General features: G+C 43.4%; 50 protein-coding genes and 2 pseudogenes. 30 read left to right on the top strand and 22 right to left on the bottom strand.

The window, feature by feature from the left end; genetic code table 11:
* Positions 1 to 537 precede the first annotated feature (537 nt).
* The 3 genes from F6K46_RS18185 (at position 538) to F6K46_RS18175 (ending at position 3,175) form a co-directional block, all read left to right on the top strand.
* Positions 538 to 696, top strand: a complete 159-nt coding sequence (locus tag F6K46_RS18185; protein ID WP_158069629.1) for a hypothetical protein — start codon at positions 538 to 540, stop codon at positions 694 to 696.
* Positions 697 to 881: 185 nt separating this feature from the next.
* A complete protein-coding gene (locus F6K46_RS18180) occupies positions 882 to 2,039 on the top strand; it encodes a cupin domain-containing protein (protein ID WP_293059588.1) in 1,158 nt (385 codons plus the stop codon).
* A gap of 134 nt (positions 2,040 to 2,173) precedes the next feature.
* A complete protein-coding gene (locus tag F6K46_RS18175) occupies positions 2,174 to 3,175 on the top strand; it encodes a sucrase ferredoxin (protein ID WP_293059585.1) in 1,002 nt (333 codons plus the stop codon).
* Positions 3,176 to 3,318: 143 nt separating this feature from the next.
* On the opposite strand, the gene F6K46_RS18170 is transcribed toward F6K46_RS18175, so the two are convergent.
* Together F6K46_RS18170 and F6K46_RS18165 are read right to left on the bottom strand one after the other, a co-directional pair.
* Positions 3,319 to 3,753 carry a GNAT family N-acetyltransferase gene (locus F6K46_RS18170; protein WP_293059582.1) on the bottom strand — a complete coding sequence of 145 codons (435 nt, stop codon included), beginning with the start codon at positions 3,751 to 3,753 and terminating at the stop codon, positions 3,319 to 3,321.
* A gap of 35 nt (positions 3,754 to 3,788) precedes the next feature.
* Positions 3,789 to 4,643 (bottom strand): alpha/beta hydrolase, encoded by an 855-nt coding sequence (locus F6K46_RS18165; RefSeq protein ID WP_293059579.1) that lies wholly within the window; start codon positions 4,641 to 4,643, stop codon positions 3,789 to 3,791.
* Between the two features lie 403 nt (positions 4,644 to 5,046).
* Here F6K46_RS18165 and F6K46_RS18160 point away from each other — a divergent pair, with 403 nt between their 5' ends.
* Entirely contained in the window at positions 5,047 to 5,460 is a 414-nt protein-coding gene (locus tag F6K46_RS18160; protein WP_293117212.1) for a thioesterase family protein, read from the top strand.
* A 269-nt stretch (positions 5,461 to 5,729) separates the two neighbouring features.
* Here F6K46_RS18160 and F6K46_RS18155 read toward each other — a convergent pair whose 3' ends face one another.
* On the bottom strand, positions 5,730 to 5,930 hold the full coding sequence (locus tag F6K46_RS18155) for a hypothetical protein (RefSeq protein ID WP_293059573.1): 201 nt from the start codon (positions 5,928 to 5,930) through the stop codon (positions 5,730 to 5,732).
* 531 nt (positions 5,931 to 6,461) lie between these two features.
* Here F6K46_RS18155 and F6K46_RS18150 point away from each other — a divergent pair.
* The 4 genes from F6K46_RS18150 (at position 6,462) to F6K46_RS18135 (ending at position 12,257) form a co-directional block, all read left to right on the top strand.
* A complete protein-coding gene (locus F6K46_RS18150) occupies positions 6,462 to 9,899 on the top strand; it encodes a CHAT domain-containing tetratricopeptide repeat protein (RefSeq protein ID WP_293117209.1) in 3,438 nt (1,145 codons plus the stop codon).
* Positions 9,900 to 9,903: 4 nt separating this feature from the next.
* Complete coding sequence (locus F6K46_RS18145) at positions 9,904 to 10,251, top strand: hypothetical protein (protein ID WP_293059565.1); 348 nt, start codon at positions 9,904 to 9,906, stop codon at positions 10,249 to 10,251.
* 113 nt (positions 10,252 to 10,364) lie between these two features.
* Positions 10,365 to 10,556 (top strand): hypothetical protein, encoded by a 192-nt coding sequence (locus F6K46_RS18140; RefSeq protein ID WP_293059562.1) that lies wholly within the window; start codon positions 10,365 to 10,367, stop codon positions 10,554 to 10,556.
* 186 nt (positions 10,557 to 10,742) lie between these two features.
* Positions 10,743 to 12,257: a hypothetical protein gene (locus F6K46_RS18135; RefSeq protein WP_293059557.1), complete on the top strand. Its 1,515-nt coding sequence runs from the start codon at positions 10,743 to 10,745 to the stop codon at positions 12,255 to 12,257.
* A gap of 51 nt (positions 12,258 to 12,308) precedes the next feature.
* Here F6K46_RS18135 and F6K46_RS18130 read toward each other — a convergent pair whose 3' ends face one another.
* From F6K46_RS18130 to F6K46_RS18110, 5 genes are all read right to left on the bottom strand, one after another.
* Complete coding sequence (locus F6K46_RS18130; protein ID WP_293059554.1) at positions 12,309 to 13,241, bottom strand: Rpn family recombination-promoting nuclease/putative transposase; 933 nt, start codon at positions 13,239 to 13,241, stop codon at positions 12,309 to 12,311.
* Positions 13,242 to 13,505: 264 nt separating this feature from the next.
* Complete coding sequence (dusA, locus tag F6K46_RS18125; RefSeq protein ID WP_293059551.1) at positions 13,506 to 14,483, bottom strand: tRNA dihydrouridine(20/20a) synthase DusA; 978 nt, start codon at positions 14,481 to 14,483, stop codon at positions 13,506 to 13,508.
* 6 nt (positions 14,484 to 14,489) lie between these two features.
* Positions 14,490 to 15,710 (bottom strand): transposase, encoded by a 1,221-nt coding sequence (locus F6K46_RS18120; protein ID WP_293059547.1) that lies wholly within the window; start codon positions 15,708 to 15,710, stop codon positions 14,490 to 14,492.
* A 284-nt stretch (positions 15,711 to 15,994) separates the two neighbouring features.
* A complete protein-coding gene (locus F6K46_RS18115) occupies positions 15,995 to 16,183 on the bottom strand; it encodes a hypothetical protein (RefSeq protein ID WP_293059544.1) in 189 nt (62 codons plus the stop codon).
* 49 nt (positions 16,184 to 16,232) lie between these two features.
* Complete coding sequence (locus tag F6K46_RS18110) at positions 16,233 to 17,720, bottom strand: 2-succinylbenzoate--CoA ligase (protein ID WP_293059540.1); 1,488 nt, start codon at positions 17,718 to 17,720, stop codon at positions 16,233 to 16,235.
* Positions 17,721 to 17,766: 46 nt separating this feature from the next.
* On the opposite strand from F6K46_RS18110, the gene F6K46_RS18105 reads away from it, so the two are divergent.
* Positions 17,767 to 17,949 carry a hypothetical protein gene (locus F6K46_RS18105; RefSeq protein WP_293059537.1) on the top strand — a complete coding sequence of 61 codons (183 nt, stop codon included), beginning with the start codon at positions 17,767 to 17,769 and terminating at the stop codon, positions 17,947 to 17,949.
* Here the strand turns inward: F6K46_RS18105 and F6K46_RS18100 are convergent.
* Positions 17,921 to 18,868 carry an o-succinylbenzoate synthase gene (locus F6K46_RS18100; RefSeq protein ID WP_293059534.1) on the bottom strand — a complete coding sequence of 316 codons (948 nt, stop codon included), beginning with the start codon at positions 18,866 to 18,868 and terminating at the stop codon, positions 17,921 to 17,923. The two genes, F6K46_RS18105 and F6K46_RS18100, sit on opposite strands and share 29 nt — an antisense overlap.
* Between F6K46_RS18100 and F6K46_RS18095 the strand changes: the two genes are divergently transcribed.
* Both F6K46_RS18095 and F6K46_RS18090 read left to right on the top strand, forming a co-directional pair.
* Positions 18,861 to 19,118 carry a hypothetical protein gene (locus tag F6K46_RS18095; protein WP_293059531.1) on the top strand — a complete coding sequence of 86 codons (258 nt, stop codon included), beginning with the start codon at positions 18,861 to 18,863 and terminating at the stop codon, positions 19,116 to 19,118. The genes F6K46_RS18100 and F6K46_RS18095 overlap by 8 nt on opposite strands.
* 63 nt (positions 19,119 to 19,181) lie before the next feature.
* On the top strand, positions 19,182 to 19,304 hold the full coding sequence (locus F6K46_RS18090; RefSeq protein ID WP_293059528.1) for a hypothetical protein: 123 nt from the start codon (positions 19,182 to 19,184) through the stop codon (positions 19,302 to 19,304).
* Here the strand turns inward: F6K46_RS18090 and ubiE are convergent.
* The 4 genes from ubiE to F6K46_RS18070 form a co-directional block, all read right to left on the bottom strand.
* Positions 19,278 to 19,976: a bifunctional demethylmenaquinone methyltransferase/2-methoxy-6-polyprenyl-1,4-benzoquinol methylase UbiE gene (ubiE, locus tag F6K46_RS18085; RefSeq protein WP_293059525.1), complete on the bottom strand. Its 699-nt coding sequence runs from the start codon at positions 19,974 to 19,976 to the stop codon at positions 19,278 to 19,280. The two genes, F6K46_RS18090 and ubiE, sit on opposite strands and share 27 nt — an antisense overlap.
* A gap of 92 nt (positions 19,977 to 20,068) precedes the next feature.
* Entirely contained in the window at positions 20,069 to 21,283 is a 1,215-nt protein-coding gene (locus F6K46_RS18080) for a transposase (RefSeq protein ID WP_229415345.1), read from the bottom strand.
* A 168-nt stretch (positions 21,284 to 21,451) separates the two neighbouring features.
* Positions 21,452 to 22,363: a 2-carboxy-1,4-naphthoquinone phytyltransferase gene (menA, locus tag F6K46_RS18075; protein ID WP_293059520.1), complete on the bottom strand. Its 912-nt coding sequence runs from the start codon at positions 22,361 to 22,363 to the stop codon at positions 21,452 to 21,454.
* 42 nt (positions 22,364 to 22,405) lie between these two features.
* A complete protein-coding gene (locus F6K46_RS18070; protein ID WP_269087014.1) occupies positions 22,406 to 22,531 on the bottom strand; it encodes a hypothetical protein in 126 nt (41 codons plus the stop codon).
* A gap of 164 nt (positions 22,532 to 22,695) precedes the next feature.
* On the opposite strand from F6K46_RS18070, the gene F6K46_RS18065 reads away from it, so the two are divergent.
* Positions 22,696 to 23,883, top strand: a complete 1,188-nt coding sequence (locus F6K46_RS18065; protein ID WP_293059517.1) for a methyltransferase dimerization domain-containing protein — start codon at positions 22,696 to 22,698, stop codon at positions 23,881 to 23,883.
* A 372-nt stretch (positions 23,884 to 24,255) separates the two neighbouring features.
* On the opposite strand, the gene F6K46_RS18060 is transcribed toward F6K46_RS18065, so the two are convergent.
* Entirely contained in the window at positions 24,256 to 24,396 is a 141-nt protein-coding gene (locus tag F6K46_RS18060) for a hypothetical protein (RefSeq protein WP_158069630.1), read from the bottom strand.
* Between the two features lie 37 nt (positions 24,397 to 24,433).
* Here F6K46_RS18060 and F6K46_RS18055 point away from each other — a divergent pair, with 37 nt between their 5' ends.
* The 3 genes and pseudogenes from F6K46_RS18055 to menD all read left to right on the top strand — a co-directional run.
* Positions 24,434 to 25,882 carry an isochorismate synthase gene (locus F6K46_RS18055; protein WP_293059513.1) on the top strand — a complete coding sequence of 483 codons (1,449 nt, stop codon included), beginning with the start codon at positions 24,434 to 24,436 and terminating at the stop codon, positions 25,880 to 25,882.
* 257 nt (positions 25,883 to 26,139) lie between these two features.
* Positions 26,140 to 26,925, top strand: coding sequence for a 2-succinyl-6-hydroxy-2,4-cyclohexadiene-1-carboxylate synthase (gene menH, locus F6K46_RS18050; protein ID WP_293059510.1), 786 nt, complete (start codon positions 26,140 to 26,142; stop codon positions 26,923 to 26,925).
* Between the two features lie 130 nt (positions 26,926 to 27,055).
* Positions 27,056 to 28,138, top strand: a pseudogene (gene menD, locus F6K46_RS40175) (2-succinyl-5-enolpyruvyl-6-hydroxy-3-cyclohexene-1-carboxylic-acid synthase); the annotation flags it as partial.
* Positions 28,139 to 28,230: 92 nt separating this feature from the next.
* On the opposite strand, the gene F6K46_RS40170 reads toward menD, so the two are convergent.
* Positions 28,231 to 28,443, bottom strand: a complete 213-nt coding sequence (locus F6K46_RS40170) for a pentapeptide repeat-containing protein (protein WP_366510723.1) — start codon at positions 28,441 to 28,443, stop codon at positions 28,231 to 28,233.
* Here F6K46_RS40170 and F6K46_RS40165 point away from each other — a divergent pair.
* Complete coding sequence (locus tag F6K46_RS40165) at positions 28,433 to 29,017, top strand: thiamine pyrophosphate-dependent enzyme (protein ID WP_366510722.1); 585 nt, start codon at positions 28,433 to 28,435, stop codon at positions 29,015 to 29,017. The two genes, F6K46_RS40170 and F6K46_RS40165, sit on opposite strands and share 11 nt — an antisense overlap.
* 14 nt (positions 29,018 to 29,031) lie before the next feature.
* On the opposite strand, the gene F6K46_RS18040 is transcribed toward F6K46_RS40165, so the two are convergent.
* Positions 29,032 to 29,988: a PleD family two-component system response regulator gene (locus F6K46_RS18040; RefSeq protein ID WP_293059502.1), complete on the bottom strand. Its 957-nt coding sequence runs from the start codon at positions 29,986 to 29,988 to the stop codon at positions 29,032 to 29,034.
* A gap of 382 nt (positions 29,989 to 30,370) precedes the next feature.
* Here F6K46_RS18040 and mfd point away from each other — a divergent pair, with 382 nt between their 5' ends.
* From mfd to F6K46_RS17995, 9 genes are all read left to right on the top strand, one after another.
* Complete coding sequence (mfd, locus tag F6K46_RS18035; RefSeq protein WP_293059499.1) at positions 30,371 to 33,973, top strand: transcription-repair coupling factor; 3,603 nt, start codon at positions 30,371 to 30,373, stop codon at positions 33,971 to 33,973.
* A gap of 435 nt (positions 33,974 to 34,408) precedes the next feature.
* Positions 34,409 to 35,280, top strand: a protein-coding gene (locus F6K46_RS18030; RefSeq protein ID WP_293059495.1) for an IS630 family transposase whose coding sequence is annotated in 2 segments (ribosomal slippage) — positions 34,409 to 34,723 and positions 34,726 to 35,280 — 870 coding nt in all. Because the reading frame shifts where the segments join, the coding sequence is not laid out codon by codon here.
* Positions 35,281 to 35,637: 357 nt separating this feature from the next.
* A complete protein-coding gene (locus F6K46_RS18025) occupies positions 35,638 to 36,276 on the top strand; it encodes a sigma-70 family RNA polymerase sigma factor (protein WP_293059492.1) in 639 nt (212 codons plus the stop codon).
* 80 nt (positions 36,277 to 36,356) lie between these two features.
* Positions 36,357 to 37,361: a DUF1822 family protein gene (locus tag F6K46_RS18020; protein WP_293059489.1), complete on the top strand. Its 1,005-nt coding sequence runs from the start codon at positions 36,357 to 36,359 to the stop codon at positions 37,359 to 37,361.
* A 250-nt stretch (positions 37,362 to 37,611) separates the two neighbouring features.
* On the top strand, positions 37,612 to 40,020 hold the full coding sequence (locus tag F6K46_RS18015; protein ID WP_293059486.1) for a CHASE2 domain-containing protein: 2,409 nt from the start codon (positions 37,612 to 37,614) through the stop codon (positions 40,018 to 40,020).
* Positions 40,021 to 40,239: 219 nt separating this feature from the next.
* Positions 40,240 to 40,467 (top strand): hypothetical protein, encoded by a 228-nt coding sequence (locus F6K46_RS18010; protein WP_293059483.1) that lies wholly within the window; start codon positions 40,240 to 40,242, stop codon positions 40,465 to 40,467.
* On the top strand, positions 40,433 to 41,404 hold the full coding sequence (locus tag F6K46_RS18005) for a threo-3-hydroxy-L-aspartate ammonia-lyase (protein ID WP_293059481.1): 972 nt from the start codon (positions 40,433 to 40,435) through the stop codon (positions 41,402 to 41,404). Before F6K46_RS18010 ends, F6K46_RS18005 begins: the two co-directional genes overlap by 35 nt.
* Before the next feature lie 186 nt (positions 41,405 to 41,590).
* A complete protein-coding gene (locus tag F6K46_RS18000) occupies positions 41,591 to 41,866 on the top strand; it encodes a hypothetical protein (protein ID WP_070393567.1) in 276 nt (91 codons plus the stop codon).
* On the top strand, positions 41,859 to 42,104 hold the full coding sequence (locus F6K46_RS17995) for a DUF2283 domain-containing protein (RefSeq protein ID WP_293059480.1): 246 nt from the start codon (positions 41,859 to 41,861) through the stop codon (positions 42,102 to 42,104). The genes F6K46_RS18000 and F6K46_RS17995 overlap by 8 nt, the downstream gene beginning before the upstream one ends.
* Positions 42,105 to 42,476: 372 nt before the next feature.
* Here F6K46_RS17995 and F6K46_RS17990 read toward each other — a convergent pair whose 3' ends face one another.
* Together F6K46_RS17990 and F6K46_RS17985 are read right to left on the bottom strand one after the other, a co-directional pair.
* A complete protein-coding gene (locus tag F6K46_RS17990; protein ID WP_293059477.1) occupies positions 42,477 to 43,634 on the bottom strand; it encodes a hypothetical protein in 1,158 nt (385 codons plus the stop codon).
* 217 nt (positions 43,635 to 43,851) lie between these two features.
* Positions 43,852 to 48,075, bottom strand: coding sequence for an Ig-like domain-containing protein (locus F6K46_RS17985; RefSeq protein WP_293059474.1), 4,224 nt, complete (start codon positions 48,073 to 48,075; stop codon positions 43,852 to 43,854).
* A gap of 981 nt (positions 48,076 to 49,056) precedes the next feature.
* On the opposite strand from F6K46_RS17985, the gene F6K46_RS17980 reads away from it, so the two are divergent.
* Both F6K46_RS17980 and F6K46_RS17975 read left to right on the top strand, forming a co-directional pair.
* Positions 49,057 to 49,182 (top strand): hypothetical protein, encoded by a 126-nt coding sequence (locus F6K46_RS17980; protein ID WP_293059471.1) that lies wholly within the window; start codon positions 49,057 to 49,059, stop codon positions 49,180 to 49,182.
* Positions 49,183 to 49,280: 98 nt separating this feature from the next.
* A complete protein-coding gene (locus F6K46_RS17975) occupies positions 49,281 to 49,457 on the top strand; it encodes a hypothetical protein (RefSeq protein ID WP_293059469.1) in 177 nt (58 codons plus the stop codon).
* Here the strand turns inward: F6K46_RS17975 and F6K46_RS17970 are convergent.
* Complete coding sequence (locus tag F6K46_RS17970; protein ID WP_293117204.1) at positions 49,439 to 49,561, bottom strand: hypothetical protein; 123 nt, start codon at positions 49,559 to 49,561, stop codon at positions 49,439 to 49,441. The genes F6K46_RS17975 and F6K46_RS17970 overlap by 19 nt on opposite strands.
* A 471-nt stretch (positions 49,562 to 50,032) precedes the next feature.
* Between F6K46_RS17970 and F6K46_RS17965 the strand changes: the two genes are divergently transcribed.
* Positions 50,033 to 54,046, top strand: coding sequence for a HEAT repeat domain-containing protein (locus tag F6K46_RS17965; protein WP_293059461.1), 4,014 nt, complete (start codon positions 50,033 to 50,035; stop codon positions 54,044 to 54,046).
* The gene (locus tag F6K46_RS17960; protein ID WP_293059458.1) at positions 54,031 to 54,228 is read left to right on the top strand and encodes a hypothetical protein; all 198 of its coding nucleotides are present in this window, start codon (positions 54,031 to 54,033) and stop codon (positions 54,226 to 54,228) included. Before F6K46_RS17965 ends, F6K46_RS17960 begins: the two co-directional genes overlap by 16 nt.
* Here F6K46_RS17960 and F6K46_RS17955 read toward each other — a convergent pair.
* On the bottom strand, positions 54,190 to 56,136 hold the full coding sequence (locus tag F6K46_RS17955) for a DUF4114 domain-containing protein (RefSeq protein ID WP_293059455.1): 1,947 nt from the start codon (positions 56,134 to 56,136) through the stop codon (positions 54,190 to 54,192). The genes F6K46_RS17960 and F6K46_RS17955 overlap by 39 nt on opposite strands.
* 445 nt (positions 56,137 to 56,581) lie before the next feature.
* Entirely contained in the window at positions 56,582 to 56,743 is a 162-nt protein-coding gene (locus tag F6K46_RS17950; RefSeq protein ID WP_293059452.1) for a hypothetical protein, read from the bottom strand.
* Between the two features lie 11 nt (positions 56,744 to 56,754).
* Here F6K46_RS17950 and F6K46_RS17945 point away from each other — a divergent pair, with 11 nt between their 5' ends.
* Positions 56,755 to 57,006: a hypothetical protein gene (locus F6K46_RS17945; protein WP_075900584.1), complete on the top strand. Its 252-nt coding sequence runs from the start codon at positions 56,755 to 56,757 to the stop codon at positions 57,004 to 57,006.
* A gap of 501 nt (positions 57,007 to 57,507) precedes the next feature.
* Here F6K46_RS17945 and F6K46_RS17940 read toward each other — a convergent pair.
* Positions 57,508 to 57,671 (bottom strand): annotated as a pseudogene (locus F6K46_RS17940) (IS4 family transposase); the annotation flags it as partial.

Raw genomic sequence — 57,671 nt, 5'->3', positions numbered from 1 at the left:
CCTCTTCTGTTACATTTTTATCTTAACGTATTTAGCGTAAACTGTCACAAGTCATCTTTTCTCACGGCGACTAAAGTCGCTATGGGCTTTCATCCCCGGTTTAAAAACGCGGGGCTTTCAGCCTAGGGAGTTCCGTAAGCATATGCGCTACGCGAACAGCCTTTATGTAAAGCATTAGGCTGTTCGGATAGGGTGAGCCTTTGGCTGACGGCTGACAGCTCACGAGTGCTTATTCTCTATAGTCAACTTCACTATCTAGAGTTAATTGATAATAATTATTGCTAAATTAACCAGCTCAAGCCTTGCTATAGCAAGATTGAGCACTACATCACATTGATTTAACATCTCTAAGGCTAACTCTTAGATTATAGGCTTAGGATAGGTTTAGTAAAATTTATCAAAAGTTATTCTCAACTATTGACTGCTGCGTTGCCTTTGAGTTACAGTCTATGAAATATACCCGATCACTGACCTTTTCGAGGCATAGCCGAAAAGTTAAGCAGCAAAAGGGTGATCTACACTAGTTGGAGACAAAGTATGTTAGAGCAAATCAAAGAATTAACTGCTGAAAAGCGCACTGTTAGCAAAATTCAAGTCGAAATCAAGGAAATCGTTCCGAATAATCCCCGTAAGACTACTGAATCTTGCCTAAATACTGACGCTGACGGTGGTGATCTTAGAAGCGAGGAATCCTGAGACTATCTGAGCTTCTTAGGTAGCTATTGCTTATGAGCCTAGAATTGTTTGCAATAATTTAGTTGCTAATAGTTTTGGCTAAATCCGAGCTTGTATCAGAAATTAGAGAAATTTTCTCAATTAGTTTCTGGTGCAAGCTAGTTGCTTAGTATAAATTTTTTGTTGCTAATCTTTATCAAATAGTTATGTCGGTGCTCGCAAAAATCCTCAAGCCTTATAGTGAGCAGAAATTCCTAGAATACCATTGGACGAGTAAAGCAGTATTTATCCCAAGTGAGGACGAAAGGAAGTTTGCTGATCTATTTTCTTGGCAAAAACTCACCAATCTCCTGAATTTCCATCAATTCAAGTATCCGGAGCTGCGCTTAGCCTTAGATGGCAAAGTTTTGGAGGAAAAGGAAAACGCCAATCTAATCAAGTGGTGCCAGTCAGGGGCAACTCTAATCATCGACAAGGTACATAAACTAGTACCCGAAATTACTAACTTCACCTCAGAAGTTAGACAAGATTTAGGCTATAGTGCTCAAGTCAATTCCTATTGTTCATGGCCCAGTAAACAGGGATTTTCGTGTCACTACGATACTCACGAAGTCTTTATCTTGCAAATAGAGGGAAACAAGGAATGGTACGTATTTAGCGATACTCTAAAATACCCCTTGACTGAGCAAAAATCAGCCTCTGAAACACCTCCGGAAGGGGAGCCTTACTTGAAGTGTACCCTTACCCCTGGTGATGTGTTGTATATACCCCGTGGACATTGGCACTATGCTGTTGCTCTAGATCAACCGTCACTACATTTAACCCTAGGCATTCATTGCCAGACTGGTGTGGATTTTTTAGACTGGTTGGTTAGTGAGTTACGGGAGAATGAAGCCTGGCGTAAAAGTTTGCCACTGCGGTTCGATGCTGCTCCCTTAGATCCGTCGATTGATAACTTAATCCAAAATTTAAAACAATACGTTAGTAACAGTGATATCCAGGAACAATATAACTGTTATCTTGATGGCTTAGTCAAGCCACTAGCTAGATACTCTCTACCTGCGCAAGCAGGATTTAATATATTTCCCAATGGTGTAGAGACTAGGTTTAGGAATCCCAAATTTAAACGCCTCAAAATTTCACAACTGCCAGATGACAATGGCTACCAAATTATCGTTTCAGGTAAAGAAATCGCTTTGAGAGGAGTAACTGAATCCTTGGTGGAAAATTTATTCACCAGAGAGACGTTTACCGGTAGTGATGTCATGACATGGTTACCAGATTTCGATTGGGAGGTTGATGTCGCTCCTCTTTTAACCCACTTAGTTACTGAAGGAATTATTTTTGTTGACTCCAGAGTATAGCGCTACGCGCAAGGCAAGAGGCAAGAGGCAAGAGGCAAAAGTTCACTAAAAAAGCGTTTCAGCAATACGTAGTGCTATATAATTAATAATTTTTTTTCTAGTTAAAAAAAAATGATAGTTAAGGATAAAAACCCATGAACACTTTTTTTTGTGCTGACCATTCACAGCAGTTAGCCGAAGATATTATCGGTAGTGGCACTAATTACCAAGTGTATGTTTTAGTAGAATGCCGCCAACCGTGGCTGTCTAATGCCATGGATTCTAAGTATATTCCAGAGAATCTTAGGAGTTTGGTGGATGAGGTGAAGCACCGTAAGCTGCCAGTAAGATTCCTGCTGATTGCTAATAATAAAACCCTAAAAGCCGATCAGACTAAGCTTTTGATTTATAGTCACAACGGTGAAGCCAGGTTAAAAGGGTACAGCAAGCTAGAGTTTGATGTGACTAATCTTGGTGAGGTAGCTGGGATTGTCAAACAATTCTTAGCTGGAGAAACGCCAAACTGTGTAACACAAGACAGTGACACTAGAGACATTTTAGTTTGCACCCACGGTAGCCATGATGTGTGTTGCGCCAGGTATGGTAATCCTTTTTACTGCAAAGCCTTAGCTACTGTTAATGAGTTATCCTTAACCAATGTCAGACTCTGGAAAGCTAGCCACTTTGGTGGTCATCGGTTTGCTCCCACTGCGATTGATTTCCCAGATGGAAGATACTACGGTGTTTTAGATCAAGATTCATTTAAATCAATTTTAATCCGTAGTGGTGATCTTGAATGCTTCAATCGAGTTTATCGAGGTTGGGGAATTCTACCGACTAAAATTCAGGTATTGGAAAGGGAACTTATCCTCCGCTACGGATGGAATTGGTTTAAGCATAAAGTTGGTGGTTCAATTATTAAGGAAGATGCGAATCAGGATTCTATTCAAGCTGAGATCAGCTTTCAAAAACCTAATGGCTTGATTTACCATTGTCGTGCTGAATTGATTAAAGATGAAAGTAAGACATTGCAGCTGAAAGGGTCTTGTGGTGCTCAGAAAGAGTCAGTGTTTGTTAAATATACTATCAAGAATCTCTGCCTTTACTCGGAATTGCTGGAAATTCTTCCAGTTTATCAACCGCAGATGGCAAGCTAATATCAAGTCTGGTTGAATACCCATAATTAAAAAGAGGGTGGGAGGTGTGGGGAGATGGGGAGATAGGGAGATAGGGAGATGGGGAGATGGGGAGATGGGGAGATGGGGACTTACTCCCTGTTGCCTATTCCCTGTTCCCTTTGCTAGATATTAAGGTACATAAATTGGTGGCTGATGCCAACATAATCAAATGGCTCACCGTCAGGTATAAAACCAAGGCGACTATAAAAACCTAGGGCATTAATTCTAGTCATTACTCTCAAAGCTTTGAGATTCTTTGCTTTGGCTTTTTCAATTAATGTTTCGATCAGTTTAGTTCCGATGCCTTGGTGACGAAATTCAGGTAATAGTCCAACGTAGGCAATAGTGCCCAATCCGGGAGACAATTCTCTTAATCTTGCTGAACCAATTACCTGATTATTACAGATAGCAACGAGATGAAAAGCACTACTTTCGTACTGGTCTTGTTCTGTTCCTTTCTCCATACATAAGGGTTTTCTGAAGACAAGCCACCGCTGGTGGTACATATCCTCTAAATCTTGTTTATTCTTAACAGGACGCACTTCAATATTTGTCATTATGCTTAACCATATTTAGAATTAAGAATTAAGAATTAATTCTGACAGACAACTTGCGGATTATTGGTAATCCAGTTGTCGATATCTTTTAACACCTGATCCGGGATTTCCCAAGGAAACAAGTGAGCCGTATTGTCATAGCATTGCCATTGGCTATCCTTGAGATGTTTAGCGGTTTCTCGACTGGATGCTGCGGCAATATGGCGATCAGCAGCTCCTGCTAAGACTAGGGAGGGACATTCAATCTGGTTTAAGTCTGGCAAACGGTTATACCCAGCCCTAATGGCAGCGTTGAGTGCTTGTGTAGCGGCTTGGGAGGTCTGTAAATAGGCTGATATGGCGTGCTTGGCAATATACTCGTAGGTGCTGCTTGTGTGTTGTTGGATCAGATACCGAAAAAGCGATCGCTTACCAAAGGTGTCAATATTCCACTGCCATCCTGGTTGTAACCAATTTAAGACACCAGCGATGCCGGTATAGAGATTATCCTGCCAACTAATGGGGGGATGATTACCCCAAGGTCTAGCGGCTGTGGCGATTAAAATTAAACCGGTGACTCTCTGAGGTAGCGTCAGAGCAAGCTCCATTGCCAAAATTCCCCCTAAAGACCAACCTAGTATCAAACAGCGGTCAATTTTGTAATAGTCGAGCAGGGATTCTAAGTCAATCAGGTGGTCGGTCATCTGAAAATTCCGATCAGCTGGACTTTTACCATATCCTCGCAAATCAGGGCTGATAGTCCAGAACCTCTGGGATAGATGTTGGGTAAAAACCGAAAGGCACTGACTTGAGGCTGGATGACCGTGAAGGCAGAGAATTGGGAATCCTGACCCCTGGAGGTCAGTGTTGAGATATACTGCTGCTTGGTAATTTTTTTTAATCCCATTCATGTTAATATCATGTGCGGTTGAACAATTATAAATAGTAGGTAATAGGGAACAGGGAACAGGGAACAGGGAACAGGGAACAGGGAACAGGGCATCAGAAGAGAGATTACCTCCCAGAAGGAAGCTAGTTTTTTTGATAACTGATTATATGAACATGATATAATTGTTAATTCCTAATTTACCACTGATATCAAGATATCAAGATATAGCAATTCTATCTCCCATCAGGTACAAAGAGATCCCCCTAAATCCCCCTTAACAAGGGGGACTTTGAGGCTCATAAGCCTACCTCATAAATGCAATAAACGCTATATCAAGTCTAGTTAATCACTTATCAAATAGTTCTGGGATTTTTGGTAATGGGTAAAGCGACTAACTATCTTTCCCAATCATAAAGTAAAATACTATGGTTTCTTTTACTTATAATCGCACTGTTCGGTTTTCAGATACGGATGCGGCTGGTGTGGTGTATTTTGCTAATGTTTTATCTATCTGCCATGAAGCTTATGAAGCCTCTCTAGATGCATCGGGCATTAATCTCAAGTCCTTTTTCACTAAGCCCGCTGTGGCAATTCCGATTGTTCATGCCAGTGTAGATTTTTTGCGTCCTATGTTTTGTGGGGATCCACTGCTGATTCAGGTGATGCCTGAGCAGTTGAGTGAAAGTAAGTTTGAAATTGCTTATCAGGTTGTTACAGCTTCGTCATCGCAACAGTTACTGGCCAAGGCAATTACAAAGCACGTTTGTATTAATGCAATAACTAGAACTAAAATTCCCTTACCTGAGGAAATAGTGCAATGGCTAGGGAGTAGGGAGTAGGGAGTAGGGAGTAGGGAGTAGGGAGTAGGGAGTAGGGAGTAGTGTGGGGAGATGGGGAGATGGGGAGATGGGGAGATGGGGAGATTTTTATTAAGGGTAATTATCCTGACATGATATTACAAAAAAAATAGCCGTAGAAATACTATCTACGGCTAGCGAGTTCAACTTTTGATTTATGTCAGAAAAATACCCGAAACTTTCGGATGTGATCCTATGCTATCAGACCAAACCCAAGGCCAGGGGGGAAACCCCCCCAGAAATTTAAAGTGTTATGGCAACAACCAATACTTGGTCATGGTAGTTATCACTTCACCCGGCACTTCAGTAGGCTCCAGAGGAGTCCACTCGGCAATCTCCGCATAGCCCAGGGAATAAAACATTTGCATACTATAAATTACTGATTGACGAGGACCTTTGAGAGTGTGCTGAGTCGGTTGTTTTTTGAAGTTGCGAGTAAATTGTTCTGACATCTTTCAAAAGTTGAACTTGCATTTACAATTATTATTGTAATGATTATAGTTTTATTTGTCAAGGATTTTAAAAAGCTTTTATAAAATTAAAAATTAAAAATTAAAAATTAAAAATTATAAATTCTGAATTCAGAATTTATAATTGAGTATTGCCTATTGACTCTTACCTCTTGCCTATTGCCTATTGCCTATTGCCTTTTGCCTCTTACCATGAGAGAAAAAGGTACTCGTTTCTCAGTAACTAGTAATTGTCAGTGAGAAATGGATACTAGTTAACCAGAAACGGGTACCCGTTTGTTATACACCAGTACTGGTTAACGAGAAACGAGTACTGGTATGTGAGCAACGCCTACCCGTTTGTTATACACCAGTACTGGTATGTCAGAAACGAGTACTGCTTTGCGAAAAACTAGTACTCGTTTGCGGTTAATGGATACTCGTGTGTTAAATATTTATACAGCACTACCCACTTCTGACTTCTGACTTCTTAAGAAACGCTATAATGTTTCAATAACTATTGTAGAGCAGTTGATGGCAATGGCTGACAATACATCTGATGCCCAACTTGACTTTCTATTACAGGTACTACAAGCAACCCGAGACAGTGAGGGTGACGCGCAGGTACTTTACCCATTACTGGCAGCAAATACAGACAAACTGGATGATAGATTAGCAGAACTATTGCGGGCTTGGGCAACAATTAAGCTGGCGGAAGTGGAAGCAGATGAAGCGGAATACTTAGCATTAGTGATTCTCCTTTTCAGTAATCTAATTCAGCAATTTACTTTGGATAATAAAGCCAGCAATATTGACATTATGATCACTGGCTATGAAGTCGCACTAACTGTTTTAACCCGTGAAGCATTTCCCGAAAATTGGGCAATGACACAAAATCATCTCGGTCTTGCTTACTATGACCGAATCAAAGGGGAGAAATTACAGAATATAGAAGAAGCGATCTCTTGTTACCAACAGGCTCTAACAGTCAGAACCTTTGAGGCTTTTCCCCAAGCTTGGGCAACGACAAAAACTAATCTCGGTATTGCTTACCGTAACAGAATAAAAGGGGAAAAAGCACAGAATATAGAAGAAGCTATCGCTTGTTACCAACAGGCTCTAACAGTCAGAACCTTTGAGGCTTTTCCTATTGATTGGGCATTGACACAATATAATCTCGGTATTGCTTACAATGAGCGAATCAAAGGTGAGAAAGCACAGAATATAGAAGAGGCCATCGCTTGTTACCAACAGGCTCTAACAGTCAGAACCTTTGAGGCTTTTCCTATTGATTGGGCAAGGACAAAAACTAATCTCGGTAATGCTTACATTGACCGAATCAAAGGTCAGAAAGCACAGAATATGGAAGAGGCCATCGCTTGTTATAAACAGGCTCTAACAGTCAGAACCTTTGAGGCTTTTCCTATTGAATGGGCAGAGACACAATATAATATCGGTATTGCTTACTCTGACCGAATAAAAGGGGAAAAAGCACAGAATATAGAAGAAGCGTTCGCTTGTTACCAAGAAGCTCTTAGAGTATTAACCTTTGAGGCTTTTCCTATTGCTTGGGCAGCGATACAAACTAATCTCGGTATTGCTTACTCTGACCGAATAAAAGGGGAAAAAGCACAGAATATAGAAGAAGCTATCGCTTGTTACCAACAGGCTCTTAGAGTTTATACCTTTGAGGCTTTTCCTGTTGAGTGGGCAAGGACAAAAACTAATCTCGGTAATGCTTACAACAACCGAATAAAAGGGGAGAAAGCACAGAATATAGAAGAAGCTATCGCTTGTTACCAACAGGCTCTTAGAGTATTAACCTTTGAGGCTTTTCCTATTGAGTGGGCATTGACACAAACTAATCTCGGTGCTGCTTACTGTAACCGAATCAAAGGGGAGAAACTAGAGAATATAGAAGAAGCTATCGCTTGTTACCAACAGGCTTTTATAGTTTATACCTTTGAGGCTTTTCCTGTTGAGTGGGCAAGGACAAAAACTAATCTCGGTGCTGCTTACAATGATCGAATTAAAGGGGAGAAAGCACAGAATATAGAAGAGGCTATCGCTAGTTACCAACAGGCTCTCATAGTTTATACCTTTGAGGCATGCCCTATTGAGTGTGCAACGACAAAAACTAATATTGGTATTGCTTACAATGAGCGAATCAAAGGGGAGAAAGCACAGAATATAGAAGAGGCTATCGCTTGTTACCAACAGGCTCTTAGAGTTTATACCTTTGAGGCATTTCCTATTGAGTATATAGATACTAAAAATAACCTTGGTTTTGCTTACCGAGATGCTCAAAATTTCCCGGAAGCTTACCAGGCTTTTGATGCTGCCATTAAAACAGTGGAATTCCTGCGAGATGAAATTATTTCTGGTTCTGGAGAAGAAGAATATAAGACTAAATTAGCTGAAAAGCACCACCGAAGCTATCGAGGTATGGTAGAAACTTGCCTAGACTTAAGTAATATCACAGAAGCCATTGAATATGTTGAACGGAGCAAAACCCGCAATTTAGTTGAAGAGATTCTCCGCCGTGACTTGAAAACCATCTTTCCCCCAGAAGTTGCCACTCTACTAGAACAATACAGGGATGAAATAGCCATAGGTCAGGATAAAACCCAACAGGGCAAAGCTGAACATCCAAAAGTCTTAGCACAACGTCTTCAAGAATTGCGACAACAGCGCAATGATTTACAAGACCACTATTTACCTATCGGTTATAGCTTTAAATTTGAGCAATTTCAAAACAATTTAGATGACAACACTGCTATTGTAGAATTTTATATTACACGGAATAAGCTGCTCACGTTCATCTTTACCCGCCAAACTAAACAGGCCATAGTTTGGCAATCTGAGCCACAAAACTTAGATAAATTGCTAACTTGGAAAAATGAGTATTTACAAGATTACAAAGCTTATCAAATCAATAAAGATAATTGGCAAAACAACCTGAGTAACCGCCTACATGAGCTAGCTGATATTCTATCCATTGATGACATTATTCAGCAAATACCCCCAGAGTGCGATCGCTTAATTTTAATCCCCCATCAGTTTTTACATTTGTTCCCCCTTCATGCTTTACCGATTACCAGTCAGCAGGGAGAAGATAAATCTGAAATTATAATGGAACAGTTTCCAGCAGGGGTAAGTTACGCTCCTAGCTGTCAACTACTGCAACTTGCCAAAACCAGAAAACGCCCAGAAGATTTTACCCACCTGTTTGCGGTTCAAAACCCCAGTGCTGATTTAGTTTACACTACTATCGAAGTAGAAGTAATCAAAGGCTACTTCAATCCACCACCAGATACAGAAGTTCTTGTAGAAAAGGCTGCCACCAAAGCCGCCATCGATAGCAAAGCTCTCAACACATTCCACTGTACCCATTTTAGCTGTCACGGTTACTTTAATTACCAAGAACCACGGAAATCAGCTCTAATTCTGGCCAATGCCCACAAACCGACCTCTGCTGAGCCCAATCCCGAGCGCTATTTACGGGTAAGTGAAGAGGAAGTATTTGACCTAAAGAAGTGTCTGACTATCGATGAAGTCTTTGGCCTACAATTAGAACAATGTCGCCTGGTTACTCTTTCCGCTTGTGAAACGGGATTGATTTACACCAACATCAGCGATGAATACATTGGTTTACCCAGTGCTTTCCTAGTGGCCGGAAGTCCAGCGGTAGTTAGTAGCTTGTGGATGGTAAACGATTTATCGACAGCGTTGTTGATGATTAAATTTTATCAGAATCTGCGAGAGCAGATGGCTTTAGGAGTTGCCCTTAATCAAGCCCAATTCTGGCTGCGGGATAGCACCCAGTCTCAGTTGCTAGCCTGGAGTAGGCAGTTACCCCTAGACAACTCTTTGATGGAAAAGATTGAAACAGAACTGGATTGGTTTAAACCCCATGAGCAACCCTTCCAAAACCCCTACTATTGGGCAGCATTCTGTGTAATTGGAGAGTAAAATCATGATTTCTGACCTTAAACTTATACTATTTCCCGAATTCCTGGATACCAAACCAGAAGTGTTTTCTATCGAAGACTTACAGGACTTAGATCAGACCTTAGCCTTTTTGGAGAATAACCCACCAGAAAACGTTGAGTCAATTCTCAGAAATTGGTTCAAGGCACGGCTTACAATTAGGGATAAACTCAGAGAATTTGAGAAACAAAGAAAGGAGCTTGGCAAAGTTCCTCCCACTCCACCTATTCAGCCGGATCGCCTTAATAATTGGTTTCAGGAACTGCGTGAGCAGGTGAAGGATCAACTCAATAGTAAAGGGAACGGGGAACAGGGAACAGGGAACAGGAAGTAGGGAATAGGGAGTCGGGATATCTCAGTAGAGTGGGCATCCTGCCCGCTCGAAAATATTGAATCCCAGTAGAGTGGGCATCCTGCCCGCTCGAAAATAAGCATGAAACTGGCAAGATGCCAGTTCTACCAAGATGCCAGTTCTACCAAGATGCCCGTTCCACCAAGATGCCCATTCATGCTCGCCCTGCCCGCCCGAAAATAAGCATGAAACTGGCAAGATGCCAGTTCTACCAAGATGCCCGTTCTACCAAGATGCCAGTTCCACCAAGATGCCCATTCTACAGGTGCGACCCGTGGCGAATTTAATTCTTAATAGGTCAAGCCCACCTATAAACTCTTAAAATCATTCTATTATTAAGCAACACCCACATAATTTTTTACCTCTTATCATTTCGGACTTCACTCTTACCTGCTCCCTGCTCCCTGCTCCCTGCTCCCTGCTCCCTGCTCCCTGCTCCCTGTTCCCTGTTCCCTGTTCCCTTTGCTATACCAATGACCTCTAAAGTCTATGCCCCTAATGTCCATTTATTTGCCTTTCATCTAAAAACTAGTGAGCCAACTACCTTACTCTGGGACAAGTGCAACGAGATTATCTCTGAAAAATTTGGAGTGACTAAGCAGCTTGAAATTGAAGAAGAGTCAGGATATCGAGTAGACCTGCTCAAGGATAAAACTACTGATGATGTGGCTTTCCACTTTGGGAGTAATGTTACCCTAGATAATACTTCCCTGGCTGTTACCGGAGTTGCAACTCCCCTCAGAATTCAAGATACCTATGGCTTAGCCCTAAACCTCCGCCGTCCTGAACTAGAGCAAAATCAGACCCAACGCACCCAAGCAGTGCCCTCCAGCTTTCTAAAACAATTGAATCCAGCAGGCTGCTTGATGCCGGAGCAAATCAGCAGTTCCATTGGTCAAACTCTGGTCTTAACAGTTTGGTATACAGAACAAAAACGCTGGGTGCCCTGGAAATTACTGCAACATCGCCAGGAAATACGAAAACTAGCTGACGAGTGTTTGCGAGCTTTCATTCCTGCTCAAATTCCCTGTCCTCACTTCAATCAAGAAGGGGAATTATTCGGCAGTCCGATTTTTGAATACGGAGTTCCTAGTCAACCAGAAAAATACTGTCATATCCTGGTTTGGATTTTTTGGGAACCAGAAGCTAGTGATAAGTTTATCGATTACTATTCCAATTTTATTAACCTATTTTGTTATCGAAATAAAGTCATCCGTGCTTATCAGCTTAATCGTGATGTTTATCAGGTAATTAAAAGGGAATATCAAACCATTGAGCAGTATTTTGACCAAACCTTTCAACACTGGCCAGCTAGTCAAAGCTTGAGTCAAGCAGAGTTAGACAAATTCAAGGAGGATATCAAATCAGTTTCCCAAAAGGCATTAGACTACTCTCGCTTACTCCGAGATTTAGACCATTATCGACTGACAATTACGATTAATGCTGAAAACTATAAGCGAGAACTGAGGGATATCTCCGGCAAACTTCCCCAAGATGACCTCAGCTTTTTAGAAACTTTTTTCAATGATTGCCGCCTCTTTCAAGAACAAATCCAATCAGATTTGGGCTATTTTGGGAATGGTGCTGCACTACTGGAACAAGCCCTTAGTGCGATCCGAGCCCGAGTAGACATTGACCAGGCAGAACGGGAGAAACGATTAGAACGTTGGATTGCCCTGGTGGGTACTGGTTTAGCGGTTAGTGGTATTTCTTCCCAAACCGCTGGTAAACCGGTAGAGTCTATTATCGACCCGAAACAATCCTTAGATTGCCCTACCGCTGGTGTTACACCTTGCTTGACTTACAGTGTCGTATTTGTGCTATTTCATGTGGCAGTTGGTGTTATCGGTGCGTTAATTCTAAATGGAATTATCAATTTGGTATCAAAAAGGGAACAGGGAACAGCGATGCAGCGCGGTCTTGGGGGTTTCCCCCATGAGCGACTGCATCAAGACGGGAACAGGGAACAGGGAATAGAAAAGTCATAGCTGACTTCTGACTTCTGACTTCTAACTTCTTACGCTAAGCGTAGCGCTATATCATTGGTTATCGTGCAACCAATTCGACAAATCTACGCTGGTGCTAAAATCTGCCATAGCAACTCCTAAACCTTCTAATTGTTCTAGAGATAATTGTTGAATTCCTTCTATAATTTCTGAGGGTATTGCACCAAGTTTGCCTTCCAGTTGACGGGATATAAGTCCCTGCATTAATAATCTACCTTCTTCCCGGCCTTCAAGTTTCCCTTCTTCTCGGCCTTCTTCCAGAGCTTGACGAATTTCACCTTTGCGGTCTTCCATAAATACTTCTCGTTTGTGTAATTCCTCCAAGTCTTTTCTACTCATATTCGCTTGATTAGCTATGGTTAGCGCCTGAGCAATTTCCGGGATTTCTGATAAGGTATCGGGAATTGCTTCTAAATTTGGGGCTTCCTTCATAAAATATATCCATTTCTCCGATGCCGTTTCTAAGTCTTCTAAACCCCGGGAAAATTTCGGCAGTTCCACAAACACCATGCTTAGGTGTTGGTTTCGGTAGATAAAGTTATCTTGGTCTTCTTTAAATACAAAACGAGTTAGGTATCGGTCGGTTTCCTCAAACATGGTGAAGTCGGTAATCGTTAAAGCAATCACCGGCTTGAGTTTATAATATCCTTGCCCAGATTTTAATTGATTGGCATAGGTTTTGGCGAGATTATAGATTACTCGTTTATCAAAAGCCGGGACATTTAACACTTGCATTTCAATAATTACTGTCGAGCCGTCATTTAGAATCGCCTTGACATCCAGGTAGGTATCCTTTAACTCCGTAGTATAGCCAGCATTGTATGGGTCAATGATATCTAAGTTATTTATCCTAGATTCTCCTTGATATATTAAAGCATTTAGAAAGCTAATTAGGACTTCTTTACTTTCAGAGGAACCAAAGATTTTCTTAAAAGCAAAATCGGTTTTGGGGCTGATAAATCTCATGGTTATTTTCTTATGGATGATGGGCGGGTTTTTAACTATAAAATCTGGATTAGACCAGTATTTTGTCCCTAAATTGGCCAATACCACTATTATAGTTGTGATTATTATATCGCAAAATAGTACAAATATACTTAATAATATAAAACGTGAGATATGGCAATAAAAAACCGTAAGCATTAGCTGATGGCTGTTCGCGCAGCGTGCGCGTAGCGCATATGCTTACCACAAAGCTGACCGCTGACCGCTGACCGCTGTATGCTTACTCTAAGGAATTTTAGCTAAAGCTTCGCGAACGACATCAGAACCAACACCAACCAAGCAGGAATTTTCAGTTAGATGACGTTTCCAAGCTCTACTACCTGGTTGCCCTGCAAATAATTGCAGCATATGTCTGGTAATTTTGTTAAGCTTAAAACCCTTGGCTACCCAGTGATCAATATAGGAAAACATAGCTTCGACAACCTGATGGCGAGTTGGGGGTATAACTGTCTCGCTATAGATATCACAATCAGCTTTGGCAAACAGATAGGGATTGTCGTAAGCTGCACGCCCAATCATGACCCCATCGACATACTCCCGTTGTTCTTGCACTTGTTCAAGACTAGTGAATCCACCATTAATTTCCACGAATAAGTCAGGTAACTCCTGCTTGAGACGATGGACGTCACTGTAACGTAAGGGTGGGACGTTGCGATTCTCTTTTGGACTCAAACCCTGTAGCCAAGCCTTGCGAGCATGTACAGTAAAATGCTGACAACCGGCATCTGAGACAATGCGAACAAAATTAGCCATGTCTTCATAGCGGTCAAGGTGATCAATACCGATACGGTGCTTGACAGTAACGGGTATGTTCACTACTTTAACCATAGCCTCTACACAGCGTGCTACTTGTTCAGGCTGCGCCATCAAACAAGCTCCAAAATTGCCATTTTGCACCCGACTACTGGGACAACCAACGTTGAGATTAATCTGGTCATAGTCCATAGCTTCAGCAATTCGGGCGCATTCAGCTAATTCACTGGGAGTGTCACCACCAACTTGTAAGACTAGGGGTTTCTCTTGTGGGGAAAACCCTAGCAAGCGTTCGCGATCGCCATGAAGAATTGCTGCACTGGTGACCATTTCGGTGTAGAGCAATGTCCGTCGTGTAATCTGGCGCATGAAATAGCGATAGTGGCGGTCAGTGCGATCCATCATTGGCGCAATACTTAAGGGATAACCGCTAGTGACATACTCCCACACTGACTTTTACAAGTTCAGTGTGGGCTTCTTACCAACTCCGGCCAACGCCTTGGATGCTCGGTAAGCTTTACTACAGACGGGATGCCCCACCGCCAATTTCAAGATATTTTTAGCCGCATTTACATCCCTGTCTTCTGTGTACCCACAATGAGAACAGGAATGGGTGCGGTCTTTTAGTTTTTTGGGAACTTTCTCCCCGCAGTTAGAACAGTTCTGGCTAGTATTCCTGGGATTTACTGCTTTCGTTACCAACCCAGCATTTAAGGCTTTGGTTGATAAAATCGACAGAAATTGACCCCACCCAGCATCTAGAACCGACTTAGCCATTTTGGTCTTGGCTAGACCTTTGATATTTAGTTTTTCGTGAGCCACCAGATCATGATTATCTAGTAGTTCTTTGGCTGTTTTGAAATGAAAGTCTTTTCTGGTATCTGCTACTTTTTTATGAGCTTTTCCCAGTTTGGTTACAGCCTTTTTTCTATTGTTGCTGCCCTTCTTAGATCTGCTAACAGCTTTCTGGACTTTCTTAAGTCTTTTTTGAGCCTTTCGGTAATACTGTGGAATGGGTACATCAGTTCCATCAGACTTTATCAAAAACGACTTAAGCCCCATATCAATACCGATGGGGTTTGACACTTCTTCGATCGGAATTATCTTAGGAACAGTATCATCTTGGAGAGACAGAGTCACGTAATAACCATCGGCTTTTCGGGTTACCGTGGCTGTTTTAATCTTAAATCCAGTAGGTATTGGCCTGTGGTAGACCATTTTTACCCATCCAAACTTAGGGAGATTCAACCGATTCCCATTAACAGGATTCTTAGAAAAAGCCGAAAAAGTCAAAGACCGGTATCTGTTCTTGCCTTTGAATCTAGGTCTTCCACTTCGTTTGCCACTAGAATCCCCTTTTAGGTACCTTTTAAAGGCTAAATCTACTCGTTTGACACAATCCTGTAAAACAGGAGCATGGATGCCCTTGTACCAAGGTCTATTCTTTTTGAGCTGAGGCAAAGTTCGCTTTTGCGAGTAGTAATCAGGATTGTCCCTAAGTTCTGGAAGGTGACAAACAAGCGGGCAAGCATTGATTGAACAACGGTTTTGCTCATACCACGCAAACCTATCGGCTAGCAAATAGTTATATTGACAGCGCAACATATCCAACCATCGCTCTAGTTCGACCTCTTGGTTTTTGGTTAACCTTAATCGGTATTGGTAAGCAGTTCTCATAATACTTGCCTCACTGTTTATCGACCTACTATCATTATACTATACCGCTAGTCAAAACGCCAGTCATATTGAAAACAATAAAAATGACAATTAGACTTACTGATTTTGAAAAAAGACAGTTGGAGCAAGAAGCAGCAACGTTGAGGAATGTCTCAGTCATCAGTACTCAGAAGTTTTATAGCTCGTCTCCCTTATCCAGAAGACTCTGTGCAAAATTCATCCCACACTCATGCTGCGCATGTTCGTTGTGGGGCTTCTTTTGCCGAAAGCTAAGAATTTTGGCTTCAGTTGCAAGTGATTCGGGTGAAATAGCTGTACTCAGGGCAGTCATGGGTTGAGGCAGTTATAGCGCTACGGGCAAGGCAAAAGGCAAAAGGCAAAAGGCAAAAGGCAAAAGGCAAAAGGCAAAAGGCATGCAGTAAGGGAACAGGGGGTTTAACCCAAAGCGCGACTGCATCAAGAAGCGATCGCATTTATCCCCAGCCTAACAATTTACCTTGACCTGATTGATTTCGTTGAGTTTCAATTACTTAAACAGTCTCGCGCTATAACTTTCACCTGCTCATAATTCAATTTTCCTTGACCATTGCGCGGCAAAGATTCTACCGCCACCCAATCCTTAGGACACTTGAATTTACTCAAATTCCCATTTACCTTATGTTGCACCATCGCAACAGAAACCTGATCGGAACTAGGCACAAAAACAGCGGTTACCACTTGACCCCAATAGTCATCGGGTAAGCCAATCACACAAACATCACTAACCAGCCCTGTTCCACGAATTACCTGTTCTACCTCAGCGGGAAACACATTTTCACCACCGGTAATAATTTTGTTACTGCGACGGCCAACAGTATATAAGTAACCCTGTTGATCGAAATAGCCTAAATCGTCCGATTGTAGCGTTTGGAGTCTGTTGGGAAATTTACTTAGCTCAGACTCTAGGGCAAGATTTGTGCTAGGGCTATAGTAGCCATGGAATAAGGACTTTGCCTCAATAGTAATCACACCAGTTTGATTAGCCTTGAGAATTTCTCCATTACCATTGCGAATGGTCACCTTGGCATGGGGTAACACCTGACCACAACTATTGTTACCACTGTTACCACTGAGGAAATCCTCAGGTTTAAGGGTGACTACACCAGAAGCGGTTTCGGTCATGCCATAGGTAAGAGCTAAAGGAATACGATACTGTCTTGCTTGTGTTAATAGGGATTCCCAAGCCGGAGCCCCCCCTAACAAGACTGTCCGAAAGCGGGATAACCAGTCAGCCGCATCTTGGTTGATGAGCTTGGCTAGTTGAGTGGGTACCAGAGAGATAAAAAATTCTTTGGGATCAATGTCTCGTCCTTCCCCAGCTTTCAAGGCTTTGAAGGGCAAAATTACCATACGTCCGCCTGTGGTAAGCGATCGCATAAACTGCATCAAACCACTGACATGATACAGAGGCAAGACACAAAAGGAATTCACTGGCTTGTTCCCAAAATACTGATGAAACCCTGCTACTGATGCCATCAAGGTTTCCCAAGTGTGAATGGCAAAGCGGATTTTGCCAGATGAGCCCCCTGTGGTAATCATAATGAGTGCTGAAGGCTGATTATTGATTATTGAATATTGATTATTGAGTGTTGAGTGTTTATTATTGAGTTTTGATGGCTCAATAATACTGGCTAATTCTCCGATAATTATATCGGGATGGATTTGGTTAAGGACTTGTTGCCATTCTGGTTTTACCCAGTGGGGATTCCCTAAGAATACATGACAATTAGTGGCAACAGCAACTAGGAAAGCGGCTAGAAATTTAAGAGGATTTTGCTCTACTAAAAGAATTTTCGGTGCTTTTTCCTGGGAAAGTTGGGAGAATTGCTGACAGTATTGCTCAATGAGTTGGTTAAGTTGCTGACTGTCATAGCCAATCAGCCATTGTTCACCAGAACGTTGTTGGACATAGCTTAGGGGCTGCTGGACGTATGAATCCTGCCGATATTTGCTCTTTAACGCTTTAACCATCTAACCAAATAACCTTAACACCCAATAACCTTAAAACCCAATAACCTTGGCCTTTCGGCCACGCTACGCGAACAACATTCCAACCTTCAACCATCAAACCTTCAACCATCAAACCTTCAACCATCAAACCTTCAACATTCCAACCTTCAACCCAATAACCTTGGCCTTTCGGCCACGCTACGCGAACAACATTCCAACCTTCAACCATCTAACCTTAAACCTTCATTAAACCAATGGTTGACACCAAAACCTACAGCGCGCTTGAAGTCAGAGAGTTCTGCTGCTAGCTGGAGGACCGCTTGTTGACCAATGGTAGTTTCCAAGGCGGATGAAAAGACGGTATCAATCGGATAGGTGTCGCAAAACTGCCGTAGTCGTTTCCGAGAACCTGCGATCGCAGCTTTAATCACAAAAATTCCTCGCCATCCCCGCTGGTAACACTGTTCAAGTTGGTCAAGGGTTGCCACCGATTCATCCAATGCGATCGCAGTGGAATAGTTGTGGCTCATCTCCAACATCACATCGAACTGCTCTGGAGGTAGCGGCTGTTCGATAAACTCAACCGCTCCGATAGTTTCACATACCATCAGCCACTGATCAGCTTCTTGTTTAGTCAATCCCCCATTGGCATCCAAACGCAATTGGGCAGAAGCAGGTATTGCTTCAACCAACTCCTGAACTATCTTGATTTCATCCTCAATCGGAGCAATACCAATTTTCCATTTAAAGCTTCGGTATCCCTGATTCCAGGGAGCTTCCCAGGACTGTTTTGCTGTTTCATCACTCGGCAACAGGTAACTGTAGTGTTGTTTGCTTTGTTCAAAGTCCTTTGTCGAAAGTCCTTTGCCCATCACTAGCTCCCAAGCAGATTCAAACCCAAATTGACAGCAGGGGAGTTCAGCAGGAATGGCGAAAATCTCCTCTGTAGTAATCTCCTGAGGTAATTGCTCGCAAAAATTTAACGCTTGTTCCAGAGTTTCCGAACCAAACCAAGGGATAGGAGCAATTTCACCCCAGCCAATGTTCCCTATTTCATCACTAAGGCTAAGAATGATACCTTCTCTGACTGTCCATTGGCCATGACTGGTAGACAACGGATGTTTAAAGGGACGCTGGTATGGGTGAAACTTGAACTTATAATTGGTCATTGATGAATTGCTAATTGCTATTTTTAATTGCTATTGGGCTGCATCCCTATGTAAGCACTCAGCTATCAGCTATCAGCTATCAGCTATCAGCTATCAGCTATCAGCTATCAGCTATCAGCTTTCAGCTTTCAGCTTTCAGCTTTCAGCTTTCAGTGATCAACTTATGGGTTATCACAGCGTCGTTCGCACAGCGTGGCCAAAGGCCAAAGCCTGTGCCACGCAGATGGTGCTTTTGAATAAAATAAGCTGACCCCTAACGGCTGAGAGCTGACCACTGACGGCTGAGAGCTGAGAGCTGATAGCTGATAGCTGAATGCTTACATCCCGATTCCCGATTCCCGATTCCCGATTCCCGATTCCCGATTCCCGATTCCCGATTCCCGATTCCCGATTCCCGATTCCCGATTCCCTATTCAACACTTCTAGGTTTAGTTAATACCAATACTCCTAAGGTTCCGCCAACAATCGGGTAGTGAGTTGCACGAAAGCCTACTTGCTGTGCTAAAGATTCTTGCTCCGGACCACGGGGGAATCGCTGTACACTAGGCCAGATATAGGCATACTCTTCCTCAAGTCCTTGCTGACTGGCTAGGGGAACAACAATAGTTTCCATATACCACTGTTGAAACTGTCGAAACAGAGCCTGAGACGGTAAGTGAAAGTCAAGAATTGCTGCTTTAGCCCCTGGTTTAAGAATACGGTAAATTTCCTTTAGGCTCTTGGGGATATCTACGACATTACGTAATCCATATCCCATAGTTGCTCCGTCAAAGGTATTGTCAGCAAATGGTAAATCTAAAACATCCGCCTCTACCCAGTCAATGTGTGGTTCAGAGGATTTTTGTTTTGCGATCGCTAACATCTGGGGAGCAAAATCTACTCCATACACCTTTCCTAGAGTGCCTACTCTCTCGGCTAATAGTCGAGTCAGGTCTCCACTGCCACAACACAGGTCAACACAGGTATCTCCTGGCTTAGGCTCAGCCCATTTAACCGTCATCAGCTTCCAAATTCGATGCTGACCCCAACTGATCCAGTCATTTAGCTGGTCATAGTTAGAAGAGATATTATCAAAAATTCCCTGAATCGCCTGGGATTGGTCTGACATGATTCGTTCAATTAAGGTTAAGTGACTTCTCCCAAGGGCAAATCAAAGATTATGCCGTGGGCTTCTCAGTCTCACAACTGAGCATTCCTGGATCAGCACTTGCCTATGAGATTGCGCTCACCCGACAGTACGCCATGACCAGGCAGTTTCCATTCCCCACAGTCCGTGGGTACTAATTCTAACCCTCTGAGTCTGATCACCTGAGCTGCTGCATGATCTCTGTGGGTACGATAGTTGCATTCAGGACAAATATGCTCTCTTTCACTGAGAGATTTTTGCACAGTTGCACCACACAATGGGCAAGTTTGACTAGTTCCTCTCGGGTCTATTCGTTCAAAGTAATTCCCTCGTTTCCAGCAAACCCACTTGAGTAAGTCGAGGAACTGTCCAAAAGAAGCATCAATGCACTCTTTTCGGAGCATTCCTCTGTTGAGTCCAACTGTGTTGAGATCCTCTGCAAAAATCCTTTCCGCTTGGTCACACAAAAGATGTGCAGTTTTCAGATGGAAATCTTGGCGAGCATTGGCAATTTTTAGATGAAGTCTTGCCACTTTTACTTGTGCTTTTTCCCAATTCTTAGAACGCTTCTGTTTTCTCGCAGCCTTCCGTTGCAGCAATTTCAGCTTGCCTTTGAGGTCTTTGAAAAACTTTGGGCGTTCCACTGTAAAGCCGTCAGATGTTGTCAAGAATTTTTCGAGTCCGAGATCTACCCCAATCCCACGACCGCAAGGTGGATTGTCTGGGATTTTTACGTCTTTGGCAATTGTGACCACTACATACCACTGAGTATGTCGGGCTCTAGACAACACCCGGACTTGTTTGACCTGAAATCCATCTGGAATTGGTCGATGCAAGTTGATGGCAACTTTGCCAATCTTGGGAAGGTCAATCCTGCCATTCCCGATCGGGTTCTTTTTGAATTGTGGATACAGAAATGACTTGAATTGACCCCACTTTTTGAATCTAGGAAACCCAAACCCACGAGAACGGAACCCATCCCAGGTATCGTGCAATCTTCTAATGGTTGTTTGCAGAACTTGAGAGTGTACATTCTTGAGTTGGGGGTTGACTTTTTTAGCCTTTGGTAGATTGTTTTGCTGAAGATGATAACTAGGGAATGGAGTATCCGCCCCGATGATATATTCCTTAGATAACGAACATCTATCCACATCACACTTCCGACTCGCCAACCAGTCTTTCAACTCTCTCAAAGCATAGTTGTAGACTTTGCGACAAGTCTCTAACCATTCAAGCATTTGAGCTTGCTGGTCAGCAGTTGGATAAATGCGGTATCGGTAGTTCATCATCAACATGAAGATCATTCTACCATGAATACACAAAATCGCTAGATGTATTTTTATCACCCCAAGAAGGGGTGATAAAAATACTGGGGGAGTCCATGTATCCCGACACCGAATCGGAGATTACGGTGCGGGACTTATCGCTCCCCCAAGCCCCCTCGTAAGTTAATTCCCTTAATTAAGGTTAATTAAGAAACCGACACCCAACAAGAGTCCACTCCAAAAATGTAGCGCTACGGCAATAAACTTACAATTACTTACCTTTTGCGGTTGGTTGTAATTAGCGTTAACATGGCGGCAAAGCTTGATAGCAAAGGGCAATCCCACCAAACTGAGTAATGTCCATATGGGGAATAGCCCCATGAGCACAAACCCACCAGTAGCAGCGAATAGGCTACCACAAATCCAGGGCAACAGTTGAGCACCCCGTTTGGTGCCAAGGCGAACCATAGGCGATCGCTTCCCAGCTGCTATATCATCCTTTACTTGGTGAAAATGGGAGCAAAATAGAATTAACATAGTCCCAAGACCCACAATTATCGATGCCGCCAGGTTAGTGACAGACCAACTCTGGGTTTGACTGTAGTAGGCAGCTGACATGCCTAACGGACCAAAGCTCAAAAAGGCCAGAATCTCTCCTAGACCTTGGTAGCCCAGGCGAAACGGAGGTCCTTGGTAGATATAGCCAAGGCTGCAGCATAGCAGTAGTAATCCCATCACCGTTAAGTCTTGCTGCCACCAGCAGATCAGTAGCATGCCAAGGATACCCAGTCCTAAACACAGGTTCCCTAGCCAAAAAATCAAGGATTTGTTTCCCGTCAGGTTCACTATCGAGTGAGCTTTGTTTTTATCAATCCCAGTCTCAGAGTCAAACACATCGTTACTCAGATTCTCCCAAGCCAGAATCAGAATCGAAGCACTGACAAATGTCAAAAATATCGTCCAATTGAGGTGATTGGTCTCAAACCATGCCACAGCAGCTGCCACCCAAACATAGATAATTGCCACGCTATACATGGGGGGCTTGATGGCTGCTAGCCACAGTTTCCGTTTGGAGCTAGGAATTTTAATTGTGTTTGTTGTCATAATAGTCCCGGAATATGAATGCAAGTCGTGCTAGACTGACCGTCACACCATCAACCAATACTGCTGGGACTGTTCAAGCTTTGGGTCAACGGTCTTCAACGGTGTTAAGGGGCTGACTAGCAGAATACCATTAATCCCAAGCAAGGTAGTGAATTGATAATACGTCAATTTATGTAAATTTTATTGACAAATTTTTAACTAAAGTGATAAAAAAACTACTATTACTATAGGACTTACGCAAAACTGAACCCCAAACTCTATAAGTAGTAGGGTGCGTTAATAACGCACCCTGTAAGTCTTGTAATCAATCCTAAAAAGTATGACTAAAAAGTATGACCAGTAATGTAAAAGTGCTAGAAAGGGATACTCTAGAGATCAAGTCGAAACAGCAAAGATTTGGACTGCCATCTAAATTGGTAGGCTTAGCCTTGGCAATCAAAAAGTATTTCCCAGAAACTATCAATACCTTAAGCAAACTTATTGGTAATCGAATCAGACTCTTAGAAAGAGCAGAAATGCTGGCAGATGCCACCAGTTTCCAACGCACTGCAATTATTATGTCAGCTGTGAAACTTGGTGTTTTTGATTATCTGCACAAGCATCCCGGAGTTTATGCTAATTTAGTAGCCAGGGATTTGAATCTTAATTTGATATCAACTGAGCGATTGCTGAGGGTTTTGGAGAGTCTTGGTTATCTCAAAATTAGCCAAAATAATCATAATCAAGGTTTTGGCTATGTTAATACCCAAATGACTAAGAATTACTTAGTTAGAGAAAGTCCAAGTTATTTGGGAGATTATTACAATCTAGTCTCTCAGACATGGTCATCCTGGTTATCATTAAACTTAACTATCCAAACCGGCAGCTCAAATCAGCAGATGGATTTGTTTAATGGTAATGATGAAACCCTTTATGAGTACTATGCATTTGCTAACGAATATCTGAAAGAACCCTCCCGAGAATTGTTCACTAAAATTCCTCTTGATCAGGTTAAGAGAATTATTACTGGCGAAGTGGGTATTACCTTTATAGGCAAGCTACTGGAACGCAAAACTGATGTAGACTTTGTGCTGGCAGGCTTGGAAAATCAAATTAATTTTTTAGATCGACTTTTAAGCAAGTATCCTTTACCTAAATGTCCGGAAGAGATTATTATATCTGCCGAAGGAAATGCTTTGTCTGACCAGTGGGGTGCTAAAGAAGAATATGATCTTGTCTTCTTATTTAGAAAATTGTCCTACAGCGATTATGGTAGCCAGTTTATCAAAAAATCTTTTCAGGTTTTAAGACCAAAGGGTATGGTGATTATCCTGGAACCTACCACTGACAGTTTGGTTCCTTCACCATCATTTTTGCCAGAATTAGAAATAATGGATTTATTGATTGGCGGAGTTAAAGCTCCCCCTCTTTACTCTACCGATAAAATTGTTAACCTCTTAAGAGAAGTAGGCTTCATCAAAACTGAAGTGGTGTCTACCCAAAAGGGCAGCTTTTTATTTGTAGTAGGTTGGAAAAATTAATCAGGGATTGTCTATACTAATATCCCCTTGATTTCCGTCTTGACTAATGACCCAATAAATGTTGGTTTGGATTACCAACATTTTGCCTACCAAAACTAGGGCTGATCATTAAAATTAAAAAAATGATGCTGAGCAATTTTATGGTAAGCCCAAGAAGAATTAAACCAAAATGTGATAGCGATGCAGCGCGGTCTTGGGGGTTCCCCCCATGAGCGACTGCATCAAGAATAGAGCAAGGATTATGACCATAGTAAGCCTTGATTATCATAATTATTGCAATTCTTTTTCAATAGTTACAATTAGACGGCCTATTTATTGATTTTTGCCCTTACCCTGCTTTTCTTAATTGCCAAACATGCTGATAATTGATCATTAGTCACTATAAAGTCTGTGAATTAAATAAGTTATGTAAATACAAATTAAGAAATATGTAGTAAAGAGCGTTCGCGCAGCGTGGCCATTCGCGTAGCGTGGCCCAAAGGCCAAGGCCAATCGCCAAGTGTTGTCGTTCATTTAGGTAAACACTCCTGTAATTCAAGAAAGCCTATATATGTCAGTCATTCCCTGCCCTGCTCACCTCTTTCATGAGGCTAAAGAGTTACATCAGTTTCTCTTAGCCTGCCAGAAAAAATCTCAAAAACAAGGTATTGCCAAAATTGCCAGTATTTCTCAAGAAATTCCCCCCCTCGACCCACTGGCCGTTTTTCAGGCAATTCGGGATAGAGCTGCCCCTTTTGCCGCCACGCCCGAGCCCCTACACTTCTATTTTGAAAATAGAAGTAATCAAGAATCAATTGTTGCTATTGATGCTGCTGTTGAACTTAAGTTAGCTGGTGAGCAACGGTTCTATAAAGCCCAAAGATTTATCGACTCATGTCTAGCTAAGACCATAATTAGTGGTAAAATAGAGCAGCGATTTGCTGGACCTCATTTTTTCTGTAGTTTTACGTTTTTTCCTGACAAGCTTAATACTAACAATCCTTTCCCATCTGCCACTATTTTTCTACCTCGCTGGCAAATTTCACTTTGTCAAAGCCGATGTGTAGTAGTGGCTAATCTTGAAATAAATTCTCAAGTTAATCTGGATTGGCTGGTCGAAAGCCTAGGTCGGCAGTTCAATCTAATCACCTCTTCTGGTCGTCTGCTCTACTGTTTTACTGGTAAGGCTAACCATCATCAATTTCTCAAGCAAGATTCAAAAAAAGCCAAAGACTTCAAGTTATCGGTTTCATCAGCCTTAAAATCTATCCAAGCCAATCAATTTAGCAAAATTGTCCTTTCCCAAGCCGTGGATGTAGTCTCACCAATACCCTTTAATCTGGTAGATTCTCTAGACAATTTGCGCCATAACTATCCAGATTGCTATATTTTTTCCATCAGTAACGGCAAAGGCAAAAACTTTATTGGCGCTAGTCCTGAACGTCTGATTAGTATTTACGACCATCAGTTAGTGACGGATGCTTTAGCAGGGTCTGCTCCACGAGGTAAAACCCCAGCTGAAGATGCGGATTTGGCGAACCAATTACTTAGTAGTGAAAAAGAGAGACGTGAACATAACGCAGTGAGTGAATTTATTATCCAACGTCTTTGTCAACTGGGTTTGGAACTGGATTTTTTGCCATCTCCCCAACTGCTGAAACTCTCGAATATCCAGCATTTATGGACTCCGATTAAGGCAGCATTACCACCTGATGTCAATCCCCTAGATATTATAGCGAAACTGCATCCTACTCCAGCAGTGGCTGGTGTTCCTACCAAAATTGCTTGTGAGCAAATCCGACACTACGAAACCTTTGACCGTTCTCTGTATGCTGCTCCCCTCGGATGGATAGATTATCAAGGCAATAGTGAATTTATCGTTGGGATTCGGTCTGCTTTGATAGCAGGTAATCACGCTCGGCTCTACGCTGGTGCTGGAATTGTTGCTGGCTCTGATCCCAATAAAGAACTCGCAGAAATTAACCTGAAGCTAATGGTGCTTCTTAAAGCCTTAGTTTAACCCTGTGTTCATTGGTCGTTGCTGTTTAATCAGTTAAAATAATTTGGTTATAATGAATTATAACAATAATATAGCGTTGATCGTACTATATAGCGTTGGTCGTACTTATGAGGTACAGTCAATTTTATTCTCCCTACTCCCTACTCCCTACTCCCTACTCCCTATTCCCTATTCCCTATTCCCTATTCCCTATTCCCTATTCCCTGCTCCCTAAAACCTAGAAATAAAGTACCTCACCGAATTAATAACTGCTATAAATGGGATATCAATTTAACTATGAGTTAAGAGGAAACCGAGAGCAACCACGGATTCTTTTTTGCCATGGATTCATGGGTAGCAGCCAGGAATTTGATGAAGCAATATCATTATTTTGTGAGGAATTTTGTTGTCTAGCTGTTGATTTACCTGGTCATGGTAAAACCAAAGTTTTCGGTGGGGATGAGTGTTACACCATGCCAAAGACTGCTCACGCCTTAAAGAACTTACTAGAGCAGTTAAACTTTGAACCATGCTTTTTAGTTGGGTATTCTATGGGAGGTCGATTGGCTCTCTACATGACCATTCATTTCCCCCAATGTTTTAGAAAAGTAGTACTCGAATCAGCATCTCCAGGGCTAAAGACTCAAGCAGAACAATTAAAACGCCGTCAACGAGATTGGCAAATTGCCGAAAAATTGGAAACTGGAGATTTATTGACCTTCTTATCAAATTGGTACAATCAGCCTCTGTTCAGCTCCCTCAAGCAGCACCCTAACTTTGAACAGATGATCAAGATTCGACAACAAAATAATCCTCTGGCATTAGCTAAATCTCTGCGTCATATGAGTACAGGATGCCAACCATCTCTGTGGGAATCACTCCAACATAATCAAGTTCCTTTGCTTTTGCTAGTCGGAGACTATGATCATAAATTTAAATCAATTAACTCAGAAATAGTAACAATTTGTCCAGAAGCTCAGTTAAAGGTCATTGCTGATTGTGGACATAACATTCATTTTGAGAATGTCAATGAATTTGTTAAAAATGTCAGAGATTTTTTTTAGGGAGTAGGGAGTAGGGAGTAGGGAGTAGGGAGTAGGGATTAGGGATTAGGGTAGTCAAGGGTCAAGCGTCAACAAAATCCAATCAACATTATTTAGAATATTCAAATTAAATGTTGATTAAGATAACTGAATGCCTATTGATTTTCGCAACACCAATAGCCTCTGGGCTTCCATCCTGGTAGAAACCCTACAGCGGTTGGGATTGACCACAGCAATCATCTGTCCAGGGTCACGCTCAACCCCTCTAACTGTTGCGTTTGCTCAACACCCACAGATCGAGGCGATTCCAGTTCTAGATGAACGTTCAGCCAGCTTTTTCGCCTTAGGCATTGCTCGACAATCGGGAAAACCAGTTGTACTGGTTTGTACCTCTGGCACAGCTGGGGCTAATTTCTATCCCGCTGTGATTGAAGCCAGAGAAAGCCGAGTACCACTATTGGTATTGACTGCTGACCGTCCCCCAGAACTCCAAGATTGTCATTCCGGACAAACCATTGACCAAATCAAATTATACGGCAACTATCCCAACTGGCAAAGTACCCTAGCGGTCCCTCAAGCTGATATCAGTATGCTCCGTTATCTACGGCAAACCGTAGTTCATGCTTGGGAGCGAGCCTCCTTTGGCAGCACTCCACTAACACATTTTCCTACCCCTGGTCCAGTACACTTAAATCTACCTTTCCGTGACCCCCTCCCACCTATTCCCGACACAACTACTAACCCATTAAAATCCCAATTACAACCAGAAGAATTCTTCGCTCACTGTCAGGAGCAAGCTGTAACTGACAACCTGCAACCTACAACTTATAACCTGCAACCTGGAATCGTTAAAGTCATACAACAGTGGCAAGAATCCCAGGAAGGAATAATTATCGCTGGTCCAGCTCAACCCCAAAATCCGAAAGACTATTGTAATGCGATCGCATCCTTGTCCAAAACCTTAAGATGGCCTGTATTAGCAGAAGGGCTCTCACCGGTAAGAAACTATTGCGACCTCAACCGAGATCTAATTTCCACCTATGACTTGATCCTGCGTAATCCACGATTAGCGCAACAGCTAAAACCCAAAATGGTTATTCACATCGGTGAACTACCGATTAGCAAAGAATTGCGTGCTTGGTTGGATAAATGTCAACCGCGACGTTGGGTGATTGACCCTAGCCACCACAACCTCGACCCCCTCCATGGCAAAACAACTCATCTGCGGATGAGTGTAGAACAACTGGGGATATGGGTAAAGGAGTTGAAAGTTAACCAGTTGAAGGTTGACAAGTTGAAGGTTGACAGGTTGACGGTTGACAGCTCTCAACTGTTGAAGGTTGAAAGGTTGAAGGTTGACGGTTCTAACCTGCAAGCTGATAACCTGCAAGCTGATAACCTGCAAGCTGATAACCTGCAAGCTGATAACCTGCAAGCTGATAACCTGCAACCTGATAACCTGCAACCTGATAACCTACAAAAGTGGTGTGAGGCTGAAGGGAAGGTCAGGGCAAAGGTTGACCAAACAATGACTAGCATGAGTCAGTTGTTTGAAGGAAAAGCAGCTTGGTTACTCTCCCAATGTCTACCACCGGAAACACCTCTATTTATTGCTAACAGTATGCCAGTCAGAGATGTGGAGTTCTTTTGGAAACCTGGTAACACCAGGATTCGACCTTGGTTTAATCGGGGCGCTAATGGGATTGATGGTACCTTATCAACAGCTTTAGGTATTGCTCATCGTAATCAAAGCAGTGTGATGCTAACGGGTGACTTAGCATTTTTGCATGACACCAATGGTTTCCTAATTAAAAACAAGTTTGTTGGTCATTTAACCATTATCTTAATTAATAACAATGGTGGTGGCATTTTCGAGATGTTGCCCATTGCCAAATTTGACCCACCCTTTGAAGAATTCTTTGCCACACCCCAAGATGTCAATTTTTATCAGTTGTGTCTGAGTTATGGAGTAGAGCACCAGCTGATTCAATCATGGCAGCAGCTCAAGGAAGCTTTAAACCCACTTCCTAGCCAAGGCATTAGAGTGTTAGAATTGCCCACTGATCGTAGAAAAGATGCTAGTTGGCGTCAAGACTATTTTAAGTATAATTAATCCTAAAATTTTAATTAGTAGTTAACATAAAATAGGCGATTTCTTCCGGCCATTTTTGCCTGATATAGGGCTTTATCAGCCTCAGCAAATAAATGTTCTGGGGACGATTTTACTGTGGGAATCGTACTAGCACCCCCCAGGCTGACGGTAACAATGTCACTCACCAGAGAACCCGAATGAGGGATCGCCTGTTTGTAGAGTTTAGTTTCAATTGTCTCTGCTACCTGAATAGCGCCTTGTATATCAGTACTCGGCAACATTACCACAAATTCCTCACCTCCATAGCGAGCGACGAGATCGGCTGGACGCTTTGCTGATTTACCAAGGATTTGAGCAACTTGTTTAAGACACTCATCTCCTGATTGGTGTCCATAAGTGTCATTGTAAAGCTTAAAAAAATCAATGTCACACAAAACTAAAGACAATGGTTTTTCTTCCCGTGCCAGTCGATACCATTCGTTGTTAAAATACTCGTCAAAGGCTCGGCGGTTTGCAACTTGGGTTAAGCCATCAATAGTAGCGAGGCGTGCCAACTCTTTATTGGCAATTTTTAACTGTGTCATTGTCCAACTTGATTCAATCAAACGACGTACTCTTCGTCGCAAAACGGCCCAGTGAATTGGCTTAGTTATATAATCTGTCACACCGGCTTCAAACCCTCGTTCTACAGAGTCCGCATCATTGAGGCCTGTAATCATTAGTATAGGAGGACATTCGGAACCAAAGTTATCCTTCAATTTAGCACAGCAGGTAAACCCATCAATGATGGGCATTCTGGCATCTAAAAGCACAATGTCTGGCAATTTATCCTTACAGATATTCAGACATTGCTCACCGTTGCTAGCTTCAATGACTTTATATCCTTCCTTTGTCAAGCTACGACGTAGCACCAAGCGTGTGATCTTCTCATCATCAACCACGAGAACCTGAGGAGTTTTATTATTCAAGTTATTCAAGTCAGTATTATCCATTATTGCTGCTTGAGTCAGTAATGTATTTCTTATCGGTAGATATTTGTTATTTTGTCTAGAAATTAAGGGGAATTTTGCTCGGCAATATCTGTTTAATCTAACCTAGGAAAATTAAATCTTCTAAAGATTAGTCTTCCGATCAAGTCGTCACCCCTGAAACTGTTATAGCCGAATCCTTTACCTAAACAGGATTTTGGCTTATTCAATATCAATTAATCTAGACCGACGGATTTGGAAACACTCCTGCATCCAGTGGTAAGGCCACTAATGAGATAAGTTAACCTATTCAACAACAGTCAATTTTTCCCAGGCAGTGCTATTCCTAGTAAAATGAGAGAAACAGCTATCCTGGAAGCCCTATTGTCAAGTACCCACTGAACTAATGGCACTTTCCTCGATCATTCGGACACTAGAGCACTCCCCTCTCACCAGTGAACTACTCACGAAACTAAATCGCCAACAGTATCTATCTCTGAATGGTATTCCCCGTTTGCCAAAGGGATTAGTAGCATCAGCCCTGGCCAAGGCAGACCAACGCCTCCTATTCGTAGTCTGTAGCACCCTAGAAGAAGCAAGTCGCTGGGCAACCCAACTGGAAGCCATGGGTTGGGATACAGTCCACTTATACCCCACCTCAGAAGCATCCCCCTATGAACCCTTTGACCCAGAGTCGGAAATGACCTGGGGACAAATGCAAGTATTGGCAGATTTGGTCGAAAGCCTGAAGGTTGACAGGTTGCCAGTTGAAAGTTCTGACTTACAACCTTCGTTGGTTCAACCTTCTTCAACTGATCGGATGGCTATTGTGGCCACTCAAGCAGCACTCCAACCCCACTTGCCCCCTGTCGATGCCTTTAAGCCCTACTGCCTTACCCTTAACCAGGGCATGACTTGGGATGGGAAAAACCTTGATAAAAAGTTAGCACAGCTGGGTTATGAACGGGTTCCCCTAGTGGAAACAGAAGGTCAGTGGAGTCGGCGCGGTGATATTGTAGATGTTTTCCCCGTAGCTTTAGAATTGCCAGTGCGGCTGGAATGGTTCGGGGATGAGTTAGAGCAGTTGCGGGAGTTTGACCCCGCAACCCAGCGTTCCCTGGATAAAATTGACGGCATCGTGCTGACCCCCACGGATTTTGGTCACATTATTAGCCAAGTGCTGAGAACCTCAAAGGCTGAACTAATCCAATCTTATCTCTCACCTCAGGAGCAAGAATCTTTCGAGGGAGGTCAGTCTTTAGAGGGTAGCCGCCGTTTCTTGGGTATTGCCTTTGACCAGCCAGCCTCTCTACTAGATTACCTGCCAGAAAATACTTTAATTGTCATTGATGAACCAGAACAGTGTGCTGCCCATTGCGATCGCTGGGTGGAACATGCCGAAGAACAATTAGAGGAACTGAATCATTCCCTGCCCTCTCTCCATCGTTATTTTGATCATGCTCTAGAGTTGAAGGTTAACCAGTTCCAGGTTGTTCGCGAACAACCTTCAACTCCTGCTGCGACTCCAATCCTGTATTTATCAGAATTGGTAGAAGAAACTACTCAAAATGCTGTTAATCTGGCTAGCCGCTCTGTACCAGTAACACCCCACCAGTTTGCCAAACTAGCGGAAGTACTGCGAGAGCAAAGCGATCGCCGTTTCTCTATTTGGCTGGTTTCTGCCCAACCTAGTCGTTCTGTTGCCCTGCTCCAAGAACATGATTGTCCTGCCCAGTTTGTCCCCAACCCTCGAGATTACCCAGCTATTGAAAAATTAAATATCCAGAGGACAGCGGTAGCGGTCAAGTATTCGGGCTTAGCAGAACTAGAGGGATTTATCCTCCCTACTTACCGGATCGTGGTTGTGACTGACCGGGAGTTCTTTGGGCAGCATACCTTGGCAACTCCCAGTTATATCCGTAAGCGCCGCCGTGCTGCCTCCCAACAGGTTGACCCCAATAAGCTACGTCCAGGGGATTATGTAGTTCACAAGAATCATGGGATCGGTCAGTTCCTCAAGCTGGAAAAATTAAGCATAAATAATGAAACTCGCGAGTATTTGGTGATCAAGTACGCTGATGGTTTGCTCCGGGTGGCAGCGGATCAGTTGGGGGTACTATCTCGGTTTCGACATACAGGTACCGGTTTGCCTCAACTCCACAAGATGTCTGGTAAAACCTGGGAGAAAACCAAAAATCGTGTCCGTAAAAGTATTAAGAAAGTAGCGGTAGATTTGCTGAAGCTCTATGCCCAGCGAGCACAGCAGTCTGGTTATTGCTTTCCAGCGGATTCCCCTTGGCAGCAGGAATTAGAAGATTCTTTCCCCTACCAACCTACTCCTGACCAACTCAAGGCGATACAGGATGTGAAGCGGGATTTAGAGAGCGATCGCCCTATGGATCGCTTAGTTTGTGGGGATGTGGGGTTTGGTAAAACAGAAGTGGCAATTCGGGCTATTTTTAAAGCTGTGACCTCTAACAAGCAAGTAGCTTTCCTTGCCCCGACCACTATCCTGACTCAGCAGCATTATCATACCATCAAAGAACGGTTTTCTCCCTACCCCATCAATGTCGGTCTACTCAACCGCTTTCGTACCCCCCAGGAAAGGCGTGATATTCTCCAACGCCTTAAAACTGGGGAGTTAGATGTGGTGGTAGGTACTCATCAGTTGCTGGGCAAGAGTGTAACTTTTCGAGAGTTAGGGCTGCTGGTGATAGATGAAGAACAGCGGTTTGGTGTTAACCAAAAGGAAAAAATTAAATCTTTCAAAACTCAGGTAGATGTATTGACCCTCAGCGCTACTCCCATTCCCCGTACCCTCTATATGTCCTTATCGGGGGTACGAGAAATGAGTTTGATTACTACACCACCCCCCTTACGGCGTCCCATTAAAACCCACTTATCGCCCTATAAACCAGAAGCTGTCCGCACCGCCATTCGTATGGAACTTGACCGAGGTGGTCAGGTATTCTATGTCGTACCTCGGGTTGAAGGGATTGAAGAAGTTGCTGCGGAACTCAGGGAAATGATCCTTGAGGCGAGAATCGCCATTGCTCACGGTCAGCTCGACCCAGCGGAATTAGAGTCAATTATGCTCACCTTTAGCAACGGTGAGGCAGATATCCTCGTGTGTACTACGATTATTGAATCTGGGCTAGATATTCCTAGAGTAAACACCATTGTGATCGAAGATGCTCACAAATTTGGTCTTGCCCAACTCTACCAATTGCGAGGAAGAGTAGGTCGGGCGGGGATTCAAGCCCACGCTTGGTTACTTTATCCGAACCAGAAGGTACTCTCAGAAGCAGCCAAGAAACGTTTACGAGCAATTCAGGAGTTCACTCAACTCGGGTCAGGGTATCTGTTAGCCACCAGGGATATGGAAATTCGAGGGGTGGGGAATCTCCTAGGTGTAGAACAATCCGGTCAGATGGAAGCGATTGGCTTTGACCTCTACATGGAAATGCTGCAAGAAGCGATAAAGGAAATTCAAGGGCAAGAAATTCCTCAAGTAGATGATACCCAGATTGACATTCAGATCACAGCCTTTATTCCCGCTGACTATATTCCAGATTTAGACCAAAAAATTAGTGCTTATCGAGCAGTAGCTGCAGCAGGGTCCCAGAAAGAGTTAGCACAGATCGCAGCAGCTTGGAGCGATCGCTATGGTCCAATTCCCTCTGTAGCAGAGCAATTACTGCGGGTGATGGAACTAAAACAGTTAGGGAAGTCTTTGGGATTTTCCCGAATTCGACCAGAGGGTAAACAACACATTATCCTAGAAACACCCATGGAGGAACCAGCCTGGAAGTTACTCCAAGAGAACCTCCCCCAACATTTGCGATCGCGTTTTGTCTATTCTCCTGGTAAAGTTACGGTTCGTGGTTTAGGTCTGGTCAAGACCAACAAACAGCTAGAGAGCCTGATTGAGTGGTTAGGCAAGATGCAAGGCGCACTGCCAGAACCTACTGTGGTTGGGTTACCCCAATCCCCAATCCCCAATCCCTAATTCCCATTACCCATTACCCTCCAAAAAAAAAGCGGCTGCAACTATTGCTACAACCGCTACTGTACATCAACTGGGAGGAAATCCTAGAGGCATATGTCAAAAACTGTCCAAGATGTTTGACAAGCTCTAGTAAAGCTACGTTACTTACTTACTACAAGGTGTCTTCCAGAGATTCCCGAAAATTTGATCAAAAATTTCTGGCAATTGGGAAACATCACTGCTTAGCTTGGGTGTTAGGTATTAGGTGTTATAGCAAAGAAAGGGATAGTTAGGACATAATAGAGGAGGCGCGTAAGTTAGTAAGGGGAGGATGTCACTTATGCAGCAACATTAGTACTAAATCTCTAGTCCCCTCATGGGTATAAGCAAGCTCATATGGTACATACTTGATCTGTTCTGCAACCCAAGACCTGCTCCCGTTAGTAAGGAGGACAAATGCCATCACCCTATAGCGATGATTTTAGAGAAAAGGCGATTGCCGCCGTAGATCGTGGTGAGAAAAAAAGCCATATCTGCCGAATGTTGGGTATTAGTCGAAATACATTAGACTTGTGGCTAAAAGCCAGGGCTGAAACGGGAAGCTTTAAAGCAAAGCGAAACTATAGTAGAGGACCTGCCCCAAAAATTCAAAACTTAGAGGAATTTCGCCAATTTGCGTGCATAAATGGTGGCAGAACTCAACAACAGATGGCCGAAAAATGGCCAGAAAAAATTAGTCGTATTACTATAGGTAAAGCTTTAAAGCGCATTGGTTTTACGAGAAAAAAAAAACTTACGGGTACAGAGAAAGAAATGATGAACAACGAGCCGAGTTTCTTAACTATATCAGTCAATATGCTTACCAGAGATTCGTTTACGTCGATGAAGCAGGAGTCGATGATACAGAAGATTATCCCTACGGTTGGTGTGAGAAATATCAACGATACTACGATCTAAAATTGGGACATAAAACAGAACGCATAAGCCTGGTAGCTGCTTCATGTTGTCGTCAAATAATTGCTCCGATAACTTTTACTGGATACTGCAACACTGAACTAATTAAGATGTGGGTAGAATTTTTCCTAGTACCCGAGTTATTACCTGGACAAATAGTGATTATGGATCAGGCGAGTTTTCACAAATCGGCTCAGATCAAAAAATTAATTGAAATGGCAGGATGTGAACTGGTATTTTTGCCCCCTTATTCACCTGATCTTAATAAAATTGAGAAATTTTGGGCAAGACTCAAACACCATTTGAGAAAAACTCTTGATCAATTTGATGGTTTACAGAATGCTATCGATAATGCTTTGCGACTTTTGTCCTAACCAACTCTTTCTCTGCTATAGGTGTTGAAATTTAATTTTAATTGTAGTGTTGTATTTTATACTTAATGCTTAATTTAATAACTGCTAGCTTTTGGTTATTAAACAATAAGTTTTAAATATTAGATGTTAGATGTTAGATAGTTAAGCCTAGTTTCTAGTTTCTAGTTTCTAGTTTTTAACACATCATACCTAAACTGTCAATAGATCAATACTGGCTTAGTCTTAACCAAAACTCCGAGTATCCTGGAGTAGTTCACATTACAGACCTGAAGCTGACCCGACCTAAGATATACATACTGATGTGAACATAGTATTTTCGGAAAAAGGCAATATCAGCAAAGGCGGAGCGGACGCATTATGACTCAACTCTATGAGCAGCTCAACCAGCTAGTGACGGCAGCATGTAGTCATCCACCTGGAAGCGCTCACCGTCAAAGAAACTTAACAAAAATTATTCGTTTAATCAGTAAGAAACTTTGGCAAGAACATAGTCCCTACTATCAAGACGCACTCCAACAAACCTGGATTTACTTTTGCCAGAATATTTGCGAAGGCAAAACCGGTAATCCCTACGACTCTAGCCGTGGCAGTGTGGTCACTTGGCTCAATTTCTACTTGAAGAAACGACTCCAAGACTTTCGCATCAAGACCATAGACGGACAATTTAAGAGAGCATCTCCTAGCAAGGCTAAAAATGGTGAAAACCTTGACCCGCTCAATAGTGTGGCAGCTCCACCGGACGTACCTACGTTACTCGAAGATATAAGGGAATGGGTGGAAACGGCGGCTGTTGATAGTGATCTACGCACTACCCATATTAAAGGTCATCCAGAGGTCACCTGCCAAATCTTAATTTGGCGGCGCTTGCCTCCAGAAACTAGCTGGAAAACCCTATCAGAAGAGTTTAATGTATCAATTTCTACATTAAGTAGCTTTTATCAGCGACAATGTTTGCCCCGTTTGCGTAAATTTGGAGAATCGGAAGGATATCTATAATAGGAGGTTCCTTAAAAAGACTTACCTTAACTAACCTGCCCCAGTCAAGGTGTTCACATCAGTACAGAAACACAATTCCTATGACCTACAGCACCCATAACCTAGAACAATTTGCCCTTCCTCTGCCCATTACTCACAATGCACGCAGGAGTGCTGAGCAATTTGCTAGGCAGCAGCCTACCCCTCAAAAAGCTGAGCAAGTTCGACTCAACACCTTGGCTGTGTTGGTTGTCAATGATTACATGCAAATGATGGGGATGCCTACAGATTTAAAAGCCTCAGACAGCTGGAACCCTATCATACGCCTGTTAGCTAATGTGGCAGACTTGGAAATATCTGGTATCGGTCGTATCGAATGCCGAGCAATCAAATCCCAAGATTCCGTCTGCCATATTCCCCCGGAAGTTTGGTCTGATCGAATTGGGTATGTAGTTGTTCAGATTGATGAACAATCCTTGGAGGGAACAGTGTTGGGATTTACTCCAACTGCTGATACCGAAGAGTTACCCATTAGTCAACTACGACCTGTTGACGATTTAATCGATCGCTTTCATCCACCCATGACACAGGTAACCGCCAAGCCTGCTGCTGTTGCCCACAGAACAAGGGTAAACTTGAGTCAATGGTTAGACAATGTGGTTGAAACTGGTTGGCAAACTCTCGAAAGCTTGGAAAACTTGTTAAACCCACCCGAACCAATTTTCGCTTTCCGCTCTGCTGGTCTAGACTCAACTGAGGCGTTACCCCTAGAGGAAAATCTTGATGTGGGCATTAGGCGGGCTAAGTTAATCGACTTAGGGCTATTGCTAGCTGGTTCCCCCGTGGCTTTGGTGGTGGAACTTGTGCCAGAATCTGAACTCAAGCAAAATATTCGCCTCAAGGTATATCCCACCGGCAGTAAAACCTATTTGCCTGCCAACCTCACCCTCACTGTGCTGGATGCATCCGGAACAGTTTTTCTTGAAGCCCAAGCCAGACAAATCGATAATTACATTCAATTGCAGTTTAGTGGTGTACCAGGAGAGCAATTTAGTGTCGAAGTTGCTCTTGGCGATGCCAGGATTATTGAGGATTTTACCATCTGATCCCATAGTGTGGCCTACCGCCAATCTAGGAATTATCGAATTTAGCCATCGACACACCACTGAAAGCGTTATAATTCAAAGTCCTTCGGGAATAGATCGGTTATCTGGTGTCTTGTTTGATATCAGTTTTGATATCACTCAGTGGTCAATCCTAAGACACCGATACACCCTCTATAAACTTATATAAACCTCTATAAATAGGTAAAATTAGGGGACAAATCACATCTGCAACACAAGTGATCCATGACCAATGACCAATAACACGCGAAGTATTGGTAAATTAGTTGTCTTAAAGATAGGAGATGGTTGTTTTGACAAAGGGTTTCCAGTCACTTTACAGATTTGGGAAGAGGGCAAAAGACCCTTGTTGGAAATCACTGGCAGGCTACCTCCTGCTCCTGAAATTCTGCAATCGTGCCAAAGTTGGACAACGAGTTATCACAGTTTGGGGTTACGTTCCCGTCTAGAAGCATCAGTGGTACAAGTGACGAATGTATCTAAACTGGAACGGTGCTACAATGCTGCCCAAGTCTTAGGCGATCGCTTAAATGCTTGGCTATCCTCAGAGCCATTTCGACCGATTAAGGAGAAATTACTCGAACAACTATCACCCTCCGATGAAATCCGTCTAATTATTCAAACCGAGAACAGTTGTTTACGGCGACTGCCCTGGCATCTGTGGGATTTTTGGGAACGCTATTCCAAGGCTGAAATTGCTTTAAGTGCCTTAAAGTTTGAACCAGCCAAGGGAAATCCCAAGCCCCACGCCAAGGTGAGAATTTTAGCAATTATTGGCAATAGTATTGGTATTGATACCGAAGCGGATCAGAAGTTGCTACAGCAATTACCTGATGCTCAGCTCACGTTCCTTATAGAACCCAAGCGCCAGCAAGTCCATGAAGCCCTTTGGGAGCAATCCTGGGATATCCTCTTTTTTGCTGGACATAGTTCCAGTAAAAACGATGGAGAGACGGGTCACATTTATATTAATAAAACCGATAGTTTAACCATTAATCAGTTAAAGTTTGGCTTAAACAGAGCAATTGTAAAAGGCTTAAAAATAGCGATTTTCAATTCTTGTGATGGCTTGGGTTTAGCCTCGAATCTGGCTAATTTATACATTCCCCAAATTATTGTGATGCGAGAACCGGTACCCGACCGGGTTTCACAGGAATTTTTGAAATATTTTTTAACCGCTTTTGCTGGGGGGCAGTCTTTCTATTTAGCAGTGCGGGAAGCTAGGGAACGATTACAAGGGATAGAAGATGAGTTTCCTTGTGCAACTTGGTTACCGATAATTTGTCAGAATCCCGCCGCCAAGCCACCGACTTGGGAAGAGTTGAGGGAAAGTGTTCCGGTACCACCTCCACTTCCACCTCCACCTCCACCTCCACCTCCACCTCCACCCTTACCGGGTAAGTGCAAGCTGACCTTCGTCAAGGTATTAGTGAGCAGTTTGGTAATTACATGCTTCTTAATAGTTATACAGCAGCTCAGTTTACTGCAAGGTTTGGAGTTAAAAGCCTTCGACCACCTGATGAATCGAAGACCAGTGGAGTTTCCCGATTCCCGTCTGATAGTGGTAGAGGTTACTGAAAAAGATATTGAAGCTCAGCAGTCGGATTTAAGACTAGGTACCTCCTTATCAGACCGATCACTCAAACAACTGTTAGAGATACTTAATTCCTCTCAAGCCAAAGTCATTGGCCTAGATATTCATCGTGATTTTTCTGTAGCGCCAGACTACCAAGATTTGGGAACGCTCCTACAGGAAAGCGAGAATTTGGTTGCAGTGTGCAAAGCCAGTAATGAAGACGATCCAGGAATTTCACCACCGCCAGAAGTTCCGAAACACAACTTGGGCTTTAGTGATGTTGTAGCTGACCGAGACGGGGTGATTCGTCGCCATCTGTTGGCCTTTAACCCTGATCCAACATCAGTTTGTAGTGCTTCTTATGCTCTGAGTACCCAGTTGGCAATGCGGTATCTAGTCGCAAAGCAAATCTTTCCCAAATACACAGAAGATCAAACAGAAGGTAAAAAATACTTACAGCTAGGTGATGTAGTCTTTAGATCGTTAACCAAGCATACTGGCAGTTATCATAACCTGGATGATTCGGGACACCAAATCATGCTGAATTACCGCTTTCACAAATCTCCAGAGGATTTTGTGCCCCAAGTCACTCTCTCTGAAGTTCTAAACGGTAAGATCAATCCTGATGCCTTCAAGGGAAAAATTGTTCTGATTGGTGTTACTGCTCCCAGCCGTGAGGATTATTTTTTTACACCCTATAGTAAAGGGAATGATATAGAGGATAAAACACCAGGGGTAATTCTCCATGCCCACATGGTAAGTCAGATTCTCAGTGCTGTTTTAAATAAGCGACCCCTGATACAAGATTGGCCCGCATGGGCTGAAGTAGTGTGGATTTGGGGTTGGTGCCTAACGGTTGGTCTGGTGTGTTGGCGCTGTAAATCATCCATACGTTTGGGTGTGTTGCTGTTGGCTCTATCGATTCTCTACGGATCCTGCTTAGGTCTATTGAAACAAGGGTATTGGGTACCATTAGTCCCCTCAGCCTTGGCGGTGGTGGTTATTGGTGGTTTTATTGTTCTGTATGATAAACCTTCACCATATCCTCTAAAATTGGTCAAGTAATCTCAGAATTTAGAATTTAGAATTTAGAATTTAGAATTTAGAATTTAGAATTTAGAATTTAGAATTTAGAATTTAAATTTTAGAATTTAGAATTTAGAATTTAAATTTTAGAAGTCAGTAAGGCTTTTTCTTATATTGATCAGAGGTTGTCTGAGAAGTATCATTTGCTACATCCAAGCCCCCTAAATCCCCCAATTTTGGGGGACTTTTAGAAGCCAATTGACTCTTGTTCCCCCCAAAGTTGGGGGGCTAGGGGGGCAAAATTCAGTATCAAAAAACTTTTCAGATATCCTCTCAGGTACATTCAAGTTTCTTACCCCGACTCCCGACTCCCGACTCCCGACTCCCGACTCCCGACTCCCGACTCCCAACTCCCGACTCCCGATTCCCCGACTCCCGACTCCCTACTGCTATGGAACTGCAAGCATTACCCGTAACCTACACTGACATAGAAGCTGCCGCTAAACGCCTATCGGGCAATGCCCATCAAACCCCAGTCCATACCTCCAGGACTGTCAACCAGCTCACCAACGCTGAAGTCTTCTTTAAATGCGAAAACTTCCAACGTATTGGTGCCTTTAAGTTTCGAGGGGCTTATAACGCTCTGTCACAACTATCTGAAGAACAAAAACAGCGAGGGGTTCTCACCTTTTCTTCTGGTAATCATGGCCAAGCGATCGCATTATCGGGCACCCTCCTCGATATCCCCACCACTGTAGTTATGCCCAAAGATGCCCCAGCTGTCAAGCAAGCCGCTACCCGTGGCTACGGTGCTGACGTCATTTTATATGATCGGGCTGAATTGAGACGGGAAGCATTAGCCGAAGAGTTATCACGCGATCGCAAACTCACTATCATTCCTCCCTACGATCACCCCCATATCATTGCAGGACAAGGTACTACTGCCAAAGAACTCCTAGAACAAGTCGGTCCACTGGATCTGTTACTGGTGTGTTGTGGTGGTGGTGGCTTACTCTCAGGATGTGCGATCGCAACCAAAACCCTATATCCTAATTGCCGTGTGATTGGTGTAGAACCAGCACAAGCCGATGATGCCACCCGTTCCTTTCATAGCAAAATCCTCCAAACTGTTGACAATCCCAACACCATTGCTGACGGAGCCAGAACTCCCAGCCTCGGCAAACTTACCTTTCCCCTAGTCCTTAATTACGTTGATGACATGGTAACTGTATCGGAAGCTGCGATTATCCGTACCATGTTTTTCCTCTGGGAACGGCTCAAAATTGTAGTTGAGCCCACTGGTGCCTTAGCTGCTGCTGCCCTACTTGAAGGGGTCATTAAAATGCCCAATGCTCGGATTGGTGTCATTATCAGCGGTGGCAATGTGGATTTGAAACAAATTGCTGAATTGACTGGAAAATAGGTATCAGAAGTATTAAGTATTAAGAATTAAATATTAAGGATGAGGTATTTGTAGGATGGTACGAACTATCCACCGTAAGCGATCGCGTTTTGGTTAGAATTGAAAGATATTGTAATAAGGAGTGGGATTGCTTGTGTGTATTATAGAAGTTGCGCTCGCCACTCAAACTTCAGCAACCTTTAACAAATGCCACAAATTGTCTGGTCAAATTATCTGCAGTATCGAGCCGAACTAAGGGGATTTGACCTAGGTAAGATCGAGGAAATCCTGAGATTTTCTGGAGAGAGATATTATGATACCGTCACAGGCAGACAAATCGCAGTTGGCAAGCATGACAATCAGTTAGTCATAATCCCTTATGAACGCAGTGGTGATTTGATAACTCCAGTAACTATCCATAGTACCACCCGTCAACAACTAAGATTCCGCTTAAGAACTGGGAGATTTACCATTAATGAATAAGTTAATTAATAATGCCAATATGACATACTTTGAACAAGAGGATATCCTTCACCTTACCCTGTCTGATGAACCAGAAGCAGGTAGTGTCGAAATTAGTCCCAACATTACCGCCGAACTCAATGAAGCAGGAGAATTAATTGGAATAGAGATTATCCAAGCAAGTTGCTTCATCCGAGACGCGATTGTAGAATCAGCCCAGGGAAAGCTCTTGAATCTTTCGGCTAAGCATTCAGCTTAGGGACTTGCGTGTAAAAAAAATACCAATTAAAGTAGGGTGGGCAAAGTTATGTTATCTAGAAGACTCATTTTCACCAAAATGTGTCTTGATGCAATAGCGAGTGGGGGAAACCACGGCAGTCGCTCATGGTTAGAAGTTACCGTAAGACAGTTGAGCCTTAATCAATAAGTTTTACCCCTTTTCTGCATAGCCGACCAACCATAAAGGCTCAACGTAATCAGGTTTCGTCTCCGGGGGGAACCCCCAAGACCGCGCTGCCTCCCCAAGACCGCGCTGCATCGCTTTTTGCCCACCCTACAAGCTGATAGCTGATAGCTGATATCTGAATACTGATAGCTGAATGCTTACCAAACCACACCAAGTATAGGAAACTTACTGACTCGCTATCTCAGATTTTTGGTTTAAATCTTCCACTAATTGTACTAGATCAGGATTAGTCTCTGCCCATGAATTCCGCTTATTCCTGATTTTACCGAGGTGGGATTCAACATTTTCTGGTGTCATTATAACACCAAAATCCTCTGGAACAGTCTGAGATTGATAACTGAATAGGCGATTTAGGATTAGATCACCAACTTCCTCGCGATAATGAGAGCTATCCCAATAGTTTTTCATCTCTTCCCTAATCGCTTCTGTGGTAATGCTGTTATACCCAGAGAAATCCCACACTGGTGTAATCTCCACTAACCGACGTTTCCATTCTTCAAACACTGGCCACAGTCCGGTAACCCGAAGACTTTCCCATTGAGTAGCATGGGATGGTGATATAAATACTTTTAGCTCTATCCCTTTTTCCTTACAGGTATCGACAATGTCTTGAAGATCATTCAAAAAACTAGCGGAAAGTCGATATTCTTTATAATAGCCCTCACTGGTCATTAAGCCCTTGAGCATGTCCTTAAACCTTCCTAGTAAAGGTTGATCGGGCTTATTGTTATAAATAAAACGCCTACCATTGGCATCATAGAGAAAGTAAGCCTTTGAATTGATACTAGAACTTAGAGTGGCTCTACTAGCATTAAGCGCGTTTAGGGATAGGGTCGAATTAATTACCTCTTGCAGGGGAATAGTTTTTTGATTAATCAGACTTTCCTTAAAATCTGGAGCATTAGTTTTCAAGTCATTGAACATGAATAAGTCAATACCAATCACAACGGTTTTTAAATCCGGTTGATTAGTTAGAGCATGGTCAAAATAACGTTTAACTTCATACATATTCGGACCCACTAGTGCCAAATTGTATCCGGAGTTTCCTGGTTTCAGTCCTGGGTGGTTTGGGTTAAGTCCCAGGTCAGTTCGTGATGACCCTAACAAAACGATTTTGGGTTCATTACGAATAACATCTATAGCCTTGAATAGTCTGACATGGTTAAATTGTTCAGGCTTTAACTGATTTAGACCGGGTAACTCTGGGCTATTTATGACTCCGTAAGGGTCAACCGCAGCGTTCAATAAGCCAAACCCGAATAAACTCGGAAAGATAACTGCTGCCAAGGTTAGGTGAAATTGACGATAGGAGTTCATATACATTACGATGGCATTTCTATAGTGCTATTCGCTTTTTAATTTTACCAGTGAAAATATTGGATGAAAAAAAAAAACCTCAGTTGATACTGAGGCTTGTAGACTAGATCTGCTTGAGTCCAAAATCTGGAGTAATTCTAGGGTGCCTTAATAACCACCCTACTACTATAAAAAAGCGTCCGCAGTCTGGTTAGACAACACTAAGACAACACTTAGGCAACACTTAGGCAAATAAGTTAACCTGTACTACCACATCGTTGAAGTCTTTGTCACCACCACCAAACTCATCCTCCCAAGCAAAGGTGTTATCCCCTACCAGGCGAAGGTGGTCAACTTGATCTGGGTTAGCCCCCACGTAAGCAAAGTAGGCATTCAGGTCGGAATCCTCTTGATCTGCATTAGAAGGATTATTAGCTAGGAACTCCGCTGCTGTACCATCGGAAATCAGGAATGGAGCCAGTATTACCCCACCGGATACTCCAGCACTTAAGTTTACCTGATTTGAGATTGCAGCTTCTGCATAACCAGCATCACCGGGATTTAAACCGTTAACTGTGCCACTGAAATTATCAACCACATACCAGCCAACGGTATTATTGAATTCAGCTTCACTGTTGACCACAAGACTACCAGTAACTGTACCAGTCACGTCGGTCAAATCGATCAGTTCCAGTATCCCTTGAATGTCGTTAGGGCCTGTTCCCAGTGGCGCCGTGGAACCTGTACCGTCTGAGACAACCACAGTGGCATCATTGTAGTCAAAGTCATTGCCATCTTCAAAGGCCAAGGTTAACTGACCATTGCCATTGTCAGTGACCTGTAGATGGTTCTGACCATCGCTATTCAATGAAGGATCACTGAAGAATACGTTGGAGGTAGAATCCTGTCCCGCTAGCACCCCATCAACAGAGCCACCTTGAATCACGTAGAATACCACGTTATCGTCGGGGTTAAAAGTGTCGATGATGCGGGTGGGTTGAGCACTACCTAAACTGTCAGGGAGAACAGAGAAAATTGTCTCAGCTCGGAACAGAGCAGCTTCTACATAACCACTCTGACCAGGGGCAATGCCATCAATTGTACCTTGGGCATCATCAGTAACAAATGCTCCAATTTCACTGACTTCACCAAGTTCGCGACCTGTAAGAGTAAATCGCAGGGTGTCGCCGTTAACCATAAAACTATTATTGGCATTCTGAGTTAGAGGCGTCGTAGGCGTAGTCTGTTCAATGGTGAAGTTAACAGTGTCTGTGTTAATGCCCCCACTACCATCGCTTACCTCAAAGGTCAAGCTATCAGTGCCAGTGAAGTCGGCATTGGGCGTATAGATAATAAAGTCATCTGTGGCATCATTGGGAGTGCCATTATCATTGACTGCTGCTGTCCCGTTGCTTGGATTGCTGACAATTGCAAAAGTTAGCGGATCCCCATCAGGATCAGAGTAGTTAGCGAGAACATCAAGGGTAACTGGAGTGTTTGCCCCAGTAGTAGCACTATTATTATTAGTGTTTGTGACTACTGGAGATTCATTAACACGAGTCACTTCAAGGTTAACCGTAGCTGTGACCGCAGGATTAGTGCCATCATCGATCTGGTAGGTGAAGCGATCAAACCCAATGAAACCATTATTAGGAGTATAGGTAATCGTGCTATCTTGATTAACTGTTACTGTGCCATTAAGTCCTTGCTCGTTAATGGTTACAGTCAGCGCATCACCGTCAGGATCAACGTCATTAGCTAAGACATTGATATCAACCCCAGTGTTTTCTACAGTGGTAGCAGTATCGTCTGCCGCTACTGGAGATTCATTAGCAGCAGTAACATCAACGTTAACCGTAGCTGTGACTGCAGGATTGCTGCCATCATCGATTTGGTAGGTGAAGCTATCAGCCCCAGTGAAGTCGGCATTTGGCGTATAGGTAATAGTGCCATCTTGATTGACTACTGCGGTACCATTACCGCCCTGCTGGCCAATGGCCAAATTGACGGCATCACCTTCAGGATCAGAGTCATTAGCTAAGACATTGATATCAACTGCAGTGTTTTCTACAGTGGTCGCAGTATCGTCTGTGGCTACTGGAGATTGATTAGGAGCAGTGACATCAACGTTAACGGTAGCTGTGACCGCAGGATTGCTGCCATCACTAATCTGGTAGGTGAAGCTATCAACCCCAGTGAAACCATCAACAGGAGTATAGGTAATGGTGCCATCAAAATTGACTACTGCGGTACCATTAGCGCCCTGCTGGTCAATGGCTACATTGAGGGCATCACCTTCAGGATCAAGGTCATTAGTTAGGACATTGATATCAACTGCAGTGTTTGCCGCAGTGGTAGTACTATCGTCTGTGGCTATTGGAGATTCATTAACATTAGTGACATCAACATTAACCGTAGCTGTGACCGCAGGATTGATGCCATCACTGACCTGGTAGGTGAAGCTATCAGCCCCAAGAAAACCATCATTAGGAGTATAGGTAATGGTGCCATCTTGATTGACTACTGCGGTACCATTACCGCCCTGCTGGTCAAGGGTTACAGTCAGGGCATCCCCTTCAGGATCAGAGTCATTAGCTAGGACATTGATATTAACCGCAGTATTTTGCTCAGTGGTAGCAGTATCGTCTGTGGCTACTGGAGAGTCATTAACAGCAGTAACATCAACGTTAACCGTAGCTGTGACCGCAGGATTGATGCCATCACTGACCTGGTAGGTAAAGCTATCAGCCCCAAGAAAACCATCATTAGGAGTATAGGTAATGGTGCCATCTTGATTGACTACTGCTGTACCATTACCGCCTTGCTGGTCAATGGCTACATTGAGGGCATCACCTTCAGGATCAGTGTCATTAGCTAGGACATTGATATCAACTGCAGTGTTTGCCGGAGTGGTAGCAGTATCGTCTGTGGCTACTGGAGGTTCATTAACAGCAGTGACATCAACATTAACTGTAGCTGTGACCGCAGGATTGGTGCCATCATCGATCTGATAAGTGAAGCTATCAGTCCCAGTGAAACCATCAACCGGAGTATAGGTAATGGTGCCATCTTGATTGACTACTGCTTCGCCATTACCGCCCTGCTGGTCAATGGCTACATTGAGGGCATCACCTTCAGGATCAGTGTCATTAGCTAGGACATTGATATCAACTGCAGTGTTTGCCGCAGTGGTAGCTGTATCGTCTGTGGCTACTGGAGGTTCATTAACAGCAGTGACATCAACCTCAACCGTAGCTGTGACCGCAGGATTGGTGCCATCATCGATCTGATAGGTAAAGGTATCAGTGCCAGTGAAACCATCAACAGGAGTATAGGTAATGGTGCCATCTTGATTGACTACTGCTGTACCATTACCGCCTTGCTGGTCAATGGCTACATTGAGGGCATCACCTTCAGGATCAGTGTCATTAGCTAGGACATTGATATCAACTGCAGTGTTTGCCGGAGTGGTAGCAGTATCGTCTGTGGCTACTGGAGGTTCATTAACAGCAGTGACATCAACATTAACTGTAGCTGTGACCGCAGGATTGGTGCCATCATCGATCTGATAAGTGAAGCTATCAGTCCCAGTGAAACCATCAACCGGAGTATAGGTAATGGTGCCATCTTGATTGACTACTGCTTCGCCATTACCGCCCTGCTGGTCAATGGCTACATTGAGGGCATCACCTTCAGGATCAGTGTCATTAGCTAGGACATTGATATCAACTGCAGTGTTTGCCGCAGTGGTAGCTGTATCGTCTGTGGCTACTGGAGGTTCATTAACAGCAGTGACATCAACCTCAACCGTAGCTGTGACCGCAGGATTTGTGCCATCATCTATTTGATAGGTGAAGCTATCAGTGCCACTGAAACCATTAACAGGAGTATAGGTAATGGTGCCATCTTGATTGACTACTGCTGTGCCATTACCGCCCTGCTGGTCAATGGTTACAGTCAGGGCATCACCCTCAGTATCAGAGTCATTAGCTAGGACATCAATGGTAACGTCGGGATTGCCACCAGTACTGACACTGTCATCTACTGCAACAGGAACTTCATTAATCAGGTTGAAGTCAATATAATCAAGTCGAAGAAATTCCTGAGCGTTACTTTGCCCGCTAATGGTGATTTGAGCACCCTCGGGAATAAAGATGCTATTGGTAACGGTTATATCCCTGAAAGCATCAGCAGTAGGTAAAATACCAGCATTAGCATTGGGATTATTGAGAGTTAATGAAAACGTCTCATTACCAATGGTGACATCGACTGTGCTATTGCCGTCTGTTTCATCAGAAGCGTTCAGGATAACCTCGTAAGTGCCACTGGGCAGATCAAAGGTTGTAGTAGCAGTGCCAGTGCTATCAGGGTCAGGTAAATTGATGACTGTATTATCTGCAAAGATATTATCAATAACTATAAAATTAGTTAGAGTAAAGCGGGGGTCTTCAAATTCAAATCTTGGCATAATATTTCGTCTTAAAAAACTCCTCAGTTGCTAAGGCTGTGGGCACTTAACGTTGACAATTATTCTAAGCATTTAGCTATCAGCTAAAGGCCTTTGGCCACGCTACGCGAACAGCCTTCAGCGGTCAGCTGATAGCTGATAGCCTTGTATATCAATAGAGTAAGTCCATTAAGCATTCAGCGGTCAGCGGTCAGCGGTCAGCCATTCGCTTAGCGTGGCCAACGGCCAAGGCTCACGCTACGGGAATAGCTTATTTTATTCACAAGCACCTCAATTAGGGTGGGCATAGGTCTTTAGCTGATAGCTGATAGCAAAATTGCTGTTGAACTCATCATTAATAGCTGATAGCATAGAGTGGATAGCACGACGCTGAATGCTTATCTAATGATCTACCAATAAATAAATACCTACTAACGTCCATATATCCGGATTTATTTTCCAGATTAATGGCAAAATGTAAGATGCCATAATACAGCTTTACTGATGCTATTAGCAAATATTAAACTATATTTTTTAATCAAAAGTATTAAGTAATTGTTGGTTTAGTATTATTTATGTTGTGAGAGTATATTATTACTGACAATGAAGCGATGACCCGAAATATTTTATAACGTAATATTCCTTATAAAAAGGAAAGATATTTGCCATCCATGCTCTTTCCTTGATATAGAAAAATACCTTATTCATTGATGTCATGAGTTTTGTTTAATGTCACTAGTATTCGGTTAAGTTTATCAAGTCTTTATAGTAGTAATTTTCTATTTATGCTAAATAAGGCAATAGGGAATAGGGAGTAGGGAGTAGGGAGTAGGGAGTAGGGAATCGGGAATCGGGAATCGGGAACGGAGAAGATTTAGGGTTGTGGAACGGGCATCTTGCCTGTTTCAGCTGAAAATTCTGTTTTGGTTATGCGATCGCTAATCCCCCAGCTCAACCCCAACTGGAGATCTACCCTACCTTAACAAGGGGGGAACACTCACCATGTTTACCACGCTTACCATGTTTACCACGCTCCCGATTCCCGATTCCCGATTCCCGATTCCCTCTAAAGTTTGTTACAAAATCTTAAAAATATGCTATAATATGGATTTTTTTATGGTAAACTAAAAGTGTGGAGAAAAAAATCCACGGGAAGAGCCAGCCTAAGAGTTTTCGCAGGCTGCAGGCTGGCTCTGGGTCACCTTTACAGGAGATAACTTAATATTATGTCCCATAGACGCCTATACCCATGGGTCATGGTGAGGTTGTTACCACCGATGCCACCAGTGGTTTTCGCTCGGTTCGACAACCCTGCTGATGCCAAGGGCTATGTGCAGGTGCTGAAACTGCTGATGCCTGGTGCCAAGTTTCTAATTTTTTTGGATCACCGAGTAATTCCGTAGAACAGGCATCTTGCCTGTGACATAGGGAATCGGGAATCGGGAATCGGGAATCGGGAGTAGTTGTGTAGAATAGGCTTCGATGCTGTGAGGAAAATATTGATCACAGGCAAGATGCCTGTTCTACCAAGAACCTAATTTCACCCACTGGGTCAAACAGGTGGGGATCCCCCCTAACCCCCCTTAACAAGGGGGGGACACTTCCCACACCTCCCATAAACTCCATGCTTCCCACACTCCCGATTCCCGATTCCCGACTCCCGACTCCCGACTCCCGACTCCCGACTCCCGATTCCCGATTCCCTCTTCTATATAATAGTCACTAAAATTGGTATAATTAAAACTAACCTTCGGGGAGCATCGTAGTGTCAAAAGGTTGCTGGGCTTAGGGTCTAGCGCCAAAATCAGCATAATTATAGTTACAGCGTTTTTCATAACTATGGGGTACACAGGATTTTTACCAGATCCGCTGTTCCCTCTTCTGTGCTCTTTTTCCCCCTTATTCTCTTTTCCCCCCTTATTAAGGGGGGTTAGGGGGGATCCCTATTAGCCGACTAACTCCGTGGGAAACTATCACCATGCCCCATAGAGGCGATGCCAACCGCCCAAAGCTTTTCCCTACCGTTAAGACTAGTGTTACCCAGTGCCTCTGTTATCTGTTAGCACTGCTAGTAGCGGTACTTTTGATTGTCAACGGGAGTCACGCTCACCCATCGATTGACCCTCACGAATCACACCCTGAGCCAGAATTGTGGCAGCTCAAGGGGATTGTGGCAGCACTGGATGACCCCGACCCCTTGGTATGGGCTCAAGCTTTGGACAAATTGTCTAGCTATAAATTCGATCAACTCAAGCATCCCCTTGAGATTCCTAACTACACAATTGAGCAGATTGTAGGCTGGTTAGGGTATGAAAATGAGAGAAAGTCGGTTCACTCCAGAGTCCGTGCTAGTGCAGTATCAGCCCTGAAGGAAATGGGTGCAGCGGCCTCTAAGTACGCTCCCCAAATTGCCAAACTTTTAACCCACTCAGATAGTGATGTCCTTGCTAAGGCAGCATCGGCTCTGGGACAGATGGGAGCAGCCGCCTCTAAGTACGCTCCCCAAATTGCCAAACTTTTAACTGACTCAGATCGTGATGTCCGTTCTAGTGCAGTATGGGCTCTGGGTCAGATGGGAGCAGCTGCCTCTGAGTACGCTCCCCAAATTGCCAAACTTTTAACCGACTCAGATGACAATGTCCGTGCTAGTGCGGCATCGGCTCTGGGTAAGATGGGAGCAGCTGCCTCTGAGTACGCTCCCCAAATTGCCAAACGTTTAACCGACTCAGAGAGTTATGTCAGTGATAGTGCGGCATCGGCTCTTGGTGAGATGGGAGTAGCTAAAGACTACGCTCCCCAAATCGCGAAACGTTTAACTGACTCACATAGTGATGTCCGTTCTAGTGCGGCATCCGCTCTGGGACAGATGGGAGCAGCTGCCTCTAAGTACGTTCCCCAAATCCTTCTACTGTTAACCGACTCAGATAGTAATGTCCGTTATAGTGCGGCATATGCTCTGGGTAAGATGGGAGCAGCCGCCTCTAAGTACGCTCCCCAAATCGTTGAAGGTTTAACCAACTCAGATATTAGTCTTCGTTATCCTATAGGATATGCTCTGGGTGAGATGGGAACAGCTGCCTCTGAGTACGCTACCCAAATTGCCAAACTTTTAACCCATTCAGATCGTGATGTTCGTTATAGTGCGGCAGAAACTCTGGGTGTGATGGGAGCAGCCGCCTCTGAGTACGCTCCCCAAATCCTTCCACTGTTAACCGACTCAGATAACCAGATCCCTGATAGGGCGACATATGCTCTGGGTGAGATGGGAGCAGCCGCCTCTAAGTACGCTCCCCAAATCCTTCCACTGTTAACCCACTCAGATGATAATGTCCGTGCTAACGCGGCATACGTTCTGGCGCGGATGGGAGTAGCACCATCTGAGATAGCTCCCCAAATCCTACAACTTTTAACGGAATCAGATTGGACGGTCCGTGCTAATGCGGCACGGGCTTTGGGGCAGATGGGAGCAGCCGTCTTTGAGTACGCTCCCCAAATTGCTAAACTTTTAACCGACTTAGATAGTGATGTCCGTGCTAGTGCGGCAAAAGCTCTGGGGCAAATGGGAGCAGCTACCTCTGAGTACGCTCCCCAAATCGCTAAACTTTTAACCGACCCAGACAGGAATGTCCCTAATACTGCAGCAAAAGCTCTGGAGCAGATGGGGCCATTAAAGTTAAAAGACTTACTTTCGGTATTAAATCAAGTTTACTGGTATCAGCGAGAAGCACCAAGCTTACGTTTTCTGGCCTATTTCCTCAGTGGTGGGGAAAAAGACTCACTGCGCTTAATTCATTGGCTGGGCTCACCTGAGAAATATCCCCATGAAAATGAAGATCACGCCATCAATCACCAAGAAGGGGTGAAAGTTCTCGAGCTATTTGAGCAAATCTGGGAACCTAGTAAATCTCTATCTAAACTGCGCAAAGACTTAGAAAGGCAGATTGCGGTAGTTGTGAATCAGGTCAGCTGGGAACAAACAGATATGGAGCTGCTTAAGAAACACTACAAAAATCTTAAGTCTATAAACTCCCAAGTTGCTGCTGTCGCTGTCAAAGCCAAAATTGTTGCCCTAGAACGACAGCACTGGTTTCTGATTGGGTTTAAGGTTTGGCTAATCCATGTCAGTGGCTGGTTGTTGCTGATCATCATTTATCCCCGTTCTTCCCAAGTCCAAGCCCTAATCTGGGACCGAAAATTCCGCACCATTGTGGGCTTAGGCTATATCAGCATTGCTCTGATCTGGATTCCCTGGTTGCGCTATCGATTACTCGCTCCCTTCCGTCAGGTGCTGGTGGCCGATGCTAGCTTAGATAGCTTCGATCCCCAGGCTTACTTTCCGGACTCTCACGTTAAGATTACACGAGCCAACCATACCCAACCGATTCAAACTGCCATTGGCCAACTCCAGTCTCCGGTCGTTCTGGTCGGGGAATCGGGACTGGGGAAATCCATGTTTCTACGGAATTTAGTCAAAACCTCGGGGCGGCTTGCGGTGTACTTGCCAGCCAGCCAATGTGCCGGTGGTGTGGTGGAAGCGATTCAAGCTAAATTGCCCATCGCTGCTGAGGACCCATTATTCCTACAAAGCCTGATTAACTACAATACCCTAGATATCTGCATTGACGGACTCAATGAAGTCAGCCCTGACACCAGGGCTACCATTAATACCTTTGTGGAGCATCACGTCCAGGGGCATATTATCCTCACCACCCAACCCTTGGAATGGACACCCCCAGCGACGGCCAAAACCTACGTGCTGCAACCCCTCAAGCGCCAGCAAATTGCAGAGTTCCTCACCTCTCGCCAAGGTATTTTGCCCGACGATGTCCCGGTATCGGGTGTGGCCTACGAGCAAGCCTGTGACGACTATCTGGCCAGCCAACTCCACCAAACCCAATCCAAACAGGAGTTAACCGCAGTACGTCGGTTTCTCTCCAATCCCATGGATTTGACCTTGGTGGCGCAACTGTTGGCTCAGGGCAAAGACCCGGATTTGCTGAACTTGCAACAGCAGCAGTATGAGATCATGGCAGAAGACTATCAACAGATTCACCTTTGTCCCTTTCCCCTGGCTGAATTTGCTGAAACCGTCTACCAGATGCGTCTCCATGATCAAATTACCATCCCAGAAGAGGGCTGCTTGGATGAGTTGCAGTGTATGGAACGGTATAAAATGGTATTGACTCGTCAGCAGAAGGATGGGTTTGGTCGTACCTATCGAGAATGGAAGTTTCGCCACGATAAAATCCAGGAATACTTTATCGTCCAGACCTTCCTCAAAACCGAGAATCGAGAACGCCAGCACGAGCATCTGACTGACCCCCGATTTCGCGGTGTTTACCTGCTGCTAGCCACCCTCTTGAACCTTGACCAAGCTCTGGTATTACGAGAAACCCTGATTCAATCTGCTGCGGAAACTAAAGATCATGTCGTCAGTGACCAGTTCATCCAGCGGTTTAATTCTCGTCAAGAGCTAACCCAAACCACCAACAACGATGAGGAGCTTGCCCTTTACCAGAAGCATAACCAAAACCTGATCGAAATTATTAAACTAGTAGCAAGCCGACCTATCAATGTTGAAAACAACGCTATGAGTGAATCAACCTCAGACTCTAATCACTCCAACTATCAGTCTAAATACGATCAACGTCAGTCTCAAAATAGCTTTAGTAACTTTGTCGATACAGCTCAAAGTGAGTTTAATCAAGAAATTGGTAGTGCAAATCAATACAATTATGCCCCCGAGAAAAACCAAACCCTAACCGAAGCCGCCGCCGAAATTCAAGGATTATTAAAACAATTAGAGCAAAGTAACCCCAACGCCACTGATTTAGAAAAGACAGCCTTTGTGAATATTGCGATTCCAGCAAGTACTAAACAACGGTTCCTTAGTGCTTTAGAAAGTGGTGGAAAAGAAGCCCTTAGAGAATTATTGGATAATCCTTATGTGAATGTGGGCATGGCGATTGTGGAAGGATGGCAGAATCCTTAGTAGGGTGTGGGGTGTGGGGTGTGGGGTGTAGGGAACAGGCAAGAGGCAAGAGGCAAGAGGCAAGAGGCAAGAGTCCCCATCTCCCACACTCCCGACTCCCGACTCCCGATTCCCGACTCCCGATTCCCCACTCCCGATTAAATTCAGAAAATAACCTCCACTACCAAGTCGTCATAGTCTAAGTCACCACCAGCAAAAGTATCCTCGAAACCAAACCGATTGTCCCCTAGTAGGCGGACGTGATCAAATTGATCGGGGTTAGCAGGCAAGAAACTAAAGTAGGCATTGAGACCGGAACCCTGCTGATTCGTGGGATTCTGAGTCAGGAACTCTTCAACAGTGCCATTAGCAATTAGGAACGGAGCTAAAAGTACGCCACCGGATACCCCACTGGCTAAATCTACCTGGTTGGAGATTGCAAGCTCTGCATAACCCGCATCACCGGGATTGAGATTGCCAATTTTACCACTAGCATCATCAACCTGATAAAAGCCAAAGCTATTCTCAAACACAGCTTGACTACTAACCACAATCTCAGGTGTTACTGTTCCAGTCACATCGGTTAAATCCAGTAGCTCCACTTGCCCTTGAATCTGAGGATTCCCTGTCCCCACAATCGGAGTCAAAGCCGAAGCGTCTTGAACCGTTACCACTAAATCATCAAAGTCTTGATCATCAGCATCTTCAAAGTTTAAAGTCAAGACACCGTCACTATTAGTCTCGCTTTGGATATGGTCTAAACCATCGCTATTGAAGGAAGCATCACCGAAGAATACAGAAGCATTTTGTCCTGCTAGCACTGCCTCTTTCGTGCTATTTTGTACTAGGTAAAATCCTAATTGATCCCCTACATCAAAATTGTTAATCAGACGAGTAGTTTGACCACTATCTTCAGGATTCAGCAGCACAGAGAAAATAGTCTGAGCATTAGATAGAGCCGCTTCCACATACCCTTCTTGACCAGGAGCAATACCATTAACTGTACCTTGGTCATCATCGGTGACAAAAACTCCAATTTCATTGACATTAGTAGCGTTTCGACTAATAAAGGAGAATAGGAGTTGAGCGTTGCCAGTGGTGTCACTAGTGATAGTAAAAGTATTGTTAGGGTTCTGAGTCAGAGTCGAAGGAACAAAGGTAGGGATCGAGTTAACAGTAATATCAACAGTCGCTGTATCAAGGCCGCCGTTGCCATCAGATACCTGATCGATCGCTGTATCAAGGCCGCCGTTGCCATCAGATACCTGATCGATCAAGCTATCATTCCCACTGAAATCTGGATCAGGAGTATCAGTAATAACGTCATCATTAGTATTATCCAAGGTACCGTTATTGTTAACCACAGCAGTACCATCTGGTGCATCATTTACAGGAGTAACAGTAATGTTAACGGTAGCGGTGTCAGCAGGGTTAACGCCATCATTTAACTGATAAGTAAAACTATCCGGTCCATTGTAGTCGGGATTCGGAGTGTAAGTAATAAAATCATCGGTTAGATCATCAGGAGTACCATTGTCATCTACTACTGCACTACCATTACTGGGATCACTAATAACAGTTAGAGTGCTGTCTCCCTCAGTATCGCTGTCATTATCTAAGACGTTAATGTTAACTGTTGTATCTTCAGTGGTAGTGGCAGTATCATCGACAGCTACCGGGAGTTCGTTGGTCAGGTTGAATTCAATATAGTCAAATCGGATGAATTCTTCACCATCAGCGGTACCTTTAACCTCGATCAGGTCTCCATTACGGATAAACGTGCTGGAGCTAATCTGCAAAGGGACGAAAGTGGAGGCTTCGGGGATACCGCTAGCAGTAGAGGAAGGATTATTAAGAGTGATTGTGGGAAAGACGGTACTGCCAATCCTGACATCGACGGTGCTTTCTCCATCTATTTCGTCAAAGATGCCAATGATTACTTCATAGGTACCAGTGGGTTGATTAAAGCTTGTGCTAGCAGTACCAGGGGGGAAAGCAGTATTATTAACCGCATCAAATAGAGTGATTACTGCGTCCCCAGAGGCATCAGGATTACTAGTAGTTACAAAGTTAGTTATACTAGAAAAATTTTCGGCTTCAATTCTCGTCATAGTCTTGTAGTCTCCAACCTTTATCTGTGTTTAAAGCTATGGTAATTTTATTTAGGAATTTTATTTGGGCAGCAAGTAATACCCTAGCAAGTCGATATCCACTCAATCCCCATGATCCCGATACCCTTTACAGAGCCATGGGCAAGAGTAGAATACTATGCTAAACGTTCACCAAAGCACCGATTATTACAGCTAATGAAAAATCTCATAAATCTGCCGCTGTATTAGTTACACAGTTTTGAATTTCCGTGTTTTCAAACCTATCGCTGAGGACGTAGATGCTCCCCCAACATTATTTTGTTGAGATAGTCTGAGCACTATACTATAGTCTTCCACCAAGAGCTTTAGTTTTTGCGGTCAAACAATTCCTTTATTTATTGATGACATGAATTGGATACTATGTCACCATTAATTTTTGTAATTTTATCAAATCTTTATCCTATTGTTACTGATATGATAATTGTTCAATATTTTCGATTACTAGAGAATAATTAATGCGTTCGCTTTTAGCGGAAAGCGGAAGCGTTCGCAAAGCGTGGCCAAAGGCCTCAGCTTCCGGAGCGCTGCGGTTAGGGAATAGGGAATAGGGAACAGGGAAAAAGAGCAAAGTGTTGGGAGATGGTCAGGGAGATGGGGATTTTAGATAAGCAACTGGCTTCCCAAGACCGTGCTAGCTCGCTGCATCCCTTCGTCCCTTTAATTTTTAAACACCATTACACCCATTCCTATAATTCTACGGGTATAAACAATCAAGTAAGCATTCAGCTATCAGCTAAAGGCCTTTGGCCACGCTACGCGAACAGCGGTCAGCGATTAGCGCTACAGATGGTGCTACAGATGGTGCTTTTGAATAAAAGAGGTTTAATCTGAATTAAATTCTCCCGTTCGCGTAGCGTGGCCATAGGCCAATGGCTGACCACTGACGGCTGTTCGCGCAGCGTGAGCTTTTAGCTCACGGCTGACGGCTGAATGCTTACACAATCAATCCCCAAAATCTCCTTTATAGATACTTTATATAAGTCTTAAATTTGTGATCACAAAATACATATAATTATCCAGAAAATAACTAATATAAAAATATTGAGTTTATCTTTCATCGAAAACTAATCCATTAGGTTAACCAACCATAGATTTTATTATAAGCATTACTTATACAAGAACTCTACTTTGATGATTATTTAATAACGCCTCCTACTAATTATAGCATTTGGATTGATAGCGCTTACAGTGATAGGATTTCGAATTCAGTCTTGAATAAGTTATGAACAAAAATGATTAATTTATAAATATTAAAATTTTATAAATTTTTAAAATTGATGGCTATATAGCATTTCTATCTGGGTTGTAAACCTGAGGGGGCGACGAAATAAGCTAAAATGCAGATTCTATAAGCAACCTAGCCCTTATCCCTCGTTGATAATACTTTCGTTTATTAGGATTGAGTCTCATTAATTCGGTTACTAATTCTAGACAACAATCCTTAAACTTTACCCAGGTTTGACCATATAAACCAATGTAAAAACTGCTATGTCTCC

Source organism: Moorena sp. SIO3E8 (genome assembly GCF_010692445.1).
Lineage (GTDB): Bacteria > Cyanobacteriota > Cyanobacteriia > Cyanobacteriales > Coleofasciculaceae > Moorena > Moorena bouillonii.
The sequence above is the reverse complement of the archived record's forward strand: the minus strand, read 5'-3'. Positions and strand labels throughout refer to the sequence as shown.

Excerpts from the sequence above, each read along its gene's own strand:
- F6K46_RS17990 (WP_293059477.1), bottom strand. The coding sequence starts at position 43,634 with ATGTATATGAACTCCTATCGTCAATTTCACCTAACCTTGGCAGCAGTT.
- F6K46_RS17965 (WP_293059461.1), top strand. The coding sequence starts at position 50,033 with ATGCCCCATAGAGGCGATGCCAACCGCCCAAAGCTTTTCCCTACCGTT.
- F6K46_RS18180 (WP_293059588.1), top strand. The coding sequence starts at position 882 with ATGTCGGTGCTCGCAAAAATCCTCAAGCCTTATAGTGAGCAGAAATTC.
- mfd (WP_293059499.1), top strand. The coding sequence starts at position 30,371 with ATGGCACTTTCCTCGATCATTCGGACACTAGAGCACTCCCCTCTCACC.
- F6K46_RS18185 (WP_158069629.1), top strand. The coding sequence starts at position 538 with ATGTTAGAGCAAATCAAAGAATTAACTGCTGAAAAGCGCACTGTTAGC.
- ubiE (WP_293059525.1), bottom strand. The coding sequence starts at position 19,976 with ATGTCAGACCAATCCCAGGCGATTCAGGGAATTTTTGATAATATCTCT.
- F6K46_RS18160 (WP_293117212.1), top strand. The coding sequence starts at position 5,047 with ATGGTTTCTTTTACTTATAATCGCACTGTTCGGTTTTCAGATACGGAT.
- F6K46_RS18025 (WP_293059492.1), top strand. The coding sequence starts at position 35,638 with ATGACTCAACTCTATGAGCAGCTCAACCAGCTAGTGACGGCAGCATGT.
- F6K46_RS18150 (WP_293117209.1), top strand. The coding sequence starts at position 6,462 with ATGGCAATGGCTGACAATACATCTGATGCCCAACTTGACTTTCTATTA.
- F6K46_RS18165 (WP_293059579.1), bottom strand. The coding sequence starts at position 4,643 with ATGAATGGGATTAAAAAAAATTACCAAGCAGCAGTATATCTCAACACT.
- F6K46_RS18040 (WP_293059502.1), bottom strand. The coding sequence starts at position 29,988 with ATGGATAATACTGACTTGAATAACTTGAATAATAAAACTCCTCAGGTT.
- F6K46_RS18100 (WP_293059534.1), bottom strand. The coding sequence starts at position 18,868 with ATGACCAATTATAAGTTCAAGTTTCACCCATACCAGCGTCCCTTTAAA.
- F6K46_RS18130 (WP_293059554.1), bottom strand. The coding sequence starts at position 13,241 with ATGAGATTTATCAGCCCCAAAACCGATTTTGCTTTTAAGAAAATCTTT.
- F6K46_RS18170 (WP_293059582.1), bottom strand. The coding sequence starts at position 3,753 with ATGACAAATATTGAAGTGCGTCCTGTTAAGAATAAACAAGATTTAGAG.
- F6K46_RS18080 (WP_229415345.1), bottom strand. The coding sequence starts at position 21,283 with ATGATGAACTACCGATACCGCATTTATCCAACTGCTGACCAGCAAGCT.
- F6K46_RS18060 (WP_158069630.1), bottom strand. The coding sequence starts at position 24,396 with ATGAACGACAACACTTGGCGATTGGCCTTGGCCTTTGGGCCACGCTAC.
- F6K46_RS18115 (WP_293059544.1), bottom strand. The coding sequence starts at position 16,183 with ATGCGATCGCTTCTTGATGCAGTCGCGCTTTGGGTTAAACCCCCTGTT.
- F6K46_RS18020 (WP_293059489.1), top strand. The coding sequence starts at position 36,357 with ATGACCTACAGCACCCATAACCTAGAACAATTTGCCCTTCCTCTGCCC.
- F6K46_RS18135 (WP_293059557.1), top strand. The coding sequence starts at position 10,743 with ATGACCTCTAAAGTCTATGCCCCTAATGTCCATTTATTTGCCTTTCAT.
- F6K46_RS18175 (WP_293059585.1), top strand. The coding sequence starts at position 2,174 with ATGAACACTTTTTTTTGTGCTGACCATTCACAGCAGTTAGCCGAAGAT.
- menH (WP_293059510.1), top strand. The coding sequence starts at position 26,140 with ATGGGATATCAATTTAACTATGAGTTAAGAGGAAACCGAGAGCAACCA.
- F6K46_RS17985 (WP_293059474.1), bottom strand. The coding sequence starts at position 48,075 with ATGCCAAGATTTGAATTTGAAGACCCCCGCTTTACTCTAACTAATTTT.
- F6K46_RS18015 (WP_293059486.1), top strand. The coding sequence starts at position 37,612 with ATGACCAATAACACGCGAAGTATTGGTAAATTAGTTGTCTTAAAGATA.
- F6K46_RS17960 (WP_293059458.1), top strand. The coding sequence starts at position 54,031 with ATGGCAGAATCCTTAGTAGGGTGTGGGGTGTGGGGTGTGGGGTGTAGG.
- F6K46_RS40165 (WP_366510722.1), top strand. The coding sequence starts at position 28,433 with ATGACTAGCATGAGTCAGTTGTTTGAAGGAAAAGCAGCTTGGTTACTC.
- F6K46_RS18055 (WP_293059513.1), top strand. The coding sequence starts at position 24,434 with ATGTCAGTCATTCCCTGCCCTGCTCACCTCTTTCATGAGGCTAAAGAG.
- F6K46_RS17975 (WP_293059469.1), top strand. The coding sequence starts at position 49,281 with ATGTCCCATAGACGCCTATACCCATGGGTCATGGTGAGGTTGTTACCA.
- F6K46_RS18120 (WP_293059547.1), bottom strand. The coding sequence starts at position 15,710 with ATGAGAACTGCTTACCAATACCGATTAAGGTTAACCAAAAACCAAGAG.
- F6K46_RS18000 (WP_070393567.1), top strand. The coding sequence starts at position 41,591 with ATGCCACAAATTGTCTGGTCAAATTATCTGCAGTATCGAGCCGAACTA.
- F6K46_RS17980 (WP_293059471.1), top strand. The coding sequence starts at position 49,057 with ATGTTTACCACGCTTACCATGTTTACCACGCTCCCGATTCCCGATTCC.
- F6K46_RS17995 (WP_293059480.1), top strand. The coding sequence starts at position 41,859 with ATGAATAAGTTAATTAATAATGCCAATATGACATACTTTGAACAAGAG.
- F6K46_RS18005 (WP_293059481.1), top strand. The coding sequence starts at position 40,433 with ATGGAACTGCAAGCATTACCCGTAACCTACACTGACATAGAAGCTGCC.
- F6K46_RS18110 (WP_293059540.1), bottom strand. The coding sequence starts at position 17,720 with ATGGTTAAAGCGTTAAAGAGCAAATATCGGCAGGATTCATACGTCCAG.
- F6K46_RS18090 (WP_293059528.1), top strand. The coding sequence starts at position 19,182 with ATGCTTACATCCCGATTCCCGATTCCCGATTCCCGATTCCCGATTCCC.
- F6K46_RS40170 (WP_366510723.1), bottom strand. The coding sequence starts at position 28,443 with ATGCTAGTCATTGTTTGGTCAACCTTTGCCCTGACCTTCCCTTCAGCC.
- F6K46_RS18065 (WP_293059517.1), top strand. The coding sequence starts at position 22,696 with ATGACCAGTAATGTAAAAGTGCTAGAAAGGGATACTCTAGAGATCAAG.
- F6K46_RS17945 (WP_075900584.1), top strand. The coding sequence starts at position 56,755 with ATGGTCAGGGAGATGGGGATTTTAGATAAGCAACTGGCTTCCCAAGAC.
- F6K46_RS18155 (WP_293059573.1), bottom strand. The coding sequence starts at position 5,930 with ATGTCAGAACAATTTACTCGCAACTTCAAAAAACAACCGACTCAGCAC.
- menA (WP_293059520.1), bottom strand. The coding sequence starts at position 22,363 with ATGACAACAAACACAATTAAAATTCCTAGCTCCAAACGGAAACTGTGG.
- F6K46_RS18145 (WP_293059565.1), top strand. The coding sequence starts at position 9,904 with ATGATTTCTGACCTTAAACTTATACTATTTCCCGAATTCCTGGATACC.
- F6K46_RS18140 (WP_293059562.1), top strand. The coding sequence starts at position 10,365 with ATGCCAGTTCTACCAAGATGCCAGTTCTACCAAGATGCCCGTTCCACC.
- F6K46_RS17955 (WP_293059455.1), bottom strand. The coding sequence starts at position 56,136 with ATGACGAGAATTGAAGCCGAAAATTTTTCTAGTATAACTAACTTTGTA.